Raw genomic sequence first — 57,671 nt, forward strand, 5'->3', positions numbered from 1 at the left:
TCCGTTGTCTCGCCTACACCACGCTCAAACAGCCCGGTGTGCTCGAACAGCGGTGTGCGGATCTCCCGGTAGTTGAAGCGGCGGCAGAGATCTCTTGCTTTGCCCTCAACGTACTGCCATTTCTCTACTGCACCCGGAAGCACATCCTGCGTACCGGTTGGTTTCTCGAATCTTTCTTTAGCCACAGCCTATCCCTCCTGAAAATAACCCCTCTTGTTCCTCATGGAACCCATTGTCTCTGCTTCTAAAAACAACAAAAAATCCCCCGCCCTGTTTAATTACAAACAGGGACGAGGGATTATCATAACCAATAATTCACCCGTGGTACCACCCACATTCCGGACTTAAGCAGCTATGCTGCTCCAAATCCGCTCTAAGCGGTTAACGCCCGCCTACGCGCAATCGGCTACTGACTCTAGGCAACCTGCTGCTGCCTGCTTTCGCCGTGCGTTCTCGGGGAGGTCATTCATCCGTTCATCAACAGAATCCTTACAGCCGTGCGGATCAGGTGTTGCCGTCCATCACTTGGACAGCCGCCGGATCAGCGGGATTCCTCTCTGGGGTTGTGGGTTACGGATTACTTGGTCCCGTCATCAAAACAATATAACATACCGTATATTGTTAGATTCTACTGAACCACTGCGCTAAAGTCAAGGAATGAATTGAGTTCAGTTTGTATCCCGGCTCGCAGCCAGGGTGAGTCAGCTGGAGCAGCGCAAGCGCACATGGCCTGCGCAAGTACTGGGCGCAGCTCCTCAGGTTACTGCCCGACAGGAGGAATGAGATTCCGCTATTTGAACAAATCCGGCGAATTCGCGGGGCAAGCGGACTCAGATTCCGTTATGCGTCCAGAGATGCCTCATTTCGAGCTATTTATAGCGCGAAGCATGTAAATTCTTAGATTTCAAAAAAAATGACCTGCAGCCGATTGCTGCAGGTCCATCATCATATATTATAAAAAAGGGGGTCATGCTTCTATTATAAACACGCTATATTAAGGAATCATGAATGTAATATTACAGTTGCATTACAGAAAAGAAAGCGTTTTATTGAGTCGTACATGCCTGTGCCTGAACTCTACAAATTAGGTTACACTACAACCCTATTCCCTGTCTAGAGAATTCATGCCCTTCCCGCTTCCCTGCGGGCAAATAAATAGCTCCAGCCCCTCCTTAAGGGAGGACTGGAGCTGAATTGGTTACCCGGATTAAGCAGAGCCTTCTGCTTAATCAAAAATCTCCACATAGGCCTGCTTGCCGCGCAGAACCTCCACAACCTCATTGTAATGATTCTCAGCCACTTTGAGATCCATGACGTAATGCAGGTTCTCCAGATCACTGTTTGTCAAATCAGAGTCCCTGTGAACCTCACCCGCCGTTCGTTCATCATCTGTCCGGCCCAGATCATCATCAACAGTAACTCCAGGCACAATGGCTGCTCCTGTAAGCGGCCCTGTCGCGCCCCCTGCTGCGTAGACCCCTCCGGCAGCTGTAGCCGAAGTATTATAGGGAGCCAGCGGCATCAGAATATTGCGGCGGTTGTTTCCGCCGGTATCCAGAGGATCCGTCAGTGCCGACACTTCAATTCCTTCCACACCGTATGGAATCAGTGCGGTCTTGGCACCTTCCGCTGCATCTTCCGTGCTGAAATAGGCTTGGATTCTTTTAGTCATTGTAAATCCCTCCCAGTGGTTTGTTTAAATGTATTACAACACCTTAAGCAGCTCACGCACAAATGCGGGCTCATCCTTGGGTGTGCGTGAAGTAATATAATTGCCGTCCACGACGACCTCTTCATCCTTGAATTCCGCACCAGCATTGATGAGATCATCCTTCAGCGGAGGGTAGGAGGTAAGCGTACGGCCTTGTACCAGACCGGCACTGATCAGAATCTGCGGCCCGTGACAGATAGCAGCTATAGGCTTGCCGGCATTGTCCGCATCTTTTACAAATTGCAGGATATCCTGGTCAAGACGAAGGTTCTCCGGCGAAGATCCGCCCGGGATGACTACAGCATCATAATCTCCGGCTTTCACCTCGCTGACCGCTTTATCGGCGGCATAAGACACGCTGCCTTTTTTACCGAGCAGAGTCTCATTTTTCTTCAGACCAATAATCTCTGCCTGATGTCCTGCCTGCAGCACTTCTTCATAAGGCACCTTCATTTCGGAATCTTCAAAACCATTAGCGAGCAGAAATGCTACTTTACTCATTGAGATTAATTTCTCCTCTCTACGCTATTCTGTTCTCGTCATTCTATTACCCGCATTCCCCGGCTTTCTAACGAGCCCTCACAGGTTTCGCAAATTCCCGCCGGCTAAACACCATTTGTACGCTCCAAAAAACAGATAAATAAGCCGCCTTCCCTGCACTCATTACGTTCGCGGCAGAAGATTGCGGCTTGTTCCCTTAAGCACCGGCAGATCCCTCTGATCCCCGGCTCCTCTTGCCGTTACAGAAGCTTCCGTCATCGACCCCGCCGTATGACCCTGTATACTGTTCCATATCCATGCTTTCTGTGATTGTCTCATGCTACTGACTCCCCGCAACTTGTGAATATTATTGGTTCATCACTAGTTTATCCAGCAGGGGAGACCGTTATCCTATATCAAAAAAGACCCCACAACGTGGAGTCCTCACATCTAGCTGTAAAATTAGACCGGCATATCATGTCCGTTCTGCTGCCGCCTCTTTCAATGCCTAGCCCCGGCTGTCCAGCAGCAGGGTAACCGGTCCCCAGTTCGTCAGGGAGACGTCCATCATCGCTCCAAAAATACCGGTCTCCACCTGAAGCCCGCCTCTGCGCAGCTCCTGGTTGAAGTAGTCATAGAGCCGCTCTGCCTCCGCCGGAGCCGCCGCAGCCATGAAGTTGGGCCGCCGGCCTTTGCGGCAGTCCCCGTACAGGGTGAACTGGGACACGGACAGGACACTGCCTCCGGCATCCGTTACGCTGAAGTTCATTTTACCGGCGTCATCCTCAAAAATCCGCAGTCCGGCTACCTTGTCAGCCAAATACTTGGCATCCTTCTCCGTATCTCCATGGGTTACGCCGACCAGCAGCATCAGGCCCTCTCCAATCGCTCCGGTCACTGTTCCGTCTACCGTCACACTGGAATTCTTGCAGCGCTGCACAACCACTCTCATAACATCCTTCAGCTCCTTGCCTGGTTACCTTCATGCCTTAGCCTTATTGCATAATGCGGTTAACCGTATATACATCCTTCACGCGCTTGACCTTATCCACCACAGACTGCAGATGATCGGTGTTGCGGATCAGAATCGTCATATGAATCATTGCCATCTTGTTCTTGTCGGAGCGTCCGGTAACCGCCGAGATATTGGTCTTGCTCTCCGATACGGCCTGCAGCACTTCATTCAGCAGTCCGTTGCGGTCATGACCCGTAATCTCAATATCGACGCTATAGTTAGCCTCCATGCTGCCTTCCCACTCCACTTCGATGACGCGGGCTGATTCCTCGCCGTCCCCTTCACCCGGAATGTTCGGACAATCCTCACGGTGTACGGATACACCGCGTCCGCGGGTTACATAACCGATAATATCGTCGCCCGGCACGGGATTACAACATCGCGCGAAGCGTACAAGCAGATTATCTATCCCCTTAACGCGCACGCCGTTGGTCGGCTGATTGCGCTTCTCTCCGCTGGATTTGATCTCCTTCATCTCAGAAGTAAGCTCCAGATGACCGGCAGCTTCTTCCTGGTCCTTACGCAGCTTCTCGGTCAGCTTGGAGGCAATCTGCGCGGCTGTAATCCCGCCAAAACCTACTGCGGACAGCATATCCTCTACATCATTAAAGGCAAATTTCTTCGCCGCTTCTGACAATTTATCTTCCGTCAGCCAGTCAGAGATCTCCACGTTGAGGCGCTTCAGCTCGCGTTCGATCGCTTCGCGGCCTTTTTCAACGTTCTCTTCCCGCTTCTCCTTCTTGAACCATTGCTTGATCTTGCTGCGTGCATGTGAAGACTGGGCAATCTTCAGCCAGTCCCGGCTCGGCCCGTACGAGTTCTTCGAGGTCAGAATCTCCACGATATCCCCGGTCTTCAGCTTATGGTCAAGCGGTACGATGCGCCCGTTGACCTTGGAGCCGATCGTCCGGTTGCCGACCTCTGTATGGATACGGAACGCGAAATCAAGCGGCACAGAGCCTGCAGGCAGCTCTACAACCTCACCCTTAGGCGTGAACACGAAGACGAGGTCGGAGAAAAAGTCCATTTTGAGCGATTCCACGAATTCTTCGGCATCCTTGGCTTCATGCTGCAGCTCCAGAATCTCGCGGAAGAATGGCATCCGGTTCTCCGGATTCACATTGTTGCTGCTGCCTTCCTTATACGCCCAATGCGCGGCAATCCCGAATTCAGCAGTACGGTGCATCTCCCAGGTGCGGATCTGCACTTCTGTAGGCTCCCCGCCCGGACCCACTACCGTTGTATGCAAAGACTGATACATATTCGCCTTGGGCATGGCAATATAATCCTTGAACCGGCCAGGCATCGGCTTCCAAAGAGTATGGATAATTCCTAACGTAGCATAACAATCCTTAATATTGTCGACGATAATGCGGATGGCCAGCAGATCATAGATTTCGTTGAACTGCTTGTTCTTGGTGCTCATCTTGTTATAGACACTGTAAATATGCTTCGGGCGTCCCGAAAGATCGCCTTCGATGCCCATTTCATCCAGCTTGGCGCGGATTCGCCCGATAACGCTGTCGATAAACTGCTCACGTTCTGCCCGTTTCTTGTGTACAAGATTGGCAATCCGGTAGTACTGCTGCGGATTCAGATAACGGAGGGCAATATCCTCCATCTCCCATTTAATCGCAGAGATCCCCAAGCGGTCTGCAATGGGACAAAAAATCTCCAGAGTCTCATAGGAAATACGGCGCTGGCTCTCTTCCGACTGGTACTTGAGCGTGCGCATATTATGCAGACGGTCCGCCAGCTTGATCACAATGACCCGGATATCCTGAGCCATAGCGATGAACATTTTGCGGTAATTCTCGTTCTGCTGCTCTTCCTTGGAGCGGAACCGGATGCGTTCCAGCTTGGTCAGACCATCCACCAGCATTGCGCAGGTATCGCCAAATTTCGCGCGGATCTGGTCCAGTGACACCGTCGTATCTTCTACAACATCATGTAACAGCGCTGCAATAATAGATATAACATCCATTTGCATATTGACGACAATATCTGCGACCGCCAGCGGATGCAGAATGTATGGCTCCCCCGATTTCCGAACCTGCCCGTGATGAGCCTGATCGGCAAACTCATAAGCTTCCCGGATGCGGAGAAGATCTTTTTCTTTTATATAGGCGCCGGCCTTTTCGGTTAATTGCTCTATGCCCATTCTCGTCGTATCCGTTTCCCTTCTATAATAAAATGAACCCGCAAGCCGTGCAGAATTTGCAGGTTCCATATGTTCCAAACTGCACTACGCACAGATTAAAGTTGTCTATAATTATGACGCTTACGGAGGATTACGTCAACACTTGCCATAGCGTGGTATTCCTGTAAGGGAAAGGGACAAGAAAAGACAATTTTGTGGCGCGCGCAAAAATGTTGTTGTAAAAAGGCGCCGATCTATTTAATCTAGTAAAGGCGGTTTTTTAGCGCCAGGCTTACATCAAATTAGATCAGAAAGAGAAGTGAACTCCATTGCAACGCGAAATTCAAGTTAACGAAAGACTCCCTTGGGGCCCGGGTTTCCTCCTGAGTCTTCAGCATTTGTTCGCCATGTTCGGCAGCACAGTGCTTGTTCCCAACCTGTTCGGGGTAGATCCCGGCATGATCCTGCTGATGAATGGTATCGGCACATTGCTTTACATTTGGATCTGCCGCGGCAAAATCCCCGCATATCTTGGCTCAAGCTTTGCTTTTATTTCGCCGGTACTTATGGTCCTGGCTAAACACACAGACGATCATGAGCATGGATATTCGCTTGCACTTGGCGCATTTATTGTTACCGGTGTTATTTTTATTCTAGTCGCTTTGATCGTGCGTTATGCGGGCACCGGCTGGATTAATGTCGTATTTCCTCCGGCAGTTATGGGCGCTATCGTAGCCACCATCGGACTGGAGCTCGTTCCTGTTGCAGCACGCATGGCCGGACTGATTGCTCCTGAAGGTGTGGCCGTCACAGACTGGATTCCGGATGGCAAAGCTATTACCTTGTCCATGGTCACGCTTGGCGTTACCGTACTCGGCTCCGTGTTATTCCGCGGCTTCCCCAAAATCATTCACATCCTCATCGGTATCGTTACCGGTTATGTACTCGCTTATATCCTGGGTCAGGTAAATACTGGTGCTATCTCTGAAGCCCATTTCCTGTCCCACCCAACGATTATCACCCCATCCTTCGACTGGCAGGTTATCTTGACGATCATCCCTGTATCGCTTGTTGTTATCGTTGAGCATATCGGCCACCTGCTGGTTACCAGCAACATTGTCGGTAAAGACCTGACCAAAGATCCCGGACTGGACCGCTCACTGATGGGTAACGGGATTTCCACGGTACTCTCCGGATTCCTGGGGTCCACCCCGAATACCACTTATGGTGAAAATATCGGCGTTATGGCGCTGACCAAGGTGTACTCGGTATATGTAATCGGCGGCGCTGCAGTGATTGCCATCCTGCTCTCGTTCTCCGGTACGTTCTCGTCCGTCATTGCCAATATCCCGCAGCCGGTCATGGGCGGTGTATCCCTACTGCTGTTCGGTGTAATTGCCGCATCGGGTCTGCGTATTTTCGTAGAGCAGAAGGTCGATTTCTCCAAAGCCACCAACATGATTCTGGCTACTCTGGTACTGGTGGTGGGTATCAGCGGCATCACATTAACGGTTGGCGGTGTACAGCTGAAAGGTATGGCATTGGCAACTATCGTCGGTATGCTCCTCTCCCTGCTCTTCAAGCTGTTTGAAGTTCTCGGCTTGTCCAATGAACAGGAAGCAGATAAATCCGCTCATTAAGCCCTGAATACTTATATATAGAAGAAACTTGATTATACAGTACTTTTGCAGCTCTGCAAATGCAATATAAATGGCTTCTCATATTTAATCTAAAAAGCGGACTGCTGTCCTTAAATCGACAGCAGTCCGCTTTTTATTTCCCGGGAAAAGTTATCCGGGTGAATTAATCCTCGTAAGTCAACAGGGTAACCACTTCAATATCCGACAGCTTATTGCGTCCGGCCAGAGCGGTTAGTTCAATCAGGAAGGCAGCGCCGACAACTTGTCCGCCAAGCTGTTCCACGAGGCTTACTGAAGTAGCGATAGTACCGCCGGTAGCGAGCAGATCATCGGCAATCAGAACCTTCTGCCCCGGCTGGATAGCATCCGTGTGTACAGCAAGGGTATCTTTGCCGTATTCCAAATCGTATCCCACTTCAATCGTCTCGTAAGGAAGCTTGCCGCTTTTGCGGATAGGCACGAAGCCAACACCCAGTGCATACGCCAGCGGTGCGCCTACTACAAAGCCGCGCGCTTCCGGTCCTGCAATGACATCAATCTCCAGATGGGCAACGAGAGCCTTAAGCTCATCAATAGCCGCACGGTACTTGGCGCCGTCTTTAAGCAGGGTAGTAATATCCTTAAAGCTGATTCCCGGCTGCGGGAAATCCGGAATCACACGAATACTGTCTTTGAAATCCAAAAGTATCATCTCCTAAAAGTTATGAGGATAGGATATCCTCACCTGAATTCTCTGTAAAAGCTCTTACTCCGAAAGCACGCTACACCCTTTACGAGGCGCCTAGCCGGCGTGACAGCATGAATTCCTGAAGTTCGCCGCGGCTGCCTTCCATGAAATACTGCTCCATTTCAGCAGTCTTGCCCAGCCTGACGAAGTGCTCTGACGCCGTCAGGCTCTTGGCGGCAGGCTTCTTGACAAAGGTAATGCTTCCTCCGCTGCGTTCAATGAAATCAAGCTCAGCGAACACATCAAGCATCCTGCCCAGCATACGCACACCCAGTGCAGACTGGCGGCTGAGCCGCAGCAGCACTTCATGCTCGGGGGTTGCGGTTATTGCGATCGAGGCGATCAATTTATATAACGACTTGAAATGATCCCGCGTAGGAACCTGCAGCCGGTCACGGCCGTCGCGGATCGAATGCAGCAGGGCAATATTCTCTGTGCGGGGAAACGCAGTGAACAGTGCTTCCAGCTGCTCCGGCGTTTCCGGCATATCCAGCAGACAGAGCAGTGTTATCTCTGCTTCGTCATTCCCCGGCTCACCCTGATGCACCTGTGAAATTCCGGCATCCTCATCGTAGACCCACAGCGACATGCCCTTCAGCTCGCGCAGTGGAGACCTGCGGCTGTTCTGAAAGACCGCTGCTGTCTTAACCGGGCTGCTGCCGCTGTACGAACGGAGCAGCTCCTGAATATGCGCCGCCTGCTTAACCGCGTCAGCAGCACCGCGCAGGTCGAACAGCTGCGCGGCAGGCACTGCAAGATCCTGCAGCATCAGCTGAGGCTTGCGTGAGCCGTTCCATTCATTGACCGACAGCTCAGCCAGTACATCAATGACTGTACCATCAGGCAGCAGATCAGCCAGGGAACCCTTACCGAAGGCCACCGCTTCGATCGTCACCTTATCCTGCTGCAGGACAAGCTTCAGATGCTTGCCGTCCTGGCCCATCTTGCGGGTCTCCTTCACTGCAGCTCCGCGCAGAATGAATCTCGGCAGCGGGTTAGCCATCCCGAAGGGGGCAAGCCGCTCCAGTTCAAGCGCAGCCTGCAGTGACAAATCAGCAATCGAGACCTCACCGTCTGCAGCCGTCACGGCTACAAAGTCCTCTGGTGTCAGGATAGATGCAGCATATGCATTAAGCGCTGCATCAAAATCTTCCAGCTTGTCCTGCGGCAGGCTCATTCCGGCCGCAGCCGGATGCCCGCCGAAATGGTCCATTAATCCGGCGCATGAGGATAACGCCGCATAGATATCCAGTCCGGGGATCGAGCGGGCAGAGCCTTTGCACATCCCTGTATCCGGGTAAATGTCCAGAATAATAACCGGACGATAATATTTTTCCAGCAGCTTAGAAGCCACAATCCCAACAACGCCGACATTCCAGCCCTGCTCAGCCAGCACAATAATATCTGGAAGCCCGGTTTGACTGATTCTCTGCTCCAGCTTCTCCGTAGCTTCCCCTACAATTCTCTCGACGACCAGTTGACGTTCCTTATTCAGGAGGTCAAGCTCTCCGGCAAATTGTTCTGCCTCTTCAGCATCTGCGGTAGTGAGCAGTGTAACCGCCCGCCCGGCATGGTCCAGCCTTCCGCTGGCATTAATGCGCGGAGCCATGCCGAAGGCAATATTAACAGCACTCACCGTACTCATCGTAATTCCGCAGACGGAGAGCAGCGCCCGAATTCCCGGAAACGGCGAATTCCGCATGCTGGTTAGCCCCCGGCGTACTAGACTCCGGTTCTCCCCAAGCAGCGGCATCAGATCCGCAACGGTACCGATAGCGGCAATCTCACACCATTCTTCAGGAACTCCGCTGCCCAGAAGGGCCTCCGCCAGCTTGTAAGCTACACCCACTCCGGCCAGCCCCTTGAAAGGATACGGGCAGTCCGGCAGTTTCGGATTAATGAGTGCATAAGCCTCAGGCAACAGCTCCGGCGGCTCATGATGATCCGTGACTATGACATCAATGCCCAGCTCTGAAGCGTAAGCAATCTGATGGTAGGCACTAATACCAGTATCCACAGTAATAACGAGAGATACTCCCTGCTGCAGCGCCCAATCGAGCGCATGATTATGCAGACCGTAGCCTTCATTGGAACGATGCGGGATATAAATGTCAAAAGAAGCACCCAGATGACGCAGAAGAAAGATCATCAGCGCAGTACTGGACACCCCGTCTGCATCATAATCGCCATACACCAGAATATGTTCTTCATCTTGCAATGCCTTTCGAATCCGCGGCACAGCCTCGGCCATTCCTTTGAGCAGGAATGGATCATGACTATCCTCCACTCCGCCATCCATGAATACCAGCGCCTTATCGGCAGTATCCATGCCTCTTTGCACGAGCAGTGAGGACAGAAGCGGAGAAATAGAAAGGCTCCGGGCCAGTTCCCGGTTTTTCTCGGGATCGGCTGCCGGAGATTGCCATCTTGTTTTTGAATGAAGCAATACAGCTCACCTTTCTCTCACCTTGCAGACTACTGAAGCAGCGTGGGAATATCATTATCCACGAGCTCATGGTTGCTTTTATAGGGATAACCCGGGTCATACGGCACAACATCCATTTGAACCTCGCCAACATGAACGAACCGGTGCTGCAGCAGCTTCCGGGCGCATTCCGAGATATCCTGAGCTTCCAGCACGCTAATCCGCGGATTTACGCTGATCGTGACATGAAGATTCACATAACTGCCTTCCTCCATTGCCTTAAGCTGCTCCACCCGGATGACTCCATGCACACGCTGGACGGTCTCAATGAAGCTGGCGGCTTCCTCGGAAGGAAGCTCCTGAATCTTTTTGCTGTAGACAGAGGAAGTAATTAGAGAATAGCCTTTGCGGATAACCAGACATCCGGTCAGCAGTGCGGCAATCGGGTCCATATAAAGCATTGGATGCCAATTGAAATACCCGCCCGTCATGGCCAGAGCAATACCAATAAATACGGTTATGGAAGTATATAGACTGAAACGGTGGGTATCCGCATACGCGGCATGACTGCCATCGTTCTTTTTTTTATAATAACGGTATTGATATTGAAAGATAGCCTCTTTGAACACAATGCAAATCAAGACGGTTACAAGTGCCGACTGCCCAGGTGCCGATAAATGTCCTCGGGTTAAATCACGAATGGCCGAGAAAGCAATCTGCAGCCCGCCCATAAGAATAAGCACAGAAAAAAGAATGGCCGCCATCGGCTCTTTATTTCGTTGACCGGCCCGGCTGCCCGATGATCCTGCATACTTGTGACTCTGCTTCGAATTCCACGGAATAACCCCTGCCAGTTTGGCGGCGGCATCTGCTCCGGAATAGATGGCATCCCCCATCAATGCTTTGCTGCCTGAAAGATAACCGAAGGCGCCTTTGGCCAGAGCCAGCCCAACATCACTGAGGATTCCGGTCCAGACAACGGTGTCTTTTGCAGCTAATTGTTTGTCATTCATAACGAGGCCCTCCTTACCACTAGCAAGTAATCTCATGATGATGAAACCAGCTAAGATGCTGATCCAAAGATTCCGAAAAGCCGCGTCGCTTGTGACACGGCTTTCCGGGAAACTTAAGTTTTAGGCTTTGGCCGGGTTGCTCTTTACCGGTGTCTTCTGGCGTTTCTTGAGCAGCAGCCAGAGCGGGCTTGCAATAAAGATCGAAGAATAGGCTCCGAAGAGCAAACCGATTACCATGGCAAGTGAGAACATTTTGATCGACTCTCCGCCCATAATCAGCAGGAAGAATGCGGCAATAAATACCGTAAAGGCTGTATACAGTGAGCGCATGAGGGTCTGGGACACACTCTTATTGACCAGGGACTTAAGATCCTCATACGACTTCTGTTTACCGAACCGCAGGTTCTCGCGGATCCGGTCGAAGATAACGATCGTATCATTAATGGAATAACCGATAATGGTCAGCACCGCAACAATGAAGGTCAGGTCTACCTCCAGACGGAAGATGGAGAAGATCGCTACAACCATAAAGGCATCATGGAGCAGCGCCACGATGGAAGCCAGCGCAAACCGCCATTCAAAGCGGATACTGACATAAATAATAATCCCGATACTGGACAGAAGCACAGAATAGATCGCATTGCGGGCCAATTCCTTAGCCATCTCTGTATCTACTGTGTTGACTTCGAAAGATGCCTGATCGTCAATCTTGTTGATTGCCGTTTTCAGGGTTTCACTCTGAGTATCATCCAGTTCTTCATCGTAGCGGATATTAACCCGTTTATCCCCGACGGTAATTGTAGGATCATGACCAATTCCAGCTTCATCCAACGCCGGCTGCAGCTGAGCCAGCGTCATGCTCTTGGAGAGAGCCACGTCCACGTTGGACCCGGCCTTGAAATCAACGCTGTAATTCAGGCCGAAGGTTGCCAGAAAGACCAGACCCGCCACAGTAAGGGCGATGGAGAAAATATAGAAAAATTTACTTAAATGTACGAAATCAAGCTCTTTCTTAAAGCGCACTGATGTCACTCTCCTTTACCCCAAATTGCTTCGGCTTTTTGAGTGCGCCGGCTTTAACCAGCACTGTCAGCAGCCAGTGGGCAAAATAAAGGTTTGTTACAATACTAAGTACAATTTCCACGATCAGAATCAGCGCGAAGCCTTTAACCGCACCTGTACCGAAGGCGAACATGACAGCCGCTACAATGATCGTAGTGACATTCGCGTCCATAACGGTACGGAATGAAGTTTTGTTACCTGCTTTGACGGAAGACAAAATACTCTTACCGCTGCGCATTTCTTCCCTAATCCGTTCATTGGTAATGATATTGGCATCGACCGCCATCCCTATACCGAGAATGAACGCGGCAATACCGGGAAGGGTCAAGGTGAAATCAGCTATAACGAACACCAGAATCAACAGCCAGGTATGAAGAATCAGCGCGAAGCTGGCCAGTACACCCGGAAGACGATACATAAACATCATGAAGACCAGAATGATCAGGGAACCCACAATACCTGCTTTAACCGTTTGGTCAAGAGACTGTTTACCAAGTGTTGCCCCTACGCTCTGGGAATATTTCTCCGTAAGCTTCAGCGGCAATGCACCGAGATTGATCGTATCTGCAATCTCACGGGCCTCATCCAGTGTATATCCCCCTGATATGGAAGCTTTACCATCGGTCAGGACTGCCCTAACATAAGGAGGCTCGGACAATAATGTCTCATCCAGATAAATGGCGAGTTGCTTACCCAGGAGACGTTCAGTAATTTCCGCAAATTTATCTTTGTCCTTAATAGAGATGCTGATCTCCGGACGGTTGAGGTTATCGCGTTGCACGTCTGCCGCGCCTTCAACAAAATCACTGCCTACCAGTTCAATCTTGCTGAAGACTCCGGGTGCATCACCATCAGCGGCACTGCGGAAGGTTAGAACTGCAGGTTCTTTCATTTTTTTGCGGACCTCGGCTTCGTCAGTAACGCCCGCAATCTTCAGACGGATGCGGTCCGTACCTTCGGTTGTAACCTCAGGCTCGCTTGTTCCGAGTGCATTCGCCCGTTTCTCCAGGCTCTCCGCTGTTTTTTGCAGCGAAGCACGGGTCAGGGTTCCTCCCGTATCCATGGGCTCGGCGTGGTACAGAATCTCAAATCCGCCCTTCAGGTCAAGACCTAGACGGACCTTGTCCAGCAGCCCGGGAGTTGTAAATCCCATGACGCCGGTTAGAACGACCACGGTGATGATAAAGCTCAACATTCTCTTCATGCTCTAGCTAGTTCCCCTTTCATTACTCAATATTCCTATTATAGCTACGTGCGAAATCACCGTCAATTCAAGAGGAATGACGGTGCCGGATCCACACAAAGAAACGGCCGGTTCTGCTTCTGGGCGCAAACCATCCGTTTGAATAGGAACTGTTGAATTACTCTTCTCTTACTTTACTGCTTCCTGTAGCCGTTTGCAAAAGAAAATCGTTCCTTTTGGGCAAATTAGGCCGTCAGTTCAACCCCCGGTAGGCTGCAATGGTCAGATAATTCATGTAACTGCCCGATTTCAGCGAATAAATATCATTGACCAGTTTATGCAGAGGAGGTCTTCCTTCCTTAACATAATTACGGCTGACGCAATCCCAAATATCCTTACCGGTTACATATTCATAGCCGAGGAGCCGGAATTCCTCCGCTTTGCTGATGCACATGGCTTCGATTTCTTCACTAAGCTCGTCATATCTCCATTGTTCCGATTCCACGTGTTGACACCTCCAAAGATTCCCCGTTACGTATGCTCAGAGATTAATATTCGCCCCCTCTGCCACTCTTTCCTTCTTTCGGCCAAAAACTTGTCATATGGAAAGCTTGTCATGGAGTTGACCTGTAGCAGCATATCCTTATACAAGCCTGCTTGGGAGAGGAACAAATTCACCGGAAGTTTTCATCTAATTTGGGAAGAAGGAGTGCCCTTTGAGGAAACAGACCTTTATACAAGGAACATTAATCCTGTTATTTGCAGGCATCATTAACCGGATGCTTGGTTTTATTCCCCGGATTGCTTTGCCGCGAATCATCGGCGCCGAAGGAGTAGGACTATATCAGCTTGGATATCCGTTCTTTATCGTATTGGTAACCGTCATTACCGGCGGGCTGCCGCTGGCAATTGCCAAAATGGTTGCTGAAGCAGAAGGAGAGAACCGGCCGGAGCAGTCCCGCAAAATCCTGCATACGGGCCTGGCAATCAGTCTGACACTAGGAATTTTTTTCACCATTGTAGCTCTGCTCAGCGCCTCTTGGGTATCAAGCGTTATTCTGACCGACCAGCGGGTATATTACACCTTTGTCAGCATGACTCCAATGATTGCAATCGTGGCCGTTTCGTCCATCTACCGCGGATATTTCCAGGGCAGGCAGAATATGCTTCCCTCGGCGTTCTCCTCTGTGCTGGAATCAGTCATCCGGATCTTCTTCATGCTTTGGTTTTCCTGGTTGCTGCTCCCAAAAGGAATTGCTTTTGCGGCGGCAGGTGCGATGCTGGGCGTTACTGTAGGTGAAATAGGCGGAATGCTGGCCCTGCTGCTGCAATATTATTATATCGTCAAAAAGGACAAGAATGAGGCTCCGCCTCCTGCCGGCACGGCTGTTCCGGGTAGTTCTGCAGAGTCCGGAGATGAACCGCAGAGACCACCCGGGGGTGTGTTTAAGCGGCTGGTCGCCATCTCTGTACCTGTAACCGCCGGACGCCTGATCGGCTCCTTCTCGTATCTGCTGGAATCCATTATTACCGTGCGCAGCCTGGCGCTTGCCGGAATAGCCGCCGCAGCCGCAACTGCACAATACGGTTCTCTGCAGGGAATGGTTATCCCGCTGCTGCTGCTGCCGGGTGTGCTCAGCTCCTCGCTGGCCGTTTCCCTCGTCCCTTCCTTATCCGAGGCAGCTGCCCGAAATGACCTGCCCACGATTCATAAAAGAATGCATCAGGCTCTGCGGCTGGCTATGGTAACAGGCGCTCCGTTTGCTGCTGTTATGTACGTTCTTGCCGTACCTTTATGTACACTGATGTACGGCAATGCAGCGGATACGGCACCTATGCTGAGGATGATGGCACCGTTCGCATTATTCCTCTATGTCCAGGCCCCGCTGCAGGCTGCACTTCAGGCAATGGACCGCCCCGGCAAGGCACTGATTAATACACTGATTGGTGCGGTCGTCAAAATTTTGCTGATTCTGCTGCTCGCCTCCAGGCCGGAATACGGGATTCAAGGAGCCATCATCGCCATTATTGTCAATAGCCTCCTCGTGACTATACTGCATGGATACAGTGTTATCCGGCTGACAGCCATGTCCTTAAGATGGTCGGATCCGGTCAAAATTATAGCGGCTACGATCATCATGGCTGCCGGAATGTCTTACGTCTATACCTCAGTTCAAATCTCCTACTCACAGTGGATACAGTTTCTGGCTGCCGCTGCCTGCGGGATGGGCGTATACTTTAGCATTTGCCTGTTATCGGGCCTGATTTCCAGGCGTGATCTGGAGCGTGTGCCCTTCTTCAGACGCTGGCGGAACTAGACCTCACTTCCTTATCGGGGGCTGATCGGGTCAATATAAATCTGCCCTTTATGATCAATCGAGCATAGAAAGACATCACGGAAATCGGAGACACCCTTCTGGCGGATCTGGGTTCTAAGCCAGAAGCGGTTCTTGCCGATCATCTCCAAATTGTCGTCCTGCACCTTTCCGTCCATAATCAGCGGAATCGGGAGACCTTCGTAGCGGATTTTATGCTTAGGAAGCTTAACCGTACTGGAGCTGTCAGATTTATCTGAACTGCGGGAGCTTTGCGGGTCTCCGCTGTTCTGTTCTTTCTGCTCAGCGCTTGAGCTGCTGTTGCCTGTTTGGTTGGACGAGGATACTCCTTTGTTCTTCTCAATTACAGTAAGCTGCCCGCTGGTTTCAAGAATGGCGAACTCCACATCTGCCGGACTGTCGATGTTCTGCCCCCGGAGCTGCAGCAGAAGATCATCTATATTATATCTCTGTTTACGCATCTCGCCCCGGTGCAGCTTACCATCCGAGATTAGAATACTCGGCTTGCCGTCCACCAGCAGGCGGAGCTTCCGGCTCTTCAGACTGAGCTGTGCAACCAATACCTGAATCAATACCAGGGTCGCCATGGGCACGAACCCGTCATAGATGGGACGCTCGATATCTTCAATCACAAAAACAGCAATCTCGGCAATCATAATGGAAATCGTGAGATCAAAAACCGACAGCTTACCGATTTCCCGTTTGCCCATGATCCGCATACTTAGGAAAATGAAGATATACATCAGCACGGTCAGAAAGATGTGGGTAGTAATATGCTGGAACATATTCTCTTCGCTCCCCTTCCGCTTCTCACCCGGCAGCTGAGAGCCGTAACGGGTGGATTAATGTACCCCTATTCTGACCTGCCTGCCAAGGGAACATTCGGAGGCCTGCTGATTAATTACTGGTAAAAGTCCAGTCTGCCATTCTTGTACTATTGGGGCAAGCCTTCCCATACAATGATTAGTACCAGCTCAGGCAGGACACTTTTTCAAAGCCCAGCCCGAAAGTATCGCAAACAAACTTAGCGTATGCTTTCCAAGCCCGTTTGTAAGGAGTCCGTCCAGGAAGTAACGCAAACAAACTTTTAGGAGGTTTTACCATGTCGTTAATTAGGCGTCTATTCTCATGGAAAATATCTAGTCCTGTATTGTCGGGTTTATGCCGGTCGTTCCTGTGGATGCTGCTGGGCGCATTCGTTCTCTCCCTGCTGCTCTGGGGCAGCGGACTGCAGGAACAGGATCTTACCATGTATACCTATATTGTACACGGCATAGCTGCCGCTTTCGGAGGCTTGACCGCAGGCGGCAGAGCTACAAGCAAAGGCTGGTATCAAGGAGCACTGACCGGCGCATTCTATGGATTGATTGTTCTGCTGATCGGATTCCTGGCTCTGGACAGCGCACCGGCAGGGATTGATTTCCTTTGGGTACTGGCTGCAGCAGGCATTGGTGCACTCGGGGGAATATTTGGGGTTAATTTACAAAAATCCTAATTAATATAATTTCGAAATTTGAAACCTATCCTTGAAAATATGTTACACTAAATGCATCTGACTTCATATGAGGGATTTATCAAGGAGGCTTTGAATGCTTTGCTTTACCAGTCCATGAATCTTGTAGTTGTATACACCGTTGCCATTGTAGTGGTTTTGATTTGGATCGGCGCCCGGCGCAATCCGCTAATGGCCCTAGTTGAAATCGGTAGAGAGCTCCTGCGGTCCTATAAATTCACTCTGATTATTATAGGAATGTTCAGCGTGCTTGCTGTGAATAAATATGAGCTGCAGATCGAGCAGAAGATGCACCTGACTTCGGATTACACTGCCTTTGTCTTTGGTCTTGAAGGCCACTTTGTCAGACATGTGCAAGAGCTGTTCTATACGCCTTGGCTGACCCCAATTATCGTCTTCTTCTATATCTTCATGCTGCAAGCAGTGCTTGCCGCCTCGCTCGGTATCTATCTGCTGGCTAAGAACCGCGTGATGCTCTATGCGACCTGCTACACGATCATGATAACCTATGCCGTTGCTATTCCATTCTATCTGTATTTCCCGGTAAATGAAGTGTGGTCCTATCTGCCCGCAGGGGTGCGATTTACCATGCTGGATGTTTTTCCGAAGTTTGAAGAGGAGTACCGGCCGCTATCGGGCCTTAACAACTGCTTCCCTAGCCTGCATACTGCCATTTCCGTATCCATGGCGCTGCTGGCCTACCGTTCCGGCAACCGCCGCTGGATGGTGATTAGTACAATCTCGGCCGTTGCTATCGTCTTCGGAATATTCTATCTCGGTATCCACTGGCTGACCGATATGCTCGGCGGCACTTTGCTAGCCGTTCTGTCCACAACTGTCGCAGTGCAGCTTGCCAAATTTACCCTTCGTAGCGGGGAAGAACGGCTGAGAGTACGAAGCCGGGCAACGGATGTGCGATAATATCAACCTTTGAACTGTATAATGTAAAAAAACCGGCGTTTCTCTCACGAGAGACGCCGGTTTTTATGTAATTTAATGCAGACAAATCAATCTTTGTCTTCTACTTCCACGACAGAGTGACTGATCGAACCCCGGTCAAAGGTCAATCGGGTCACGTCATTAACCCGCAATACAACGATGTCATCAGAAATCTCCATAATTGTTCCGTGAAGACCGCCGATAGTAACTACCTTATCGCCTTTTTTCAAAGACTTGAGCATTCCGTTACGTGCTTTGGTTTTCTTCTGCTGCGGACGAATCAGCAGGAAGTAGAAGACAACAAACATAAGTACAAATGGACCTACCAGGCCAAGAATATTGCCTCCGCCGCCTGAAGCTGCTGCCAGTTGAAAATGTGACATATCATTCCCCCCTTTCCAAAAAATTTAACATATCACTCAGTACTTTTAGAAGCCTTTTAGATTATCATATAATCCGTATTGTGCAAAAAACTCATCGCGAAAATCAAGCAGCCGATCTTCCATGATGGCTTCACGCACTTTACGCATCAATTCCAGCAGGAAGTGTAAATTATGGTATGTCGTTAACCGCAAGCCGAAGGTTTCGTCGGCTTTGATCAGATGGCGCAAATAAGCGCGGGAATAATTCCGGCAGGTGTAGCAATCACACTCCGGATCAAGCGGCCCGAAATCACGGGCATACTGCGCGTTGCGTACAACGAGTCTTCCCTGACTGGTCATCGTCGTTCCATTGCGGGCAATACGGGTAGGCAGAACACAATCGAACATGTCTATTCCGCGGATTGACCCTTCCAGCAGCGCATCCGGTGAACCTACGCCCATTAAATAGCGCGGTTTCCCTTGCGGCAGCAGTGGAACTGTATAATCCAGCACTTCATACATTAGCTGCTTGGACTCTCCGACGCTGAGCCCTCCAATAGCATACCCCGGGAAATCCATGGAAGTCAAATCTGCCGCGCTCTGACGGCGCAGATCCTCATGCATGCCCCCCTGTACGATTGCGAACAGCCCCTGATCATTAGGACGTGCATGGCTCTTGAGGCATCTTTCTGCCCAGCGGGTGGTGCGTTCAAGTGACTTTTTGACGTATTCATATTCTGCCGGATAAGGCGGGCATTCATCGAAGGCCATCATAATATCGGAACCGAGTGCATTCTGAACTTCCATCGCTACTTCCGGCGAGAGAAACTTCTTGTCCCCGTTTAAATGGGAGCGGAAATGAACGCCTTCTTCGGTAATCTTACGCATGTCGCTCAGAGAGAATACCTGGAAGCCGCCGCTGTCAGTCAGGATGGGCCGGTCCCAGTTCATGAATTTGTGCAGACCGCCGGCTTCGCCGATGATCTCATGGCCCGGGCGAAGGAACAAATGGTAGGTATTACTCAGAATAATCTGCGCATTCATTTGCTTAAGCTCTTCGGGGCTCATTGTTTTGACGGTGGCTTGTGTGCCTACCGGCATGAAGGTCGGTGTTTCAATAATTCCGTGTGGAGTATGCACTCTTCCAAGCCGTGCTCCGGACTGCTTGCAGGTCTTAATGTGTTCATAAGTGATTGCTGCCATAGGTTTAACCCTTCCTCTTGCTTAATAAATGAACATTGCATCGCCAAAGCTGAAGAACCGGTACTGCTGCTTAATCGCTTCTTCGTAGGCGGCGAGAATATGCTCCCGACCGGCCAAAGCGCTCACCAGCATGACCAAAGTTGACTTTGGCAGATGGAAATTGGTAATCAATGCATTGACGACAGTGAATTCGTAGCCGGGATAGATGAAAATATCCGTCCAGCCGCTTGATGCCTTCAGCGGTCCGCCCGCCGCTTGTCTCCCGGCCGTCTCAAGGGTCCGGCAGGAGGTTGTGCCGACAGCTATAATTCTTCCGCCTCTGGCTCTCGCGGAGTTCAGCATCTCTGCCGTCTCTTGGGATAATTCGTAATATTCGGCATGCATCACATGTTCTTCCACGGTTTCTACCGACATCGGACGGAATGTGCCAAGACCTACATGCAGGGTAATATAAGCGATATTCACGCCGGCCGCTGCAATCTGCTCCAGCAGCTCTTGGGTGAAGTGCAGCCCCGCCGTCGGCGCAGCCGCCGACCCTTCGTGCCGCGCGTAGACGGTCTGATAACGTTCGCGGTCATCCAGAGTTTCCTTAATGTACGGAGGAAGCGGCATCGATCCGAGCCTGTCCAGTATTTCCTGGAAGATTCCCTGATAGATAAAGCGCAGCGTCCGGCCGCCCATATCCGCTTGGTCCTCTATTACGGCGCTAAGCTCTTCGCTGAAGATAATCACCGCTCCGGTCTTCAGCTTTTTGCCGGGCTTAACCAGCGCTTCCCAGCGGTCTTCACCGAGATTCTTCAGCAGCAGAACCTCTGCCTTCGCCCCGGTATCTTCCTTGACACCGAACAGTCTGGCCGGAATAACTCTCGTATCATTCAACACCAATGTATCTCCCGGACGGAATTGCTGCAGTATATCTGTGAAATGCCCGTGTTCCAGTTGACCATTCTCCTTGTTTACGAGCAGCAGTCTGGAAGAGCTGCGGTCAGCAAGCGGAGTCTGGGCAATCAGTTCCTCCGGCAAATTAAAATCATAATTATCTACATTCATGATGGGATCTTCATTCCTTAACTATAGTAACGTTATTAAAATAGTGTTGCAATATTTGACGATAATCATACCCGCTATCCGCCATGCCTTTTACGCCCCATTGGGACATGCCCAGGCCGTGCCCGTTGCCCCAGCCGATGAAATAGAATCCTGGACTGCTGGTGACCACTCTGGAAGATTGATCAGCACCCATGACTACGGTTCCGCTGCCATTTGCAGTTACTTTGCCGGTTGCAGAGAGCACTCCGGCGCTTGCCACACTGCCTATAGTGGCTGTAGTGCCGTCAGCGCCTAGTACAGTATAACTGCCTGCCGGGACAATATCAAACAAAGTACTGGGCAATCCGCCAAAGGAAGAACGGAACAGATCCGGGTATTTCACCTGCAGAATTTGGCCGTTAGCCTTGACTTCCACCGCTCTCCCCGAAGGGCCGCGCTTAGTCACCTGGAGACTGGTTATGGAAGACGGAAGAGCGTTGCTTGTTTTGCCGGACAGGCTTTTGAGCAGCTCTGCCGAGGTATACGGCCCTTTGATCCAGCTGTAGCTGCCGGATTCGTAGACCTGGCCCAGCACTACTGCGGTATCGCCGGGATTCAGCTTGCCTGCCGGATTGGCACTGTTATCAATAATAGGCAAAGGCCGGATATTCACATCCTTGGTGGTTGCCGTAGCCAGCGGAAGTCCGGCTGCCGTTGTGTTCCCGGTTAATTTGATATTGTCTTCACGGGCATATCCGGAAATACCGCTGTTCAGCAGCACATAATACCACTTTTTAGATGAAGCAACTGCCGCAGCATCCTCGCTGCTGACTACACTGACGAAGGTATCGCCGCCGTTGTTCCACACCTCAGACGGGTCTGCGGTAACGCCGCCGCCGTTGGAGGAGAACACGGCTTCTACTATTTTGCCGCCGCTCATCAGCACTTCGCCTGCGGTAGCATCCACTGCCTTGGTAATGACTGGAGCCTCAGCGCCTATGCCGTTATACACCTGGCTCAGCGTGGTATCGACAACATTGGCTACATCGAAGCGGTTGCCCTGGGCCAGCGCATAGCTGCGCGCCGCAACGGCCTGGGCTTTGAGCGCCTCTTGCGGCCAGCCGGATGAAACTTCTCCGCCGACAACCGCATACAGATATTGCTCCAGCGGCACTACGTTGATTACAGACAATGAACCGTTCAGATTGCCCAGCTCCAGATTGCCGCGGTAAGTACGCTTGGATCTCTCCGTAAGCAGAATCCCCTTCTCATTGCCGGCGGCTGTGAACTTCGCGTCGCTTCCGGATAACAGATAATGAAAGGCCTGCACTTCACTGCTGAAATCAAGTCCTGCGTCCATCCGGATAATTAGTCCCGCTGTACCTGCCGCCACCGGCGACAGAACAAGCTGCGGGAGCAATCCAGCTGCCGCAGCAGAGACTGTTGCAAGATCGCTGTCGTTCGCCGCTTCGCCTACCCAAACTTCAGTCCGTGCACTGCCGCCTTCTCCGGACACGAATACCGGCCAGGCATCGAACCCGGCAGCAGTAAGGCTGCCGACAACCGCCTGCGCTTCCTCCAGCGTCGCGTAGGAACCTGCGGACAGATGTTTGGTCCCGGCAACCGCCGGTGTCTGTCCTTCCGGAAGGCTTACTCCGGCTTTCATCACGGAGGTCAGCCCCGATTGGGCGGCAGCTACACTGGCATAGCTTCCAGTGTAGAGCTGATACACCTTGGCTCCGCCCCGTGATGCCATAAACAGCTGGGGTTTATCGGAGGTAGCCTGCAGCTTCTTGGCTGCATCCGCTGCCACCTGCCAGGTTGGCGTTTCCAGCACCTTCACCCGGTAGCCGTCCAGACTGACACGTACTTTGTTCTGGGGAGGAACCGACAGCAGAGGTGTTCCGGCCTGCGAGAGCAGGCTGAAGCCCAAATCGGACTGCAGTGTGACCAGCGGTACGGTAGATTTATATTTGCTGCCAATATCGGCATACAGTGCAACCCGGATCGCCCCGCCGGTATCGGCGTGAGTGGTACCCGCAAAGGTCAGAAGGCTGCCTGCTACCAGTGATGCGGCCAATACTCCGCGGCCCAGCAGCCCTAACCCTGTTTCTTTCCACCTGGCAAGATTCATTGTAGGCCTCCTAAAAATTTTGAGAGTATCTGCTGCCTGACTAGGCTTCGTTCCAAACCCGCTTGGGAAGCATACTCTTAATTGTGTTATATAAAACGAACTTTAGAATGCACTTATGTGACGAGTGGTTTATTCAACTTCTCGCATCTAATCCATTGCAAAGAGCATTCAAATTCTTAAGTTTCTCACCTGTATAGGCTTAATTGTTGTACGTATTGCAACTTGATCCCCTAGATATCTGGCGGTTGGGACAGATTGTTGTATGAAATACAAGATTTGTCCCGCCAAACCGCTTGGAGGAGAAGGAATGCTGCCTTTTATACAACAATTCGGGAATATAGCCGGGAACATACGAAAAATGTTGTATTATGGGCAGCATCAGTTCTGCTGCGGAGGGAGCGGGAGTCCCAGATGATGATAGGCGGCCGGGGTCACTATGCGCCCGCGCGGCGTGCGCTGCAGGAAACCGATCTGCAGCAGATAGGGTTCGTATACGTCCTCAATAGTCTGGCTCTCTTCTCCTATCGTAGCAGCGATGGTATCGAGCCCGACCGGTCCGCCGCGGAAGGAGCTGATCATCGACTGCAGCATCTTGTGGTCGATGCTGTCCAGTCCGCGCGGATCTACCTGAAGCATCTTCAGCGATTCAGCGGCAATCTCCGGCGTAATAATACCGTCGCCGCGGACCTGCGCATAATCGCGCACCCGCTTCAGGAGACGGTTGGCAATCCGCGGAGTCCCACGGGCCCGCAGGGCAATCTCTTCCGCAGCATCGCCCAGAATCTCGATGCTGAGCAGCTCGGCGTTACGGGCTACTATGAAGCTCAGCTCATCGATCGTGTAGTACTCCAGCCGGCTGACTACGCCGAAGCGGTCGCGCAGCGGAGCGGATAGCAGCCCCGCGCGTGTCGTCGCTCCAATGAGCGTGAAGGGCGGCAGGTCCAGCCGCACTGAACGGGCACTCGGGCCTTTGCCGATCATAATATCCAGCGCGAAATCCTCCATCGCCGGATACATGACCTCTTCCACCGTGCGGTGCAGACGGTGGATCTCATCAATAAACAGCACATCGCCTTCCTGGAGGTTGGTCAGCAGCGCGGCCAGATCGCCCGGCCGCTCAATTGCCGGGCCGGAAGTGGTCCGCAGATTCACACCCAGCTCATTGGCAATAATATTCGCCAACGTTGTTTTGCCGAGACCCGGAGGCCCGTACAGCAAGACATGATCCAGCGCTTCGCTGCGCATCTTGGCTGCTTCAATATATATTTTCAGGTTTTCTTTCACCTGGTTCTGGCCGATATATTCACCCAGATAACGGGGCCGCAGACTTAATTCAACCGCCTGCTCGTCCATCATCAGATTTGCTGATATAATCCGGTCATCCATTATTCCTCACTCCGTTCTTCAGGGACCTATTTGGCAATATACAACAGCCCCAACGCCTTCTTCATCAGCACGTCAACCGGTCCGGTATCCGTACCTTCCTGCTTCATCTTCAGCCACACGCGGTCCAGCTCTGCATCGGTATAACCCAGTGCCTTCAGGCCGTCACGAGCCTCTTCCCATGGAAGGGCCTCCACCTTAGCCTGGGCCTCAGCCGCCACTGCGAACAGCCCGGTCTGCAGGGCAGCTCCGCCGAAGCCGTCCAGCTTGTCCTTCAGATCCAGAATCATCCGCTGCGCCGTCTTCTTGCCGATGCCCGGCAGCTTCGTCAGGAAGGTGATGTTCTCCTGATAGATCGCCGAGATCAGCTGATCCGGCGTTCCGCCGGTCAGAATGCCCAGCGCCACACGCGGGCCGATGCCTGACACCTCGATCAGCTTGCGGAACAGCTTCTGCTCCTCACGGGTCGGGAATCCGAACAGCAGCGTCGCATCCTCACGGGTCTGATAATGAATGAAGATGGTCACCGGACCCTCCACCTTGGCAAAAGCATACGGATTCGGGCAGAAGACCCGGTATCCTACGCCTTGAACATCCAGTACTACATATTCTGACTCCAAATGTACAACCGGTCCTCTTAGGAAATCTATCATTTTCGCAATACCTCATTTAATTTGGAATTAAGACTCACGGAATGGGCGTGGCATACCGCCACCGCCAGTGCATCCGCCACATCATCGGGCTTCGGTACAGCCGACAGCTTAAGAAGCAGCTTGACCATCTCCTGAACCTGTTTCTTCTCCGCCTTGCCGTACCCTACTACTGCCTGCTTCACCATCATAGGGGTGTACTCCGCCACCGGCAGCCCGCGCTGCACGGCCGCCAGAATCAGCACTCCGCGCGCCTGCGCCACCGGCAGGGCCGTTGTCACATTGCGGCTGAAGAATAGCTTCTCTACCGCAACCGCATCCGGTTTATATTTGTCAATCAGCTGCACCATGCCTTCATAGACATGCAGCAGACGTTCTTCTTCCGGAGTATGTGCCTCAGTCTGGATGCAGCCGTACTGGACCGGAGTCAATTTGTTTCCAACCTTATCTACAAAACCAAAGCCGACAATCGCCAGACCCGGATCAATCCCTAAGATGCGCAAGATCCTTCTCTCTCCTCTATGCCAGGGTAGAATACCCCCTGCTGGTTCATCCATGAATCCGCCCTAAAGCGAACATATGTATTCCTTCTACCCATTATAGCAAAAAAAAATCCCCGGGGAGACAAAATCTTTGTCCAGGGGAAATTAAAATCAAGCGGCTATTTCAAACAAAAAAACCCGTGAGCCTCCTGCCCACGAGTCTTCAAACAGTTATGTCCTTCACTTCATTCCGCATGCATCACCTGTTCCGCCGAGTCCCGCGCATAGTCGCTGAAGGTAGACAGTACACTGTTGTACTCCTCCATGTCTTGTACCCGGATGCCCTGATGAAGCTGCTCCCAGATCCCCTCCGGTAAAGAGGATTTCATTGAGCCCATATCCAGCTGAAAGAAGGTCTTCATCACCTTTTCCGACGTCGGCGGTCCTTTGAACAGCGTCAGATTCCCCTGCTCATCCACTCCGAAGTAGGCCTCTTTTTTGGTGAGCGGCGACAGATCATTGACTCTCTGCTCCAGCCACAAGTCGCCTTCCCTGCTGAGCCAGCCGTTCCAATCGGAATGCTGTCCGATCATCATCTTCAGCTGGGCCGGTGTCTGCTTGCCGGGCAATGTCTGAACCTCTTCACCGGCTACATAAATTATCTTCAGGTGCACCGTTCTGCTGACCGCATCCCGGCTGACTGCTTCAAGCAGCTCTTTGCTGTCCATCACAGCAGCTTCATCTTCTGCTTCAATCCCTGTATGGTTATAAACGGCTGCCACAGCCGGAATACTGCTGCCGGGTTCCCGGTTCTGCTCCTCTGTTCCGCTTAATGTTCCAGGCAATGTCCAGGCCGTATGCTCCAACAGCAGACTGATCTCTTCCGGAACCTTCATGCCACGCCAGGCCAACAGCGTAAGCGCAATGCATGCAGCCCCCACCCAGGGAGCCTTTTTCCAACGTCTCCACCGCCGCCACAGTTGTTTTTTCAAGCGAAAAGCATTCACGTTAATCCCTTCATTCTGGTTTTTCCCTATTGTGACCTGTGAAGGGAGCATTTATGCGTATTTGCTTGAAATTCATTCCAAGCGGAATTAATCTGTGTCCAGCGGATTCTCAATGGCTCCGAGGAACAGGACCACCTGAGTCTGCACCTCCTTGATCATGAACAAAAACGCCCGGTTGACCGTCATTTGAAAAGGCGTATCAGCAGGAGCCCCAATTGGGAAAAGTTGCAAATTACCAGCTGATTAAGTCCCCTCTAATAGAAATTAGGAATCACCGGCAGCTTAATATGGCTCGGATACTCCTGGTTATGGTAGATCGTCTGCCGCACAATGACCGCTTCCGTATCTTCATACGGATTGTTTCCGGTGTTTGTGTTAGGAAAGGCCACGAATTTGCTGGAAGAAGTGACTGTGAAGCGGACCCGGTGTCCTGCGGCAAACGAGTGGGCAATGTTCTGCAGGAAAATATCATACCGCTCCACCTGGCCTGGCACCAGCAGCTGAGGCTGCTCCAGCCCATGCCGGTATTTCGCCCGCACGATGTAATTGGACAGGCGGATGGAATCGCCTTGTTCATTCACATCACTCAGCGTCACGACCCAGTCCGTATCCAGCCCCGAGCTTGCCGCATAGATGACCGCAGACAGCTCTCCGGCAATGGTCAGCCGCTCTGCCAGCGGCTCACTGGTATAGACGACAATGTCGCTGCGCAGCTCATGCTTCCGCATGTTCTCCGGCTCCCGCTCTCCGCTGTCGGCAACCGGGTCAGCCGGATTATAGATGTAAGTGTCTGCTGCTGAATGTTCCTCCGGCTCCATAACCAGCCGTCCATCGCCCAGGGATGAATTCGCCCGGCCGTCTCCACCCAGATAGAACGGAGTTACCTTTGCTTCTGCCGGTGTCCAGTCCTCCGAGGTTCTCCAGCGGTTCTCGCCCACCACATAATAGGAAGCCCGCGGCTCCTGGTCGATGCCGTTCGGAATATCCTTCAGGAACCGGTCGAACCAGCGCAGCACAGATATATCATAATCGTACACCACTGCATCATTGCCGAAGGATACGCCAAGCAGATCCCGCGCCCGGTTCGGTCCGTGCTCCCAGGCGCCGAGACGGATTTTGCGGCTCTTTACATCATGCTCCGTCAGCATCCGCCAGGTCTCCGATACCCCTGGACTGTCACCGTCATACCAGCCGGAGATCACATACATTGGAACCTTGACCTGATCCCCGCGCTCAGTGAAGGTGCAGTTTCTCCAGAAATCATCATACTCAGGATGCTGGCTCCACAGCTCCCACGGCCCGGAAGTGCAGCCGATCATCTGCTGCGGAATATCCCTGATCGGTCTGGCATCGACCGCCGCTTCAGGGTCCACTGTAATGCCGCCAAAAATATCAAAGTCCGTCCGCGTCCCCACCGACTGCGCAAGCGTCCAGGACAGCAGCGGCCAGGAGCAGAGCGTCCCGCCTTTGCGCGCGGTGTCCACGAACGGCGATCCTACATTAACCTCATCCACAACCGCCAGCAGGTTCGGGTGGCCGCTGGTAGCTGCTGCTACAACGACATAGCCGAGATAGGAGGCGCCCCACATCCCAACTTTGCCGTCAGACCATTCCTGGGCGATAATCCAGTCAATGGTATCGTAGCCGTCATCGCGTTCATTATAGAAGGGAATCAGCTCCCCTTCCGAGTCCGCACGGCCGCGTACATCCTGGGAGACCACGGCGTAGCCTTTGTTCGCCCAGCGCATGAAGATTTCTTTTTTACCATTCCGGTCGTAACAGGTTCGTACCAGAATAGTCGGCACCTTCGTTCCCGGCTCAAGCCCTTCAGGAAGAAACACATCCGTAGCCAGCTTCACGCCCTCCCGCATCGGCACTAGGTACGTACCCAGATCATTCACCCCGTATTCCGGCTGCGACAGCAGCGGTTCAGCATAGAGGGCGAGCGGGGTCAGCTCCTCATATCCTGCCTTAACGATCAGCTCAATGCCATAGCGGTTAGGGGTCAGAAAAGCGACTACCTCCCCGTCCAGCGTTACAATATCCAGCGCCGTGCCCCCGCGGTAAGCCCATACCTGTGAGGTCCGCATGATACCGGCAATCTCCGCCTGATAGGTAATATGCTTCTGATATTTGTCCCCGTTCCTCAGGATAACCTCGTCCCCGGCCCATTCCGCATCGGTGTACACATGAAGCTGCCCCGCGATCCGCGCCAGAGGAAGAACATATTTCGCGCCAGCATCCAGCACATTCTCCTGCATCTGTGTGCGTCTGCGGGTGTCAACCTTGGCATGCATAACCTCCTTGTCCGTGAAACGGATTGTTCCGCTATATATTCCCGAGCAATAGAAGTTGAAGCTTGTCTGCTGTAAGTACGTATTCATCAATATGAGTCCCCTATCCGCAAATTTGTTCGAACACACGCAGCCAGTTGCCGCCCATAATCTTAGCGATCTCTTCATCGCTGTACCCGCGCGCCACCAGTCCCCGCGTGAAATTGCTGAAATAACTGTATTTCTCAAGCCCTGCTACGGTTTCCGTGGAGGGACCATCCCCTTTGGCGAACCCCAGCTTAGGTGCAATCTGCTCCTTAAAAAAGACCAGTGACCACTCCAGGTCACTCATAGGCCAGTCCGTTCCGATGCCCACATGCTCTACGCCTACCAGCCTGATCACATATTCAATATGATCCAATACATGCTCAATCGTGGTATGGTCCGGATCTTCATGCACAAACCACGGCATCGCAAAAATACCAATCACCCCGCCGGTGGCAGCAATTGCACGGATCTCCTCGTCACTTTTGCAGCGCATATGCGGGTAGAGGGCTTCCACACCGGTATGCGAGGCGATAACCGGTGCTTTCGAGGCTGCACAGGCATCCAGGGTGGTCTGTCTGCCGCAATGTCCGGTATCGACGATAATTCCCAGCGCATTCAACCGCTCCACAAACCGCAGACCGTATTTGGACAGCCCGCCATTGCCCGGCTCCGCACAGCCGGAACCTATCAGATTCTGGTTGTTGTACGTTAACTGCAGAATCCTTAGACCAAAGCCATGCAGCGCGTCAAGCAGCTCCAGATTCTTCCCAAGCGCATCCGTTTCCTGTGCCGTTACAATACCGGCCTTCCTGCCCTCACGCTTAGCCCTGCGGATATCCTCTGCCGTCAGTGCCTTCACCAGCCAGTCCGCGGAATCGAACTGCAGCTGAACCTCGCCCATGCTGGTAATCATACTCTCTATATCATTCAGGTGCAGTTCGCGGTTGCCCGCCGTAATGCCTGACTTGTACCATTCCTCTTTGTACTCCGCAATCTCACCGCCGGCCGACAGCCGGGTAATGATCTGCGCCGGCAAGGCGCTGTAGACCATCGGTTCATCCTTGTACGGCTCGCACAACTCCTTCACCTTAAGCGAGACGCTCTCCGGGATAGCGCTTGGGGACAGCGGCCCCTGGAACAGCAGATCAATATTGATATTCTCCTCATGCAGGCGTTTCGCCCGCTCCTCCTGTTCAGCACTCAGTCCGAACTCATACCAGCCTTCCCGTTCCTGTAAGCTCACTTGATCCAGCCCCTCCTCTATTAACAATAGATATCAACTTGATATCTGTCCGTTATCGTTTTTGCAATGTTCATATATTCCATAGTTAATATATTGTCAGATTTAAACTAGATAGATTGAACTTGTATTTTTTCTATTCTGGGATTGCCGTAACTCCAAAGAATGTTTGGCCCTCCGGCCGCTGTTGTCTACAGATTTCTTGATTTGTACCGTTATTCGCGGTGGAAATCCGCAGACAAAGTCGGACGCTGTCGCTTGCTGAAAGTTCGCAGTGACCCGATTACTGTAAGCTTAACTGCACTTTGTACAACTAAACCGTCTGATTTTCAACCGATTATTTGTTTAGTTGTATTCCGTGCAATTAAATTGACTTATTGTAGAAGGTTCCTCACCCATTCGGGCAGATTTAGTTGTACAGACTACAGTTATAAGCGGCAAGCAGCCCTTTTCGCTGTTTTTAATTGTACATTCTACAACTATCACTGAAGTTTCACTTGGAGCTGAATACATCCATTGCCACTTGCTGCATTATTGAATCAACTCACTTCTTTATTTCTGATGCTGGACTAGTTACTCTTAACGTTACTCCTAATATGACTTGTACACGCCGTGCTCTGCGGAGCCGGTCAGCGTCAGGTTCGGTCTGGTTACAATACAACTTCCACACCCTTATGCAGAGCAACCGCCTGTTTATAAATATAGAAGGCTGCGGCAAGATCCTGAACGGCAAGCCCTAGTCCCTTAAAAAGCGTAATTTCACTGCTGCTTCCCCTGCCCGGAACATGCCCCTTCAGCAGACCGCCAATTTCGCCAATGATATGGTCCGCAGTGATCGCCCCTTCGCTGAGCGGGATCAGATAATCCCCCGCTTCATGGACCGCCGACTCCAGCCGGTCCACATAGAGCCTCGCCCCGGCTACAAGCGCCGTGTCCAGCTCCCGTTCATGCGCCCTGCATGCGCCGATCGCATTGATATGCGCGCCTGGCTTCACCCAGGCGCCGTGCAGCACCGGCTCCCCCGCCGCCGTCGCCGTGCAGATAATGTCCGCGTCCGTCACCGCGTCCTGCACAGACAGCGCTGCCGTGATCTCTGCGTTCCACCGGCTGCTCATGGCATCGGCGAACGCCCGGGCCTTGCCCGGCGTTCTGCTCCAGACTTTGGTGCGCTTGATGCCGCGCACCTGCAGCATAGCTTCCAGATGGCTCCGGGCCTGCTCCCCGGTGCCGAGAACCGCCAGGGACTCCGCCTCTTCCCTGGCGAGCAGCTTCGTCGCCGCCGCACTGACCGCCGCCGTGCGGATGGCTGTAATCGACTGGCCGTCCACTATGGCCAGCGGCACGCCGGTGGCGGCGTCGAACAACGACACCATCCCCTGATGCGACGGCAGGCCGCTCCCGTGATTGCCAGGGAATACGCTGATGATCTTAGCACCAGCGACCCCTTCACGCCGCAGATACCCCGGCATCAATCCCAGCACATTCCGCTCCGCCAGCGGAAGAACCTGGCGGAGACTCTGCACAGCCTCCCCCTCCGACAGGTCAGCGAGGACGGTTTCCATCACAGTGATGCAGGACTCCATCGTTAGAATCTCTGCAACTTCCTTCCCGTTTATCATCAGCACATTTAGACCCTCCCGGATTCTTGATAACGCATATCCATTCTTATCTTTTCAAAAAAAGATTCAAGCTTATCTTTCTATGCCATCATTTGCTATACTCTATATTAGCGAAAAAAGTTAAAAACTAAAACAAAGGGGATATCCTTGATGATTATTCAGCCAAAAACACGCGGCTTTATCTGCACGACTGCTCACCCGGAGGGATGTGCCGGACAAATACAGGAACAGATTGACTATGTACGGGCACAAAAGAAACTTACCGGTCCGGCCAACGTGCTGGTCATCGGCGCTTCTACCGGCTACGGACTGGCTTCCCGGATTGCGGCTGCATTTGGCGCAGGTGCCAATACAATAGGTGTATTCTTCGACAAAGCTGCTGAAGGTGCCCGCACAGCATCCGCAGGCTGGTACAATTCCGCTGCTTTTGAGCAGGAAGCGGCCAAGCAGGGGCTGAAATCGTTCAGCATCGTTGGCGATGCCTTCTCGGATGCCATTAAGACTAAGACCATCGACTTGATCAAGGCTGAACTCGGCACCGTTGACCTGGTTGTGTACAGCGTAGCTTCCCCGCGCCGCACCCATCCCGTTACAGGAGAAGTCTTCTCCTCGGTTATTAAGCCAGTGGGGGATGCTTATACGAACAAGACGATGAACTTCCACACCGGGGAAGTATCCACGGTTACTATTGAGCCGGCAACGGATGACGAAGTCCGCCAGACAATCGCTGTTATGGGTGGAGAAGATTGGGGCATGTGGATCAATCAGCTGCTGGAAGCAGGCGTGCTTGCAGTTGGTGCAACAACCGTGGCCTATTCCTATATCGGACCTAAGATCACCCACCCCATCTACCGGGACGGAACCATCGGCCAGGCGAAGAACCATCTGGAACAGACGGCGATCGCGCTGAACGAGCAGCTCTCTGCTACAGGCGGACGGGCCTACGTATCCGTGAACAAGGCTCTGGTTACCCAGTCCAGCTCCGCCATCCCTGTGGTGCCGCTGTATATTTCCGCACTCTATAGAGTAATGAAGGAAAAAGAACTGCACGAGAACTGCATTCAGCAGATGTACCGCCTGTTCGCAGACCACCTGTATAACGGCGGCGAAGCGGCAGCAGATGGCAGCCACCTGATCCGGATTGATGATTGGGAGATGCGCGAGGATGTGCAGATCGAGGTCATGAGACGCTGGAACGAGCTTGAAACGGATAATGTTCCTGAACTTGCAGACCTTAAGGGCTACCAGGATGACTTCTTCCATCTGTTCGGCTTCCGTACCGAAGGCGTGGATTACGAAGCAGAGACTGATCCTGCTGTCGCTATTCCCAATATGGTATAAGCGTTCCGTCTAATACATGAAGCCGTTCCCTCACCGGGAGCGGCTTTTTGGCGTGCAGATTCCAGGTTATCGCTCCAATTCGGGCATAAGCGCATAAGCTCCCCCAACAGTTCATTTCATTAAATAAGCTTTGACTTTATGTGATCCTTGCAGTATTTTATATCTAAAAGATATATCTTACAGATTGGATGCGTGCATATGGCTGCTAACAGGAGCAAGACAGGATATGTGTTACTGGGACTATTAAACGAAGAGAACTTAACGGGGTATGAGATCAAAAAGATTGTAGATACCCGGCTTTCCTTTTTTTGGAGTGAGAGCTTTGGCCAGATCTATCCGGAACTGAAGCGGCTGGCTGTGGGGGGCTTGATCGCTGTGTGTGAAGAACCTGTTTCTGCAGAGGGCAAGAACAGCAAACCAAGCATCAAGTATCAGATAACCGCATCCGGTAGGTACGAATTACAGGAATGGCTCAAGACACCGGTGGAAAAAGAAACCGTACGCTACGAGCTGCTGCTCAAGCTGTACTTCTCCAATTCCTCCTCTTCCGCCACCATGCTGGAGCATGTCCGGGAGTTTGAAATCAACCACCGGCGGCAGCAGCAGCTGTTCGACAAATTCGAGGCGCAGCTGAAGCAGAATCTGGATGTCCATAGTAATCACAGCCGCATTCTGATGGTCCTGTCCTTTGGCCAGAAGCTGTGGGAGTCTTATGCAGACTGGTGCGGGCAGACCATAGCTTTGCTGGAACAGGAAGTTTCAGAACAGGGGACTCCGCAGAATGAATAAGACCGTGGATTTGTATTACTTTTCAGGCACGGGCAATACGAAAGCGATTGTAGACTTTGTGGTTAGAACCCTTAAGACCCATAACATCCGCACATCCCTGAATCTGATCGGCAGCGGATCTATGCCAAGCAGTCCGGTTAATGACCTGTGGTTGGCCTTCCCGGTCAATTCGCAGTCCGTGTCCCCGTTCATCTGGAGATTCCTCCGGCGGCTCCCGAAGAGCCAAGGCACCAACGTATATGTAATCGCTACGCTCAATAACTCAGCCCATATTCTGGAGCCGCTCTATACCCTGCTGAAGAATAAGGGCTACATCCCTGTCTCCGCCTGCGAGATCAGTATGCCTAACAATATGCTGGATGCCGTAGCCCATCCGGAGGATGATCAGGCCCGGCTGAGCGCAGCCTATCAGAAAGCTGAGACTTTTGTCCATCAGGCACTTGCCGGTGAATCCGCCTGGAAGTCAGAGTATCCCGGGTCGAAGGCCGTCTCCGTTCTCTCCAGAAGAACCGTGCTGCCCTGGATGTCGATGCGGCTGATGCTCAGATTGCGGACGGTCCCCTCCAAGTGCATCAGTTGTGAACTATGCGTTCTGCAATGTCCCACTGGTAATATAGTAGTGGTCGATGATCTGCCATACCATAGGTACAAATGTGATTTCTGTATGAAGTGTGCGGCGAACTGTCCGCGGAATGCAATCATAGTATCAGGCAAAGACAAGCTTCACTTCCGCAATGCCAGGATGCATAAATCTACTTTGGAACTATAGGATGGAGAGTTCACATGGGTCTGCACATTAAAGGATTGATCATACCCTTATTAGTATTGCTGCCGAATCTGATCTTCATTTTCTTCCCGCCCCGGAATACTCCTGATTCTTTGGCCTCTACACCGCTGATCTTCACCCTGTTAGAGCGGGCAGGCCAGATCACATGCTTCATGATGCCTATTCTACTGGGCCGTAAGCTTGCAGAGCAACCCATTGGCCCGTCTGCTGTGCTGATGGCTGTCTGCCTGCTGATTTATTATGTATGCTGGGGCCGCTTTTTCTGGAATGAGAGAGAATTTGCCGTGTTATTCACGCCTTGGCTTGGAATTCCCGTTCCTATGGCCGTCTTTCCGGCAATCTATTTCATGATGCTTGGATTCTGGCTTGAGTCCTGGCTGCTCCTGATCCCTGCTTTTCTGTTTGCCGTGGGTCATTTGGTGAACAGCTGGAATGTTTATACTCAGATCCGCTAGAAGCCCGCTGTTACCCGCCTCACAACATATCAATCCTGTCTTTCATAAAAAAACCGCCATTCCCATCAGGCTGAAGTTTTTGCAAACTTGCCTGGAAGATGGCGGTTTCTTGCAGATCTATTATGCCTCTGATACGGAAGCCGCAAGCCAGTCCGTTAACCGTGTAGGGGCAATTCGCGGATGGTCTCCGGCCGGAACAAGCGAGTGATCCTGCAAGGCTGTTCCGAAATAATGTGCCTCCGTATAGCCGACCACCTGACGCGCATCCCCCTTAGCCTTCAGCGCTTGCCGGACGAATTCATCCAGAGACAGCTTATCCGGTCCGGCCAGCTCGGCAATCCCGTTCACTGGGGCTTCAAGGGTATAATCAACCAGCGCAGCTGCTACATCCTCAGAGGCTATGGGCTGTACCCAGGCTGAAGGCAGGCGGACGACATCCCCTTCTGTAGCGGTATAGGCAATACCCTCGGCGAAGTCGAAGAACTGAGTCGCACGCACGATGGTGTAAGGAATGGGGGAAGCCTGGATCAGCTCCTCCTGAGCCATTTTTCCGCGGAAATAACCGCTCTGCAGCAAGCCGTCAGTACCCACTACAGATAATGCCACATGATGCTTCACTCCTGCCTCAATTTCAGCTGCTAACAGATTGCGGGTCGTTGTCGCGAAGAATTCCAGCACAGCATCGTCTGCGAACGAAGGTGAATTTGCTACATCAACAACGGCATCAGCGCCTTTAAGCGCTTCTGCCAGACCCTCACCAGTCCTAGCATTGATGCCCAGAGAAGGGGATGCAGCCACAGTCTCATGACCCAGCCCCTGCAGCCGGCTCACCAATTGCTTTCCAATAAGTCCGCTCCCGCCAACCACTACAATTTTCATGTCTATTTCCTCCTGGTTTATAGCCTATATCCATAGGCCGGTATTTGGTAAACGCTTTGCAACAGACACAAACCGCCCTGCCACGGGCGCTCTGCCTCCGTCCTATTTTCTTTGCTGTACATCCTGTAGACAAACTGGGACGAAGTTCTGTGACAAACTCCACTCTCCCCGCGTAACAGGCTCCGGACCCCATTCTTTCTAAACCGCAATTCACCTATGAATTTGCGCAACAAACCAACATATCAGTAGGATTATAATGAACATAAGAACAATATAGCGATATTATGGAGGTTATTATGAACTGGAAAAATGCGATTGAGCACACGCTCTCAACCACCCGCCTTAACATCAAGCGCTTTGGTGACAGTTCTCCAATTGTCAGCCTGGGCGACGGCAAATATCATCTGACGGACCATACCAGCTGGACGGAAGGCTTCTGGTCCGGTATCCTGTGGCTGAGCTATGAATACAGCCAAGATCCTGAGATTCACGCCGCAGCCATCCGGACGGTTGAGTCCTTCAACAATCGCATGATTGCCGGGAAAGAGCTCGATCATCATGATATCGGCTTCCTATATTCACTGTCTGCCAAGGCACGCTGGATCACCGATAAGGATGAGGCTTCGCGTCTGCTGGCCTTGCAGGCAGCCGATGTACTGATGAAGCGCTGGCGCTCTGCCCCCCAGCTCTTTCAGGCCTGGGGACCGGAAGGTGATGCAGACAACGGGGGCCGGATTATTATCGACTGCCTGATGAATCTTCCGCTGCTCTGCTGGGCCACCGAACAGACCGGAGATCCCAGCTACGCCGAGCATGCCCGGATTCACGCCGAGAAAAGCCGCCGCTTCCTGGTGAGGGGAGATGACTCCTCCTACCATACTTTTTATTTTGACCAGCAGACGGGAAATGCCCTGCGCGGAGGAACCGCACAAGGTTATCAGGACGGCTCCACCTGGACGCGGGGACAGGCTTGGGGGGTCTACGGTTTTGCCTTAGCATACCGCTATTTTAAAGAGCCTCATTATCTGGAAGTCTCCCGAAGAATGGCCCGCTATTTCCTGGAGCATCTTCCCGCCGACCATGTCGCGTATTGGGATTTCGATGCCCCGCAGGAGGAGTCCACTCCACGCGACAGTTCAGCTTCCGCCATCGTTGTATGCGGTCTTCTTGAGCTGCTGGAGCACCTGCCCGAGGAAGATCCGGACCGGGCATGGTTTGAAGAATCCATCAACAAGTCGATGGATTCCCTGCTGAACCGCTACTTTACCGCCGGCAGCCCGTCGGAAGAAGGCTTTCTGCGCCATGGCTCCTATTCAGTCAGAGGGAATTCATCTCCGGATGATTTCATGATCTGGGGGGATTACTTCTTCCTGGAGGCGCTGCTGCGTCTGCAGCAGGGTGTTCCGGGGTATTGGTACGAACGAGGATAGCAGGTACTGCATCTTCATTGACTAGATTCTGATCTACTGGTGCACAGCATCAACTGTGGCACCCGGTTGATACCCTTTATACCGGCAGGCTCTATTACAGAGTCCTGCCGGTTTTTGCTGCACGAAATACAACATTTTCCTCATCAAATCGTCCCATCATACAACAATTCTCCCGAACACCCAGGTATCTGGGAACCAAAGCTGTATTACTTACAACATTTTGGAATAGAGGATGGGATTTTCACAATTGCCCTGGTGTCAGAGCCATTGATAGGATCAGCTGGATGTTTGCTTTGTTGGTTCGTTCGTTGTTTAGTTAGTTGCATACTTGCTTGGTTCGTTAGTTGTTGGTTTGTTGCTTGGTTGGTTCGTTGGTATTCGTTCGTTGCTTGGTTGGCGATTGTAGTCTTATAAGTGTGGCCGAAGTCGCAGTTTTATTTTTAGCAGCCTTCTATTTATACTGAAGTTAGAAGTAATGGAATTAATAGCAGTGAACTATGGTTGATAAGGGAGCGTCGCATGAGCATGGACAGAAATAGGAACAATCATCCGACCCAGCGAATGGAACCCGGATTGTTTATGTACAAATATAAATATATTGACGGCGAATCCCTCTATTTTCATGCGCATAGGGGAATTGAAATCCTGTACATTTACAGCGGCTGTGGTGAGATCATGGTGGAGAATCAGACCTACCCTATTGAGGATCATACACTGGTCTTGTTTCAGCCTTATCAGCTGCACCGTGTAATGGTTCCTCCGGCAGAAGGCCGTTCCTATATCCGGACCAATCTGACCTTTGATCCTGGTTTCATGGACCATTATCTTTCCGCGTTTCCTATCCTGGGGCAATTCTTCCGGAACCTGTGGAGGGGCAGTCTGCGGCAGCCGGTATTCTATGGCATGAATGACACCCGGATTCCCGAGGTGCTGAAAGAGCTGCATCAGTGTACCGAGCACGCTGCTGCCGGACAGGAAGAGAACACAGGACTGCTCATCCTCCAGCTTATCCGGCTGTTTCATACCCGGCTGCCTGATGTCCTGTCCGAAGACAATCTCCTTCATTCACGCGGCAGCTCACATGTCCAGCGGATTACCGAATGGCTGGATGAACATTACAAGGAGCCCTTCAGCCTTGAGGCGCTGGCTGCCAGCCTGCATCTGTCTCCCTACCATATTTCGCATGTATTCAAACAATATGCCGGCATCACGCTGTCCGAATATCTGATGCAGCGGCGTGTCAGAGAAGCCTGTATCCTGCTCGCCAACACCAGCCAATCCATCGGAGAAATTGCGGTAGAAGTAGGCAATCTGTCCCCGTCTTATTTCAGCCAGATGTTCAAGAAGAATAAAGGAATCTCCCCGGAGAAATACAGGAACAGCATCCATTGAATCTATAACGCGGTGAACCGCTTTAAGGGGTTTTAAGCTAACAGGCAGGTTAATGAAACCTCACCGTTCTTCGAATCGTATAACCATTATTCAAATTTTCCCAATACGGCTCATACGGAGGTGAACTTGACTGGAGCATTTTTATGACTTGGTTCAATTGGCTTTCTCAATTGCTCTCATCTCTTCCTTAGTGTTAATTCCATTCGCCCATTTTTCTTTACAAGAGGTACACTGGGGTCATGAAACACTTGCTGCAGCCGGTTCAACCTGGTATGTGGCTGTCAGACTGTCTCAACCGAACAGCATTCAGAAGTGGATAGTTCGTACCGTCAGACGAAGAGAAGCACCTGATGATGAAGACCATAGTCCTTCCCCACATTGAATTCCATACTTTCAATTAGGGAGGACAACGATGAAAAAGATTATGTTGCTACAAAAATGGGCCAAGCCCATTCTCGTCATCTTGATTGGAGTTATTCCGGTCATTATGCTCAGCGGGTGTTCGGCAGCATCCCAATCCAACCCGATTAATGCCGGTTCACCAGGGATATTTAACCATTTTTTTATTTATCCATTTTCGCTCTTAATCAAATTCTTTGCGGATACCTTTCATGGAGACTACGGGTTAGCGATCGTGCTCATGACCTTCATCATCAGACTTGCGATCCTGCCGCTCATGATGAATCAAACCAAGAAACAAATAGTTATGAAAGAAAAGATGGCCGTCCTCCAGCCGGAATTAACTGCGCTTAAGGAGAAGTATAAGAACGACGTCGGTGCGGATGCCAAAAAACAAGAGCAAACCGAGATGATGCAGCTCTACCAGAAGCATCAATTCAATCCCTTAAACATGGGTTGTTTACCGATGCTTCTCCAATGGCCGATCACCCTCGCATTTTACTATGCCATTCGCCGTACCCCGGAGATTGCCGCTCATGATTTTCTGTGGTTTAACTTGGGGACAACAGATCTGATTTTGCCGCTGATTGCCGCTGCGGTGTATTACGTTCAGTTCCGCGTATCTCAATCCGTTTCAGCGCAGGTTCAGAACAATCAAAATAACCAAATGGCTTTTATCGGGTTGTTATCACCGGTCATGATGGGTGTATTTTCATTTCAGATGCCCGCCGCATTGCCGTTATATTGGGTGGTGGGCGGTATATTCATTATCGTGCAAACGATCATACTCAATAAAATGTACACAAAGCCAAATGTAGCGGGTAAAAACATACCCTCCGGTGTAGAAGACCAGTCATAGAACAATACTAAATACAAGGCATCTGAGGCGCAGCCTCAGATGCTCTTTTTTACCTTGGTGGCTCGTTAACATAAACGCTCCTCTTAGATTCCCAGCCTGCTCAACTGTAAAAGCGCCCTTCCCGCAGGAAGAGCGCCTTTTACCATTTACGGCAATACCGAGAAGATAATATCGTCGAACAGCATATAAGCGAAGCCGCTGGTATAGAAGCCGACCTTGCCGGACGGGCGGTGACCCGGATCACTGCCGGAGAGCCTTGGCGAGCCGTCAACAGATACGGCAATATCTCCGTCCCGGGCCGTCACCTTCACGTCATACTCCGTATCCGGCAGCAGGTCATGTCCAGGCAGGACCGTCTCGGTCAGCTTCTGCCAGGCTGTGTCGTACAGTATCCAGCCGGAAGATCCGTCTGCCCGGGTACGGTAGCCGATCCGGGTGGAGCCAGTGCTGTCCTGGCGGTCGAAGATGTACAGGATGCCGTTATCGGGCATCACGGATGGCGTCTTCAGCTTGAACTCCAGCTGATAAGAAGTGAAGCTGCGGTCGAGCAGGCCGGTAGCACCGTTCAGCAGCTTATAGCGGCGGTTGCCGTCCGGATCAGCGGCGATGCTGCGGTTAGGGTCCACCGGCCAGCCGTTGCCCCCGTTCTCGAAGTCCGTCTCATGCATGATACTTGAGACGATTACTGTAATGTCCGCCTTAATGAGCGGATTTACCGTAGACACGGCAGAGATGAGGGTCTCGCCTTCGTATACGGCGTGGACCACTCCCGCGCTATCCACCGTAGCCACCGCCGGGTTGGCCGACTGCCAGGATACGCCTGTATCCGGCGTATCCGCAGGGTCGAAGGCCACCTGCAATTGCCGCTGTTCCCCGGCGGCTAGACGCACCTTGCTCTCCGCCGGAATGATTCCGGCCAGTGTAGTCGTAAGTGCCTTGAACTGAATGTCATCGAAATGCATCTGGCTGACATTGCTGACATAGAAGCCGACCTTGCCCTCTGTGTTATGCCCCGGATCATTGCCCTTCAGGCGGAAGGCTCCATCCAGGTAGACGCTGATGTCGCCGCCTTTAACAAGCATTTTGACTGCATACTCCGTATTCGGCTGCAGGTCATGTCCCGGCAGCTTCACCTCCTTCAGCACCGTCCAGGCTGAATTGTACAGCAGCCAGGCGGAGCTTCCATCCGCCCGGGTTTTGTAGCCAATCCGGCTGGAGCCGCTGCCGGCCTGGCGGTCGAAGATATACAGGGTCGCATTATCCCCTATAACCTCCGGTGTCTTCAGCTTGAAGCTCAGCTCGTAATCGGAGAAGGTCTTGGGACTGAGCGCTGAGGCTCCGTTCAGAATCTTGTACCAGCGGTTTGGCCCAATCTTCTCAATGCTGCGGTTCGCATCCTGCAGCCAGCCGTTCGCTCCGGATTCGAAATCCGTGAAGTCCATCACGCCGTCCCCTGCCTCCACGTTCACCGTAACCGTGGCAGTCAGCAGCGGATTCTCCGCCGAAGCCACCGTAATGACTGTGCTGCCGACCGCCTGACCGGTAACTACGCCAGCAACATCCACAGACGCGATGCCGGGATCGGCTGAAGTGAAGGTCAGGACGGGATGATCCGCATTCCACGGAAGCACCGCCGTGCGCAGCTTCAGCGTTTTCCAGCGGTCCACGGTAACTTCGCTGTCATAGACGGCTACCCCCTGCACAGGATAGCTGTCTGTTCCTGCCGTTGTACCGGCTTTCCCTGCTATACCGATCTCTGCAAACGGGATGTCAGGAAACCCGGGAATGATATCGAAGACATCCGCATCCGGCCGCAGCGACAGATCGCCTCCCGCTAGGTCGGTGAAGCCGGGATCTGCTGCGCTCACCCAGTTATTGGCGTACTGCACAAGCCCAAATTTGTCGTATGCCCCGTACACATTGGTCGTTACGCTGCGCGGAACCGACGGATTGTAGACCACATTCCCCTGGAACGTATTCGTGTCGGGATAATACCGGTTCTCCGTGAAGAAATCCGCCAGCTCGGGGTACTTCGTCAGATAAGGGGTTCCGGTGAAATTATTGTTCGCCGTGAACAGCGCCTGCCACTTCGTCATGTAGTTCAGCGGTACCTGATCATCCGGCTCATCGCCCAGGAACATATCCGCATAATCATAAGGAATTTTGCTGTCGATAAAAATATTGTTGCGGGTCAGGATATGTGCACCGCCATTGTTTTTAATGGCCGAATTGCCCATCTTGTAAAAAATATTCTCGTCGATAGTCAATCCCATCGTAAAATTGTCGGGATATACACCCTCCACTCCGGCTTTGCTCTCGCCGATGTTATGAAAGTAATTGCGCCTGATCACCGTGCCGCGCTCATGGGGCTGCTCGCCGGCATTCATGTAGATCGCGCCGAGATCCGAGAAGGTGGTGCATACATCATAGATCTCGTTATACTCCACGGTATGATCATTGCCGAAGATCAGCACGCCCGGATGGGGCGCATCATGCAGCTTATTGTGCGACATGCGGTTGCCGACGCCGGACAGCAGCACCCCGGGATTGTAGGCTTTGTGATAGTAGGCAAAATCGTGAATATGCGAATTCTCCACCACATTGTTCCCTGGCGCAAGCGTCGTTTTGTTGCCGCCTGTCAACGTGACGGCAGTGCCGCCGATATGGTGAATATGGGTGCTGATGATGGCGTGGTCCGTTCCCGGTGCCCCTTCAAAGTTGTTGTAATAGAACCGGCTCTGTGTGTTAACCAGCACCCCGCTGTTGGTGAAATTGCGGATCTCGCTGTTCAGAATACGCATATGGCTGCCGCCCATGAACACTGCAGCAGAATCGCGGCCATTCTCAAGCACAAGCTCGGAGAAGTCAATGTACGAAGCATTGAGCGCGTTAATCATCGGACTCTTCAGCATCGTCACTTCAATATCCGGGTTATCCGCTGCAAACTCAGCGTTCGGCAGGAAATACAGCTTGCCCGCCTGGCGGTCGATGTAATATTCGCCCGGCATATCGATTTCCTCCAGCAGATTTTGCGCAAAATGGAAATCAGGGTACCAGTTTTTGAAGATGCCGCTCATTTCCCCGTAACGGAGGGTGATGCTTCGGGCAGCCGTGTCAATGGAAGCAATCTTGTTATACGACCATTCCCAGCTGTAGCCGAAGATCCCGTCCAGCCAGATATCGTCTGCCTGCGTCCAGTACTGGGGCCGGTCATACGTATAGGTGAAGGTGCCGCCGCGCGTATGCACCTCCCCGTTCGGGTCCTTCCTTGTCGGACCGGGATCAAGGATTTCATCCATCTGAACGGTGCTCTCATTGGGCCAGCGGGCCAGCGTCATGCCCTGTCCGGCCACATACAGCTCCATTGGCGGCACCTCGCTCAGATCATTGGCCAGATAATAGCCATGACGGCTGAGCTGACCGTAATCGGTGATCCCGAGCGCTGCCAGATCCGCCTCCAGCACTTTCGTTCTAGCCTCTGTACTTATAATACGGCTGAGCACCGACGTGTCCGTGACCGGAACGAACGCTGACTTGGCCAGCTGCTCCGAACCTGACAAAGTCACGGACTCACCCGGATAAGCCGTGTAAGTGACCGGCTTGCCGGCTTCGCCTGAATCCTGCTGCCGCAGTTCGAAGCTGGACGTCCGTTCATACCTTCCTTCGCGCAAATACACAGTGACACCGCCCTCCGGCAAGCCATCCTCCGCTTTCAGCGTCCGGATGGTATCACGGGCTTTTTCCAAAGTCAGAAACGGGGCATTCTGCGTCCCATTATTGGAATCGCTTCCATTAGTGGCGACATAAATAACCGCCCCCGGAGACCCTCCCTCCGCCGATACAGTACCCGCAATCGGCGGGGCAGGATTGATCGTGAACAACATACTGGCGGCAAGGGCGGCAAGCAAACGTTTTTTCACCAAGGCTCCTCTTCCTTTCCGGTTGGAATGATAACGGCTCCGCCGGTATTATATCTTGGCGAAGCCGTCCATGAGCAGCAGGTTCCTGTGATCTCCTCCAAAGGTGCAGGTATATTCTCTATGAGGCTTATTTCTTCAGGCCTTTATCCTTAAGGAATTGCTCGAATTGTTTGGTTACCTCTGTTACATATTTCTCTTCGCCCGCTTCCTTCAGCTTACCGTATAATGCAGGCCAGGTTTCTTCGAAGTCGAGTGTTCCCGTAACCAGTCCCCGTTTATATTCACCCCAGACCGCATTCAGGTTGGCGATCTCCGTATTCACCGGCTCGGAATTGAACTTGAAGGCACCTACAGGATTGACCTCTGAATTGGAATTGATCTTTTTGGTCTCTTCCCAGACATTCTCCGGTTGCCCTTCTTTCAGATAGGAGTTGAATACGCTGCCAAAAACCCAGTCCATATTCGGCAGATAACGGGAATCCGCCTTTGCCTTGATGTAATCCCCATCGGCCTTATCATAGTGTTCACCGGCAACACCATTGCAGAGCAGATTGTACAGCTCCTTGTCGGTATTCACCAGATTAAGGAACATCATCGCACGTTCCGGATTAGGGGCCGTACGGCTGATCGACTGGTTGGTCGTAGCCGAATAGCCGTTGGAGAACCAGTCGCTAAGCGGTACAGTAATAACTTCGTTGCCGCCGTTTTTGGCCTTCACCTCAGCCTCCACACCCGGCTTGAGAGTAACATTGAAATCGACTGCAATTTGGCCTTTGGCCAGGTAATCATTCGCTTTTTCGGTAGCGGCATCCTTGTAAATATAGCCTTCCTTATACCATTTGCTGGCCAGCCGGAAATTGTCCAGCTCTTCTTCCGGATAACGCTGCAGCGTATACGTAGGATCATCCGTTTTGATATAGAAATGGTCATCCAGCCCCGGAACTACCCAATATTTGTCGTCATGGGACTGCGGATTGATGAAGGAAGTGCCGAATACGCCAAACGGAATGATGTCCGGTTCATTTTGCTTGATTTGGGCCAGGAACGGTTCGATATCCGCTATCTTCTTGATGGAAGCGGTGTCAAGTTTGTACTTGTCGGCGAAGCGCTTCTGGATGATGAAGCCATAACGGGAGCCGTTGATCTGCTGGTTCGGGATACCGTAAATTTCCCCGTCGACCGACAGACCGTCCCACATTACCTGCGGCACATCTGCCTTAAGCTCCGGCGCATATTCATCCAGCAGGGCATCCATCGGCTGGATGGCACCTTTGCGCACCAGCTCTTCGGGCTTCAGCATGTAGCCGGTCCAGAGAATGTCGAACTTCTCGCCCGCTGCAAGCACCGTGTTCATCTTCTGCACATAGTCCCCGATCGCAACAGGCATCAGCTTCACTGTGGCATTAATCTTCGCCTTCACAATCTTGTTGACTTCCTCCTGCACCTTCTCCTGATCGGCCTGCAGCTGCGACAGCGGATAATACCAGGTCAGTTCGACCGGCTTCAGCTCGCCTGCGTTTCCTGATTCCGGAGCTGCACTTTGCGTGCTTTCCGCTCCGCTTCCTTCCGCGCCCTTCCCGGCATTGCTATTGCCGCCGTTATTGTTGCCTCCGCAGCCGGATAGCACCGATCCAACAAGCAATACAGATGCCAGAACTCCAAACAGCTTCTTTTTCATGTAAGTGACCTCCTGTACTTTGTACATGTAATTGTATGTTAACCCTTTAGGGAGCCAACCGTAAGCCCTTTGACGAAAAACCGCTGAAAAAACGGGAAGATCACCAGCATCGGTCCGCCGGCCAGTACGGCAATCGCCATCCGCGCCGAGCTGTTGGGGAAACTCGATAGATCGATGCCCAGCTGTCCGGTAAATTCAGAGTTCGTCGTGAGAAATTCAATGCTGTTGAGCGTCCGCACCAGCAGCAGCTGCAGCGGCACTTTGTTCGGATCGTCGATGTAGAGCATCGCGTTGAACCATTCGTTCCAATACGTGAAGGATATCAGAAGACCCAGAGTAGCCAGCGCAGGCGTCGACAGCGGCAGGATAATCTTGAAGAAAATGCGGAATTCCCGCGCCCCGTCAATTTTCGCCGATTCAATGATCTCCAGCGGAATTTTGGACATGAAGCCTTTCATGACCATGATGTTGAACGGCGACAGCAGAATGGGCAGAATCAGCGCCAACAGGCTGTCTTTCAGATGCAGATATTGCGTAATGAGAATGTAGGAAGGAACGAGTCCCCCGCTGAACAGCATGGTGAAAAATACATAGAACGTCGTCGCCCGGTTATACCGGTAATCCTGCCGAGAGATCACGTATGCAGTCATCGCGGTCAGCAGCAAGCCGGCCAGCGCACCAATAATGGTCACCGTGAAGGTCACTCCATAGGCGCGGAGCAGAATGTCAGGAGCATCCAGCAGATAGCGGTAGGCATCCAGACTGAAATTTTTGGGGATAAACTGATACCCGTTTTCGGTCAGCGACTTCTCATCTGTCAGCGACACGGCGATGACCAGCAGAAACGGCAGGACGACCACAATCGACAGCACCGTAAACAGCAGATTAATGAACAGCTTGGAAAATTCGAATTTCTTGCCCACTGTCAGGGCACCTCCTTACCACAGGGAATTATCAGAATCAATTTTGCGCACGATTCCGTTTGCCGTCAGCACCAGCACCAGACCCACAACCGACTGGTAAAAGCCTGTAGCCGCAGACATGCTTACATTACCGACTTCACGCAGCGCACGGTACACATAGGTATCGATGATATCCGTAGAGCCGTAGAGAAAACCTGAGTTGTTCGGGATAAAATAATGCAGGCCGAAGTCGCCGCGGAACATGTTGCCGATAGACAGGATCAGCATAATGATGATGATCGGGGCCATCAGGGGGATTGTGATTTTGAACGCCATCTGCCGTTTGGTCGCCCCGTCGATCCGCGCTGCCTCGTAATAGTCGCTGTTAATGCCAATAATGCCGGCAAAATAAATCAGCGTGTTGAACCCCACCACCTTCCATAATTGAACCAGAATAAGAATCACCGGCCATGGCCCCGCATTCTGGTACCAGCTCACCGGATTCAGCCCGAAGGATTCCAGGGTGCGGTTGATAAAACCATCCGAATGGTTCAAGAAGGCATAGGCCACATAACCTACAAGTACCCAGGAAAGGAAGTGTGGCAGAAACAAGGCTGTCTGGTAGAACTTGCTCCACTTGGCCTTGATTTCGTTCATCAGAATCGCCAGCAGCAGTGCTGCCGAGGTACCTACCACAATGTAGGCGGTATTATATAGAACCGTATTACGGGTTATCCGCCACGCCGTATCCGTAGTGAATAAATAACGGAAATTATCCAGTCCCACCCACTTGCTGCCGAAGATGCCGAGATCATACCGGTAATTTTTGAAGGCGATAATCAGGCCGATCATTGGAATATACGCAAAAATCAATTTGTACAGGAGTCCCGGCAGTGAGAGCAGAAACAGCTCCCGGTTGTTCCGGAAATGGTGAAGCTCTCTTCCAATCCACGTTCTTCTGCGCGTTCCCGGCGGCGCACCTGAACTTGCTCTTTGTTCCGCTAGTGGAACCTTATTCAACATAACCAAAGCCCCTTCCTTTCCTTCCTTAGCTGCAGCTGTTTGCCTGTGTACCAGGCTTTGCATGACTAACAATAGCGTGAATCAGGCTTCGGTGTTACTGTACAATTGCAAGATTGCTGTAAAGAGGGGCTGTATTGTTGCCAGTTTCCTGTTCCGGCCGGGCGAAGCCATACGTGGCGCAGCAAAAAGCCCGCTAAATGAACATCGCTCATTTAGCGGGCCTGGCTTAAGGCTGCAGAGGCTTGTTTACTTGCTGCGGTCAATGGCGGACTTCAGGCGGTATTCCTTCGGCGTCGTTCCGTAGCGGCGTTTGAACAGACGGTAGAAATAGCTTTCGTTGCCGAACCCGACCTTTTCCATAATCTCTGTAACGGTCAGGTCCTTCTGCTCCAGGTACTCTTTGGCATAGGCCAGGCGGGCTGCATTGATCTGATCCACGACTGTCGTGCCTTCCTGCGCTTTGAATACCTGTCCCAGATAGACCGGGTTCATCTTGAGCATATCAGCAATCCGCTGTACATTCAGATCCGGATCGGCGTAATGCTTATCAATAATTTCCTTCACTGTTTCGGCCAGCAGCCGGTTCTTATCCTCCCGCCCGCTGCGCCGCTGCTCTGCCACCTCGCGTACAACCTCCAGAAGTACGGCCTCAATCTCATCCAGTGTCTCTTTTTCCAGAATACGCCGGTTAACGGCCTGCAGGTTGACCGATACCGGGTTGACGTTGCGGTTGTTCATCTCGCCAAGCGTATTGCTTAAGGTAACCGCAAGATGAAGAACCGCCGAGAACATATTCTCGTAGTTGAAGCTGCCGAGCAATTCTCTCCATTTGCGGATCGTCTGCTCCGTTTCTGCCAGATCCCCGCCCTTCAGTCCTTCTGTCAGTTGCCGTTCCAGCTCCTGCGGGATACGCAGCGATTCATTCCGCTCATTCTCCCGCAGCATTTCAGGCTCAATCACTGCTCCCTTGCCGAAGACCATCCGGTAGTTCGAGTGACGCATGGCCAGATTGTAATGCCGGGAGATACAGCGGTAATCCGTGAACACTTCGCTCAGTGTAACCGTAAAGGTAATATGGTAGTAGTCAAAAATCGTCTGCTGAAGCTCCCGGAAGCGCTCTTCCAGCTTCGCAAGTGTCCCGGCTCCGCTGCCGGTGATGAAGACCAGATGGCCGCTTTTCATATCGGCCGCTTCACAAGTGCCTTCCAGCCGCAGCTGCTCCTGGCCGATATTGGCAATGGCAAAGTACAGCAGTGATTCCATCGGCAGCCCCGGATCTGCCGCAAGCCCCTGCAGATTGTCGATCTGCACCAGCGCCAGCCGCAGCGGCGACGGATAAGCGATGTCTATTCCGTGCTGCTCCCTGATCTGCAGGAATGCCTGTTCATCGAGGCTCTGGCTTGACCCGATCAGGCTGCGCAGCTGGTAGAGCTTCGCAATATTGGACTGCGAGGCCCGTTCCAGCTCCAGCCCCTTCAGCTTGCTGATCATCTCGGTTACATTCGCCGCAATCAGCGACAGCTCATCCTTCGCCTGCGGAGCACCGCGTACATCCTGCGGCACCAGCGTCAGCAGCTGGCCCACCGGCTTATACAGCCGCAAGGCAAAGAACACGGACAGCAGAATAGCGAGCAAAGCAACAGACAGCGTGACCGCTATCTCCGTCCATTTCATCTGCCGGACGCTGCCCAGCACAACATCGTAATCCTGCATGCTGACAATCTGCCAGTTATTCAGCGCTTTGCTCAGATAAGTGACCTTATACTTCCTGTCTCCAAATGTATAGTTAAAAGAATTAAGCGGCGCAGACGAAGAAGCAATCCGCGGCAGCAGGTCCGCCTTGATATTAAGACCGGCCGGAAGAATCCCGTCGGTTGAAATAAGCACCTCACCATCACTGTCCGTAATGAAGAGTACGTCTTCTTCCCGTTCCGCCACATGATTAAGCGCTTTCATGTTATCCAGCATCCATCCCGGCTTCACTGTCAGAATCAGCACATTGTCATTAATAGAACCGAGGGTGTCCCCGTCATATATAAAGATCGCAAATACGTCTATCCCCTCATCCTTACCGTCAAGGTCCAGCGGAATCAGCTGCAGCTTCGGCAGATCCGCCCGCGAGGCCATATAGTCCTTAAGGGAACCGTAAAGAAGACTATTGTTAATATCATGGTTGAGCGACGAGAAGAACCGGTGCTGGGCCCCGTTGTAAAAAACGGCAGCATGCAGATACGGGGAAGCTGCCACCGTATGGTTGAGGCGCTCAATCTTGAGAATGCTCTGCCTGTAATCCGCGCCGGACTTCAGCGCGAGCAGCTCTTCGTCATTGTACAGGGAAACGGCCAAATCCTTCACGATACCATTCATGTTCTCTATATTGTAATTAATTTGGGTCAGCAGCTTGCGGTCGGCTTCATTCTGCAGGCTGAGCACCTTGCCGCGGGCATTCGAATTCACAAATAGGGAAGCCACAGCCAGCGTGGCGACAACAAGCATAAAGCTGAGTATAATCCGCTGTAAATACTTCCGCGAGCGGATCGTCTGCAATACATTCATAGGTGATCTCTCCCGGCTCATAGGGTGACCTTAATATAATCCCGCGCCATTTTGCTTGTCAATCCGCTTTTCTGCGGGCCGCCTCCCCGAATTCCTCCGCACCCGGCAGCGTATCCTGCTCTGCATCGAACACATTCCGCAGAAGTGTCCGTGCGATTACCCCGTGTCCTGCTGCGTCCGGATGGATTCCGTCGCCATATCTATACGAGGCATTCAGTGACCGCTCCTGCCGGATATGCTCCAGCAGCGGTGTGCGCAAATCGATTATGCCGTCCGCAGGACATTCACCGGACAGAAGCCAGCCCGCATAACGCTCCAGCACCTCATCGTAATTCTGGTAAGGAGCCAGATAGCTGAAATCAGCCGCATCCGCCGGCTGCAGCTGGCCGTTCATTGACGGGGCATCGAATGGCGGCGGTGTCATCAGCACAACTGCAGCGCCGGCTTCACGGATTTGTGTGCTCAGCTGCTGCATCCCCGCCTGATAGGCTGCGAAACGCTCTCCCGACAAGGGATGATAAATCCCGTCATTCATCCCGTAGCAGGCTACGACCACACCCGGAGACGCTGCCGCAAGCTCTCTTGCCAGCCGTTCATGAATGCAGGGACGCGGAAACGGATGCGCCGCTTCGCTAAGGCCCGAGACCGTCTCGCTGGGGACACCGCCCGGGATTAACTCCACCGCCAGATCCGGACGGTGCTGCTTCAGCCATTCCCGGATTAAGCGGATATACAGTCCATCCGCCGTAATGCTGTCCCCGAGGAACAGAATCTTGAGATTCGCGGATTTTTTTATCGCGCTATCGATAATCGTATTAATATTTAAAGGCAGCATATCTTCCCTCCTGATCATTGCGCTATTTCCCGGCTTGGCCTATGCCAAGCGGTTCTCCTGCAATCTAATGGTAGCGCCCCCTGCCCTTTTCCGCCTTAACGATCCCGACTTTCTTTAGCATGATATCGACATGACCGTGTTAATAATAACGCAGCGCATTCGACTTGAGCCTATTTGCTCCAATCTAGTACTGCTATCAAATGCAGCGCTCTTGGCAGCACCCGAAGCGGCCCTTAGATTTCCTCCGTTTCGGTAGAGACAGCCGTATCTTGCCTCTGACGCAGCCGCCGGCGGTACGCTCCGGGAGTCAGTCCAAACCTCGAACTGAACAGGCGTGTCAGATAGTTCGGATCTTGAATGCCTACCCGTTCGGCAATTTCCGAAATACCCAGCACCGTACCGCCCAGCAGCTTTTTGGCTTCTTCCAGGCGCAGATGGAGTACATACTGCAGCGGCGTGGTGCCGATATGCTGTTTCATGCACCTCGTAATATAATCCGCCTGGAAATGCAGCTCCTCTTCAAGTCCTGCAAGATTGAACGGCTGTCTCCAGTGGACATCCAGGTAGCCTGCCGCCGCCCGGGCCAGCCGGACCGCCGGCTCCGGCTGTGCAGTCCGTATGCATTCTGCCTGAAGTGCCTCCAGCAGCCCGGCCAGCAGCAGGTGGAGACGCAGCGCATTTTCTGCACTCAGCCGGTTGTGTATCTCGTTCATCTCATGTAGAATCGGCTCCAGCGCCCCTACATCGACAGTGGCGTATTTCGGCATGTACAGGCGCTGCTGTGCAGAGGGCTCCTCATCCTCCACCGTTCCCTTGGCCAGCAGGGATGACCAGGGAATATCCTCCCGCCGGATATACGCCGGCTTAGATTCATGGATGAAGTGCACCCAGTATATTTCTGTATCCTCCTCACACGCCCGGTAACCTTCATGTGACAGTCCCGCCTCCAGCACCAGTAGCTTACCCGGACCCACCGCATACTCCTTGTCCTCTTCTCTCATATAGAGCGTTCCGCGCTTCACCAGCAGCAGATCATACACACCGAAGGTGCGGGCGAAATGCCGGTCCCCCGGAGGCCAGACGGCATGTCCCACCGTTACAAATTGCGGCAGCGGCGGAATCGCTAATTCCAGACACAGCACTGGCTATCTCTCCTGTCCAAGTCGATTTTGTGCTATTCAAAGTCTATAATATCACTGGCTGCCCCGGCATAAAAGAGGTACATTGACTGGGAATCCGCTTTTCATCCAAATCGTATAAGGGGTTGTGTATCCATGCGTTTTCGTCAGGTTCACCTGGACTTCCATACTTCTGAATTAATTCCCGGCATCGGCAAAGATTTCTCCAAATCCCAATTTCAGTCCATGCTGCGCGCCGGTCATGTTGACTCTGTTACGGTATTCTCCAAATGCCATCACGGCTGGGCCTATCATCCCAGTGAAGCCAATGAAATCCATCCGCAGCTCTCCTTCGACCTTTTGGGGGACATGATCAGTGCAGCTCACGAAATCGGAGTCAAGACGCCGGTATATCTGTCCGCTGGCCTTGATGAGAAGCTGGCCCGCCGCCATCCCGAGTGGCTGATCCGTGATGCAGAGGACCGCACACGCTGGGTGAAGGACTTCATGACGCCGGGTTATCATGAGTTTTGCATGAATACACCTTATCTGGACGTTTTGCTGGCGCAAATCCATGAAGTAGTCTCCCGTTATGATGCTGACGGTATCTTCCTCGATATCGTCGGCGGCCGTAAATGCCGTTGCCAGTACTGCGTCTCGGCAATGCAGGCAGCCGGCCAGGATCCCCGCGATGAAGCAGCCGTCACGGCCCTCGGTGAACAGACTTATCTGAATTATGCACGCCGTGTCCGGGAGACGATTGACGCGGTAAAGCCAGGCCTTCCGGTCTATCATAACAATGGTCATCAGCAGCGGGGCCGCCGTGATCTTGTCCAGGTTAACAGCCACCTCGAGCTGGAGTCACTTCCGACCGGAGGCTGGGGCTATGATCACTTCCCGCTGTCAGCACGGTACGCCCAGACCCTGGGCATGGAATTTCTCGGCATGACCGGCAAATTCCATACCTCCTGGGGCGAATTCGGCGGCTACAAGCACCCGAACGCGCTGCGGTATGAGGCCGCGCTCAGCCTTGCCCACGGTGCAAAATGCTCCATCGGTGATCAGCTTCACCCTTCGGGCTTCATGGATGAAGCGACCTATGCCCTAATCGGCGCTGCCTATGCCGAGGTAGAGGCGAAGGAGCAGTGGTGCAGCGGAGTGAAGTTCGTTGCGGACATCGCTGTCCTGTCCCTGGAGGCGGCACGTGAAGCCTGCCCAGACGGACAGGCGCTGAAGGGACAGCGGAATCTGGCTGATGCAGGAGCAGTGCGTATACTGAGTGAAGGACATTACCTGTATGATATCGTGGATACATTCAGTGATTTTGCCGCTTACAAAGTGCTGATCCTGCCGGATGAAGTGCCGGTATGGCCGGAACTGGCTTCCGCTATCGAAGCCTTTACCGCTGAAGGCGGCAAAGTGTTGGCCACTGGCCATTCAGGACTCAATACGGCAGGTGATGCTTTTGCGCTGAATCTGGGAATAAGCTGGCTGGGAGCCAATGCCTACCGGCCTTCTTACTTTAAGCCGTATTTCACTCCCGGCGCCCTCCTGCCTGCTTCCTATGTAATGTATGGTGAAGGTCAGCTGGTAGAATTGCGGGAAGGACAATCGCTGGGTCACCTGGAGAACCCGTATTTCAACCGCGATGTCTTTACTTTCTGTTCGCATCAGCATACACCTGGTACCAGAGAAGATAAGGGACCGGCCATGGTTGAGAGCAGCAGCGGAATCTACATCGCCTGGGATGTGTTCAGTGACTATGCGGAAGGCGGCCACCTTATCCTCAAAGAGATGGTGCTCCATGCACTGTCCCGGCTGCTGCCGCGTCCCACCCTGCGCACCGGTCTGCCAGCCCGGGGAATAACAACCCTGCAGTACCAGCCGGCAGAGAAGCGCTATGTGCACCATCTGCTCTATGCCGCCCCTGCACTGAAGGGCCGTATCGAAGTCATCGAGGACATCGTGCCGCTGCGGGACATTTCTGTCAGCCTGCAAATTCCGTCTCCTGCCCAAGTCCAGCGGGTCTATCTGGCTCCTTCGATGACTGAGCTGCCGTTTACAGTAAGTCCGGAGGGTGAAATCTCGTACACGATTCCTTACATGGAGAATCACCAGATGGCAGTGATCGAGCTGGCCCGTTAAAAAACAAAATTCACCTACAGGTGAATCCAGATCATACTTATTGATTGCGTTTCACCTCAGTTGAAGTTTACCGGGCGGGATCTATATGAACTATCCGCTCAGCAGGCGGACTGAGATTCCGTTATTTGAGCAGATCTGGCGAAATCGTGGAGTATCCGGACCGAGTGCAGTTAGAATAAAAGGTGGACGCCCGTTAACAGACTGGCCGATAATGAGACTAACGGAGGTGTGTTCAATGGGAGAACATCGGCAACGCTATAACGAAGAGTTCAAAAAGCAGACCGTGCAGTTCATTCAAGAGCAAACGAAAACGGTGGCGGATTTGGCGGAAGAACTGAATATCCCCAAAAGCACGCTGCATCAGTGGATGAGCCAATACCGGGAACTGAAGCATGAACCGGCAGCCAGCATGGATCGGGTCCGGGAACTTGAAGCCCAGTTGAAAGAAGTGAACCGGCTACTGCAAGAGAAAGAGAGCAAGCTGTCCGATGTAGAGGAAGAACTCGCAATCGTAAAAAAAGCAGTGCACATCTTCAGCAAACCAAGGAACTGAAATTCCAGTTCATGGAGAACCATCGCTCCGAGTTCCGCTTGGAGAAGATGTGCAAAATCCTACAGGTGTCCAGGAGCGGATACTATAAGTGGCGGACAGGATCCCCTTCAACAGCGTATAAGCTTCGAAAAGCGGCGATCCTGAAGCGAATAAACTATCACTTCAAGGATCAGAAGGGGCGATATGGGAGTCCCAAGATCACCCGGCTGCTGCACCAAGAGGGCTTTACCATTACGGAACGTACCGTAAGTGTGTATATGCGGCAAATGAAGCTCCGCTCCATTGTATCCAAGACGTATCGTGTCCAGACTACCAGCTCCAACCCTAACCATCCGATTGCCCCGAATACCTTGAACCAGCAGTTTAAAGTCCTTACACCCAATACAGTATGGGTGACAGACATTACGTATATTCCATGCCGTGGGGGCCGGCTGTACCTGGCGAGCGTCATGGATCTGTGTACGCGTGAAATTGTAGGATGGCGTTTATACGACCATATGGAAACCCGTCTGGTCCTGGATGCCTTACAGGATGCCTACACTGCTAAACGGCCGGGAAAAGGACTCTTGCACCACTCGGACCGGGGTTCCCAGTACACCTCTCACGAGTACCGTGACCAATTGAAGGCTTACCACATGGAAGCAAGCATGAGCCGCAAAGGGAACTGCTACGATAACGCCTGTATGGAGTCCTGGCATAGCCTTTTAAAGAAAGAACTCATCTACTGCAATCCGCGTTTCAAAAACAAGGAGCAGGCGTACACGGCTCTTTTTCAATATATTGAGTTTTACTACAACCGCAAGCGAATCCACAGTGCACTAGGGTATCTTTCGCCTGCCCGTTTTGCCGAGCAATTTAACAGAAAATCGGTCGCGTGAACGTCCACTTTGTTGACAGAGGTCCATTCCTAAGTTCGTGCTTATTTAACCCAAAGAATGAAGAATCTTTAATGAGAACCCTACTAAATATAAAACCGGAAAGCTGATTTTCTTTAGTTTTTCTAATGAACTCTTCCGCCAATTGAGCTGAAACCCTTCGAACCATCCCTTCATTAGGATCATTAAGACTTTCAATCTTTGAGTACCAAAATTCATTATCTGAAAATATTTTCTCCGTGTATTCATTAATTGCTCGGTATTTATATAGTACTTTCTGCATAAATTACTCCCAAATAAAATATTTTAGATTTGCACTCTCATGTACTTTATCAAAAATCAAGTTTGAAATTTCAGAAACCGTCTTTTTGTACTGCCTATATATGTGGTCTAAATGTTAAATAATATTAATCAAAAAACTCTATATTAATATCGATTATCTCTTATTAACTCAGGCGTATATATCCTTCCACAATGCCACCATGGTCTGTCATATACCCAACGGGATCCGGCTCTTTTTATGCTACACTGACACCTCTAATTGATCAAAAGCAGCGTTGAAAAAGTTATCGTCTGTGTGGAGGACTTGTTATGGATTCTACTTCATTTGACCTCTCCATAATCTGATAAAGGATATCATCAAGCGTATCAATTAATGCCTCTCTTTTGGGACCGTCTTTATTTCTCACAAATTCCAATACTTCCATAACCGCATCCTTTACCCTATTCCACCTTGCAATAGTAGCCACTATCATTATTGAAAATATGAATATTACTATAAATAACGAGATATTAAGGTTAATAGAGTGATTTTCTGTTTTCTTTATAAAATTTGGTATATTCTTTTCCACATTATAATAGGCATAAATTCGAGTTACTAGTTGTGTAATATTAGGTAGTGTAATTGCTAATAATAATCCCGGAGCTATTAACGGTGGTAGCTTTTTCTTTTTTTCATCCTCGCGATAGCTATCTATTAATTTTTCTATCTTCCACTTTGAATACATTCCATTTTCAATTAGGTATTCGGTTATTAAATGGATTTGTATTTCTGAAACAGTTGTTTGCCATTGTTTTGGTTTTATATTTATGGAATATTTCTGTTTTATGACTTTCATTGCTTTGTGTGCCAAAATCCGATTCATTCCGAATAAGGTGGCTATGAGAAGGACAGTAGCAGGCAATGAAATTAATAACCACTTAGGAATTGATGTAAGAAATAAAACTGAGGCCCCCGTCGATAACGCCCCTACCATCGATAGGCACACCACAAAGAAATATAACTTATGAAAAGTCGGCATATATTTGTAAATCAAGGCTTTACTAGAAGCAGAAGACTTAAAGTACTTAAAAAGTTTATTTTTCAATTTTCACCTCAAAAAAAGAACAATTTTGTCTAGTAATAGTATATTTAATGTAGAACCATATGTATGTGAATTCTTTATTATTTATAAGGATTTAAGTGGGAAGAATGCCAGTAGCTGTTCTAACTGAAAGAGGCTCTGGTCTGATAAAGAGCCTCCTATCAAATTGAACGGTCGGTGATGACTTTTTAAGATGGAGCCTGCTGCATCTACCCTTAAACAATTATACCTTCGAAATTTTTTTATCTACTCTTTTAAATTTCATACTCCCGGTTGTGCTTCTCCCGGTAAAGTAGTGCCCTTCCAAAAAAGGTTCTCCTTCTGAATTTAATTTAATTCTCAGTTTAGCTGTACCATCATGATTAGGATTGGTATCTCTATTTTCATCAGCATCGTTATAATATGTGTAACAGAGATACTTTCGGCCAGCCTCATCTATCCAAATATCACTTGTGTAGCTGCTACTATAACTCTTCTGAGTTTCGAGCGTCACTTTTATCTTATCAAATTCATGCTTGATTTCCATAGTGGTTGGTATAGGTGCTCCTTTTTTTTGAGTGGCTTTATCAATATAATCTGAAAAAATCATCCCCTCCCATTTCCCTCCTATATAAGGTACTGTGCATAACCAAGGGTGGAACAAATGAGGGAATTTTTTCCATATAAATTGCTTAAATAATAATGTTTCTAATAGTAGGGATATACCTGCAGCACTAGCTGCGGATGCAATTATAAAAAAGTTATATGGAGGTCCCTT

49 protein-coding genes (2 of these 49 running past the window's edge) are annotated in these 57,671 nt (G+C 51.7%); 14 read left to right on the forward strand and 35 right to left on the reverse strand.

The window, feature by feature from the left end; translation table 11 throughout:
- The 6 genes from hisS to R50912_RS25360 form a co-directional block, all read right to left on the reverse strand.
- Positions 1 to 185 carry the start of a histidine--tRNA ligase gene (gene hisS / locus R50912_RS25340; protein WP_042238702.1) on the reverse strand. It extends 1,069 nt beyond the left edge of the window, so the window shows 185 of its 1,254 coding nt (coding positions 1-185); its start codon is at positions 183 to 185; its stop codon lies beyond the left edge, outside the window.
- 1,040 nt (positions 186 to 1,225) lie between these two features.
- Complete coding sequence (locus R50912_RS25345) at positions 1,226 to 1,672, reverse strand: hypothetical protein (protein WP_042238703.1); 447 nt, start codon at positions 1,670 to 1,672, stop codon at positions 1,226 to 1,228.
- A 33-nt stretch (positions 1,673 to 1,705) separates the two neighbouring features.
- Positions 1,706 to 2,212 carry a type 1 glutamine amidotransferase domain-containing protein gene (locus R50912_RS25350; protein ID WP_042238705.1) on the reverse strand — a complete coding sequence of 169 codons (507 nt, stop codon included), beginning with the start codon at positions 2,210 to 2,212 and terminating at the stop codon, positions 1,706 to 1,708.
- 162 nt (positions 2,213 to 2,374) lie between these two features.
- Positions 2,375 to 2,530 (reverse strand): hypothetical protein, encoded by a 156-nt coding sequence (locus R50912_RS35295; protein ID WP_156123324.1) that lies wholly within the window; start codon positions 2,528 to 2,530, stop codon positions 2,375 to 2,377.
- 169 nt (positions 2,531 to 2,699) lie between these two features.
- Positions 2,700 to 3,143 carry a D-aminoacyl-tRNA deacylase gene (dtd, locus tag R50912_RS25355; RefSeq protein WP_042238708.1) on the reverse strand — a complete coding sequence of 148 codons (444 nt, stop codon included), beginning with the start codon at positions 3,141 to 3,143 and terminating at the stop codon, positions 2,700 to 2,702.
- Between the two features lie 43 nt (positions 3,144 to 3,186).
- Entirely contained in the window at positions 3,187 to 5,367 is a 2,181-nt protein-coding gene (locus R50912_RS25360; protein ID WP_039294505.1) for a RelA/SpoT family protein, read from the reverse strand.
- A 308-nt stretch (positions 5,368 to 5,675) separates the two neighbouring features.
- Here R50912_RS25360 and uraA point away from each other — a divergent pair, with 308 nt between their 5' ends.
- Positions 5,676 to 6,986 carry a uracil permease gene (gene uraA, locus R50912_RS25365; RefSeq protein WP_042238712.1) on the forward strand — a complete coding sequence of 437 codons (1,311 nt, stop codon included), beginning with the start codon at positions 5,676 to 5,678 and terminating at the stop codon, positions 6,984 to 6,986.
- Between the two features lie 163 nt (positions 6,987 to 7,149).
- Here uraA and R50912_RS25370 read toward each other — a convergent pair whose 3' ends face one another.
- The 6 genes from R50912_RS25370 to R50912_RS25395 form a co-directional block, all read right to left on the reverse strand.
- Positions 7,150 to 7,668, reverse strand: coding sequence for an adenine phosphoribosyltransferase (locus R50912_RS25370; protein ID WP_039294499.1), 519 nt, complete (start codon positions 7,666 to 7,668; stop codon positions 7,150 to 7,152).
- Between the two features lie 88 nt (positions 7,669 to 7,756).
- A complete protein-coding gene (gene recJ / locus R50912_RS25375; protein ID WP_042238714.1) occupies positions 7,757 to 10,159 on the reverse strand; it encodes a single-stranded-DNA-specific exonuclease RecJ in 2,403 nt (800 codons plus the stop codon).
- A 29-nt stretch (positions 10,160 to 10,188) separates the two neighbouring features.
- Positions 10,189 to 11,151, reverse strand: coding sequence for a cation diffusion facilitator family transporter (locus R50912_RS25380; protein ID WP_042238716.1), 963 nt, complete (start codon positions 11,149 to 11,151; stop codon positions 10,189 to 10,191).
- 120 nt (positions 11,152 to 11,271) lie between these two features.
- The gene (secF, locus tag R50912_RS25385; RefSeq protein WP_042238718.1) at positions 11,272 to 12,174 is read right to left on the reverse strand and encodes a protein translocase subunit SecF; all 903 of its coding nucleotides are present in this window, start codon (positions 12,172 to 12,174) and stop codon (positions 11,272 to 11,274) included.
- Positions 12,164 to 13,417 (reverse strand): protein translocase subunit SecD, encoded by a 1,254-nt coding sequence (gene secD, locus R50912_RS25390; protein WP_039294486.1) that lies wholly within the window; start codon positions 13,415 to 13,417, stop codon positions 12,164 to 12,166. The genes secF and secD overlap by 11 nt, the downstream gene beginning before the upstream one ends.
- A 232-nt stretch (positions 13,418 to 13,649) precedes the next feature.
- Positions 13,650 to 13,901: a post-transcriptional regulator gene (locus R50912_RS25395; protein WP_042238721.1), complete on the reverse strand. Its 252-nt coding sequence runs from the start codon at positions 13,899 to 13,901 to the stop codon at positions 13,650 to 13,652.
- 211 nt (positions 13,902 to 14,112) lie between these two features.
- Here R50912_RS25395 and spoVB point away from each other — a divergent pair, with 211 nt between their 5' ends.
- Entirely contained in the window at positions 14,113 to 15,714 is a 1,602-nt protein-coding gene (gene spoVB, locus R50912_RS25400) for a stage V sporulation protein B (protein ID WP_042238723.1), read from the forward strand.
- 11 nt (positions 15,715 to 15,725) lie between these two features.
- Here the strand turns inward: spoVB and R50912_RS25405 are convergent, their stop codons facing one another.
- A complete protein-coding gene (locus R50912_RS25405) occupies positions 15,726 to 16,517 on the reverse strand; it encodes a YetF domain-containing protein (protein ID WP_042238725.1) in 792 nt (263 codons plus the stop codon).
- 317 nt (positions 16,518 to 16,834) lie between these two features.
- Here R50912_RS25405 and R50912_RS25410 point away from each other — a divergent pair, with 317 nt between their 5' ends.
- Positions 16,835 to 17,227: a TIGR04086 family membrane protein gene (locus R50912_RS25410; RefSeq protein ID WP_042238727.1), complete on the forward strand. Its 393-nt coding sequence runs from the start codon at positions 16,835 to 16,837 to the stop codon at positions 17,225 to 17,227.
- Between the two features lie 90 nt (positions 17,228 to 17,317).
- The gene (locus tag R50912_RS25415; RefSeq protein WP_231637711.1) at positions 17,318 to 18,166 is read left to right on the forward strand and encodes a phosphatase PAP2 family protein; all 849 of its coding nucleotides are present in this window, start codon (positions 17,318 to 17,320) and stop codon (positions 18,164 to 18,166) included.
- A gap of 86 nt (positions 18,167 to 18,252) precedes the next feature.
- Here the strand turns inward: R50912_RS25415 and yajC are convergent, their stop codons facing one another.
- From yajC to R50912_RS25470, 12 genes are all read right to left on the reverse strand, one after another.
- Positions 18,253 to 18,567, reverse strand: a complete 315-nt coding sequence (gene yajC / locus R50912_RS25420) for a preprotein translocase subunit YajC (protein ID WP_042238731.1) — start codon at positions 18,565 to 18,567, stop codon at positions 18,253 to 18,255.
- A gap of 45 nt (positions 18,568 to 18,612) precedes the next feature.
- Positions 18,613 to 19,749 carry a tRNA guanosine(34) transglycosylase Tgt gene (gene tgt / locus R50912_RS25425; RefSeq protein WP_042139546.1) on the reverse strand — a complete coding sequence of 379 codons (1,137 nt, stop codon included), beginning with the start codon at positions 19,747 to 19,749 and terminating at the stop codon, positions 18,613 to 18,615.
- Between the two features lie 21 nt (positions 19,750 to 19,770).
- Positions 19,771 to 20,799 carry a tRNA preQ1(34) S-adenosylmethionine ribosyltransferase-isomerase QueA gene (gene queA / locus R50912_RS25430; protein WP_042238733.1) on the reverse strand — a complete coding sequence of 343 codons (1,029 nt, stop codon included), beginning with the start codon at positions 20,797 to 20,799 and terminating at the stop codon, positions 19,771 to 19,773.
- 10 nt (positions 20,800 to 20,809) lie between these two features.
- The gene (locus R50912_RS25435) at positions 20,810 to 22,912 is read right to left on the reverse strand and encodes a SpoIID/LytB domain-containing protein (protein WP_042238735.1); all 2,103 of its coding nucleotides are present in this window, start codon (positions 22,910 to 22,912) and stop codon (positions 20,810 to 20,812) included.
- Positions 22,913 to 23,290: 378 nt separating this feature from the next.
- The gene (ruvB, locus tag R50912_RS25440; RefSeq protein WP_039294462.1) at positions 23,291 to 24,298 is read right to left on the reverse strand and encodes a Holliday junction branch migration DNA helicase RuvB; all 1,008 of its coding nucleotides are present in this window, start codon (positions 24,296 to 24,298) and stop codon (positions 23,291 to 23,293) included.
- A 26-nt stretch (positions 24,299 to 24,324) separates the two neighbouring features.
- On the reverse strand, positions 24,325 to 24,948 hold the full coding sequence (gene ruvA / locus R50912_RS25445) for a Holliday junction branch migration protein RuvA (protein WP_042238736.1): 624 nt from the start codon (positions 24,946 to 24,948) through the stop codon (positions 24,325 to 24,327).
- Positions 24,945 to 25,448, reverse strand: a complete 504-nt coding sequence (gene ruvC, locus R50912_RS25450; protein WP_039294456.1) for a crossover junction endodeoxyribonuclease RuvC — start codon at positions 25,446 to 25,448, stop codon at positions 24,945 to 24,947. Before ruvC ends, ruvA begins: the two co-directional genes overlap by 4 nt.
- Before the next feature lie 224 nt (positions 25,449 to 25,672).
- Positions 25,673 to 26,419: a BofC C-terminal domain-containing protein gene (locus R50912_RS25455; RefSeq protein WP_197072978.1), complete on the reverse strand. Its 747-nt coding sequence runs from the start codon at positions 26,417 to 26,419 to the stop codon at positions 25,673 to 25,675.
- Positions 26,420 to 26,521: 102 nt separating this feature from the next.
- Complete coding sequence (locus R50912_RS36515; protein ID WP_340783289.1) at positions 26,522 to 26,665, reverse strand: serpin family protein; 144 nt, start codon at positions 26,663 to 26,665, stop codon at positions 26,522 to 26,524.
- A 23-nt stretch (positions 26,666 to 26,688) separates the two neighbouring features.
- Positions 26,689 to 28,818 (reverse strand): CocE/NonD family hydrolase, encoded by a 2,130-nt coding sequence (locus tag R50912_RS25460; RefSeq protein WP_042238741.1) that lies wholly within the window; start codon positions 28,816 to 28,818, stop codon positions 26,689 to 26,691.
- A gap of 13 nt (positions 28,819 to 28,831) precedes the next feature.
- Positions 28,832 to 29,998 carry a dipeptidase gene (locus tag R50912_RS25465; protein ID WP_052416683.1) on the reverse strand — a complete coding sequence of 389 codons (1,167 nt, stop codon included), beginning with the start codon at positions 29,996 to 29,998 and terminating at the stop codon, positions 28,832 to 28,834.
- 647 nt (positions 29,999 to 30,645) lie between these two features.
- Positions 30,646 to 31,614, reverse strand: a complete 969-nt coding sequence (locus R50912_RS25470; RefSeq protein WP_231637921.1) for an ornithine cyclodeaminase family protein — start codon at positions 31,612 to 31,614, stop codon at positions 30,646 to 30,648.
- A gap of 150 nt (positions 31,615 to 31,764) precedes the next feature.
- Between R50912_RS25470 and fabV the strand changes: the two genes are divergently transcribed.
- From fabV to R50912_RS25490, 4 genes are all read left to right on the forward strand, one after another.
- On the forward strand, positions 31,765 to 32,955 hold the full coding sequence (gene fabV, locus R50912_RS25475) for an enoyl-ACP reductase FabV (RefSeq protein ID WP_042238745.1): 1,191 nt from the start codon (positions 31,765 to 31,767) through the stop codon (positions 32,953 to 32,955).
- A 198-nt stretch (positions 32,956 to 33,153) separates the two neighbouring features.
- On the forward strand, positions 33,154 to 33,744 hold the full coding sequence (locus tag R50912_RS25480; protein WP_042238746.1) for a PadR family transcriptional regulator: 591 nt from the start codon (positions 33,154 to 33,156) through the stop codon (positions 33,742 to 33,744).
- A complete protein-coding gene (locus tag R50912_RS25485) occupies positions 33,737 to 34,513 on the forward strand; it encodes an EFR1 family ferrodoxin (protein WP_042238748.1) in 777 nt (258 codons plus the stop codon). Before R50912_RS25480 ends, R50912_RS25485 begins: the two co-directional genes overlap by 8 nt.
- A 14-nt stretch (positions 34,514 to 34,527) precedes the next feature.
- Complete coding sequence (locus R50912_RS25490) at positions 34,528 to 34,986, forward strand: hypothetical protein (protein WP_052416684.1); 459 nt, start codon at positions 34,528 to 34,530, stop codon at positions 34,984 to 34,986.
- A gap of 120 nt (positions 34,987 to 35,106) precedes the next feature.
- Here R50912_RS25490 and R50912_RS25495 read toward each other — a convergent pair whose 3' ends face one another.
- Positions 35,107 to 35,865, reverse strand: coding sequence for an SDR family oxidoreductase (locus tag R50912_RS25495; RefSeq protein ID WP_042238750.1), 759 nt, complete (start codon positions 35,863 to 35,865; stop codon positions 35,107 to 35,109).
- Between the two features lie 296 nt (positions 35,866 to 36,161).
- Here R50912_RS25495 and R50912_RS25500 point away from each other — a divergent pair, with 296 nt between their 5' ends.
- From R50912_RS25500 to yidC, 3 genes are all read left to right on the forward strand, one after another.
- Positions 36,162 to 37,295, forward strand: coding sequence for a glycoside hydrolase family 88 protein (locus R50912_RS25500; RefSeq protein ID WP_042238752.1), 1,134 nt, complete (start codon positions 36,162 to 36,164; stop codon positions 37,293 to 37,295).
- A 525-nt stretch (positions 37,296 to 37,820) separates the two neighbouring features.
- On the forward strand, positions 37,821 to 38,687 hold the full coding sequence (locus R50912_RS33545; RefSeq protein WP_197072980.1) for an AraC family transcriptional regulator: 867 nt from the start codon (positions 37,821 to 37,823) through the stop codon (positions 38,685 to 38,687).
- A 412-nt stretch (positions 38,688 to 39,099) separates the two neighbouring features.
- Entirely contained in the window at positions 39,100 to 39,945 is an 846-nt protein-coding gene (yidC, locus tag R50912_RS25510) for a membrane protein insertase YidC (protein WP_042238754.1), read from the forward strand.
- Positions 39,946 to 40,091: 146 nt separating this feature from the next.
- Here yidC and R50912_RS25515 read toward each other — a convergent pair whose 3' ends face one another.
- The 7 genes from R50912_RS25515 to R50912_RS25545 all read right to left on the reverse strand — a co-directional run bounded on the left by R50912_RS25515 (position 40,092) and on the right by R50912_RS25545 (position 52,001).
- Positions 40,092 to 43,865 (reverse strand): Ig-like domain-containing protein, encoded by a 3,774-nt coding sequence (locus R50912_RS25515; RefSeq protein ID WP_042238756.1) that lies wholly within the window; start codon positions 43,863 to 43,865, stop codon positions 40,092 to 40,094.
- Between the two features lie 127 nt (positions 43,866 to 43,992).
- Complete coding sequence (locus tag R50912_RS25520) at positions 43,993 to 45,543, reverse strand: ABC transporter substrate-binding protein (protein WP_042238758.1); 1,551 nt, start codon at positions 45,541 to 45,543, stop codon at positions 43,993 to 43,995.
- A 38-nt stretch (positions 45,544 to 45,581) separates the two neighbouring features.
- On the reverse strand, positions 45,582 to 46,466 hold the full coding sequence (locus R50912_RS25525; protein ID WP_042238760.1) for a carbohydrate ABC transporter permease: 885 nt from the start codon (positions 46,464 to 46,466) through the stop codon (positions 45,582 to 45,584).
- 15 nt (positions 46,467 to 46,481) lie between these two features.
- Positions 46,482 to 47,468, reverse strand: a complete 987-nt coding sequence (locus R50912_RS25530) for an ABC transporter permease (protein ID WP_042238761.1) — start codon at positions 47,466 to 47,468, stop codon at positions 46,482 to 46,484.
- A 246-nt stretch (positions 47,469 to 47,714) separates the two neighbouring features.
- Positions 47,715 to 50,024, reverse strand: coding sequence for an AraC family transcriptional regulator (locus R50912_RS25535; RefSeq protein ID WP_042238763.1), 2,310 nt, complete (start codon positions 50,022 to 50,024; stop codon positions 47,715 to 47,717).
- Positions 50,025 to 50,082: 58 nt separating this feature from the next.
- Complete coding sequence (locus tag R50912_RS25540; RefSeq protein WP_052416686.1) at positions 50,083 to 50,859, reverse strand: SGNH/GDSL hydrolase family protein; 777 nt, start codon at positions 50,857 to 50,859, stop codon at positions 50,083 to 50,085.
- A gap of 233 nt (positions 50,860 to 51,092) precedes the next feature.
- On the reverse strand, positions 51,093 to 52,001 hold the full coding sequence (locus R50912_RS25545; RefSeq protein WP_042238765.1) for a helix-turn-helix domain-containing protein: 909 nt from the start codon (positions 51,999 to 52,001) through the stop codon (positions 51,093 to 51,095).
- A gap of 132 nt (positions 52,002 to 52,133) precedes the next feature.
- Here R50912_RS25545 and R50912_RS25550 point away from each other — a divergent pair, with 132 nt between their 5' ends.
- The 3 genes from R50912_RS25550 to R50912_RS25560 all read left to right on the forward strand — a co-directional run bounded on the left by R50912_RS25550 (position 52,134) and on the right by R50912_RS25560 (position 55,553).
- The gene (locus R50912_RS25550) at positions 52,134 to 54,122 is read left to right on the forward strand and encodes an alpha-amylase family protein (protein WP_042238767.1); all 1,989 of its coding nucleotides are present in this window, start codon (positions 52,134 to 52,136) and stop codon (positions 54,120 to 54,122) included.
- A 235-nt stretch (positions 54,123 to 54,357) separates the two neighbouring features.
- Positions 54,358 to 54,675: a transposase gene (locus R50912_RS25555; RefSeq protein WP_042238769.1), complete on the forward strand. Its 318-nt coding sequence runs from the start codon at positions 54,358 to 54,360 to the stop codon at positions 54,673 to 54,675.
- A gap of 11 nt (positions 54,676 to 54,686) precedes the next feature.
- On the forward strand, positions 54,687 to 55,553 hold the full coding sequence (locus R50912_RS25560; RefSeq protein ID WP_081956649.1) for an IS3 family transposase: 867 nt from the start codon (positions 54,687 to 54,689) through the stop codon (positions 55,551 to 55,553).
- 563 nt (positions 55,554 to 56,116) lie between these two features.
- Here the strand turns inward: R50912_RS25560 and R50912_RS25570 are convergent.
- Together R50912_RS25570 and R50912_RS25575 are read right to left on the reverse strand one after the other, a co-directional pair.
- A complete protein-coding gene (locus R50912_RS25570; RefSeq protein ID WP_197072981.1) occupies positions 56,117 to 56,806 on the reverse strand; it encodes a hypothetical protein in 690 nt (229 codons plus the stop codon).
- A gap of 331 nt (positions 56,807 to 57,137) precedes the next feature.
- On the reverse strand, positions 57,138 to 57,671 hold the 3' portion of the coding sequence (locus R50912_RS25575) for a Cap15 family cyclic dinucleotide receptor domain-containing protein (protein WP_042238774.1). 75 nt of this gene lie beyond the right edge of the window; only the last 534 of its 609 coding nucleotides appear in the window; its start codon lies beyond the right edge, outside the window — the gene reads right to left on this strand; its stop codon occupies positions 57,138 to 57,140.

Origin of the sequence: Paenibacillus sp. FSL R5-0912 (assembly GCF_000758605.1) — a bacterium.
In the GTDB taxonomy this organism is placed as follows: Bacteria; Bacillota; Bacilli; order Paenibacillales; family Paenibacillaceae; genus Paenibacillus_AQ.

Excerpts from the sequence above, each read along its gene's own strand:
- R50912_RS25530 (WP_042238761.1), bottom strand. The coding sequence starts at position 47,468 with ATGTTGAATAAGGTTCCACTAGCGGAACAAAGAGCAAGTTCAGGTGCG.
- R50912_RS25535 (WP_042238763.1), bottom strand. The coding sequence starts at position 50,024 with ATGAATGTATTGCAGACGATCCGCTCGCGGAAGTATTTACAGCGGATT.
- queA (WP_042238733.1), bottom strand. The coding sequence starts at position 20,799 with ATGAATGTAGATAATTATGATTTTAATTTGCCGGAGGAACTGATTGCC.
- R50912_RS25345 (WP_042238703.1), bottom strand. The coding sequence starts at position 1,672 with ATGACTAAAAGAATCCAAGCCTATTTCAGCACGGAAGATGCAGCGGAA.
- R50912_RS25570 (WP_197072981.1), bottom strand. The coding sequence starts at position 56,806 with ATGGTAGGGGCGTTATCGACGGGGGCCTCAGTTTTATTTCTTACATCA.
- ruvA (WP_042238736.1), bottom strand. The coding sequence starts at position 24,948 with ATGATAGATTTCCTAAGAGGACCGGTTGTACATTTGGAGTCAGAATAT.
- R50912_RS25555 (WP_042238769.1), top strand. The coding sequence starts at position 54,358 with ATGGGAGAACATCGGCAACGCTATAACGAAGAGTTCAAAAAGCAGACC.
- R50912_RS25540 (WP_052416686.1), bottom strand. The coding sequence starts at position 50,859 with ATGCTGCCTTTAAATATTAATACGATTATCGATAGCGCGATAAAAAAA.
- R50912_RS25435 (WP_042238735.1), bottom strand. The coding sequence starts at position 22,912 with ATGAATCTTGCCAGGTGGAAAGAAACAGGGTTAGGGCTGCTGGGCCGC.
- R50912_RS25405 (WP_042238725.1), bottom strand. The coding sequence starts at position 16,517 with ATGTTCCAGCATATTACTACCCACATCTTTCTGACCGTGCTGATGTAT.
- fabV (WP_042238745.1), top strand. The coding sequence starts at position 31,765 with ATGATTATTCAGCCAAAAACACGCGGCTTTATCTGCACGACTGCTCAC.
- R50912_RS25550 (WP_042238767.1), top strand. The coding sequence starts at position 52,134 with ATGCGTTTTCGTCAGGTTCACCTGGACTTCCATACTTCTGAATTAATT.
- yajC (WP_042238731.1), bottom strand. The coding sequence starts at position 18,567 with ATGTCACATTTTCAACTGGCAGCAGCTTCAGGCGGCGGAGGCAATATT.
- tgt (WP_042139546.1), bottom strand. The coding sequence starts at position 19,749 with ATGGCAGCAATCACTTATGAACACATTAAGACCTGCAAGCAGTCCGGA.
- R50912_RS25500 (WP_042238752.1), top strand. The coding sequence starts at position 36,162 with ATGAACTGGAAAAATGCGATTGAGCACACGCTCTCAACCACCCGCCTT.
- secD (WP_039294486.1), bottom strand. The coding sequence starts at position 13,417 with ATGAAGAGAATGTTGAGCTTTATCATCACCGTGGTCGTTCTAACCGGC.
- R50912_RS25560 (WP_081956649.1), top strand. The coding sequence starts at position 54,687 with ATGGAGAACCATCGCTCCGAGTTCCGCTTGGAGAAGATGTGCAAAATC.
- R50912_RS25490 (WP_052416684.1), top strand. The coding sequence starts at position 34,528 with ATGGGTCTGCACATTAAAGGATTGATCATACCCTTATTAGTATTGCTG.
- R50912_RS25480 (WP_042238746.1), top strand. The coding sequence starts at position 33,154 with ATGGCTGCTAACAGGAGCAAGACAGGATATGTGTTACTGGGACTATTA.
- R50912_RS25360 (WP_039294505.1), bottom strand. The coding sequence starts at position 5,367 with ATGGGCATAGAGCAATTAACCGAAAAGGCCGGCGCCTATATAAAAGAA.
- R50912_RS25410 (WP_042238727.1), top strand. The coding sequence starts at position 16,835 with ATGTCGTTAATTAGGCGTCTATTCTCATGGAAAATATCTAGTCCTGTA.
- R50912_RS33545 (WP_197072980.1), top strand. The coding sequence starts at position 37,821 with ATGGACAGAAATAGGAACAATCATCCGACCCAGCGAATGGAACCCGGA.
- R50912_RS25470 (WP_231637921.1), bottom strand. The coding sequence starts at position 31,614 with ATGATAAACGGGAAGGAAGTTGCAGAGATTCTAACGATGGAGTCCTGC.
- R50912_RS25485 (WP_042238748.1), top strand. The coding sequence starts at position 33,737 with ATGAATAAGACCGTGGATTTGTATTACTTTTCAGGCACGGGCAATACG.
- R50912_RS25495 (WP_042238750.1), bottom strand. The coding sequence starts at position 35,865 with ATGAAAATTGTAGTGGTTGGCGGGAGCGGACTTATTGGAAAGCAATTG.
- R50912_RS35295 (WP_156123324.1), bottom strand. The coding sequence starts at position 2,530 with ATGAGACAATCACAGAAAGCATGGATATGGAACAGTATACAGGGTCAT.
- R50912_RS25380 (WP_042238716.1), bottom strand. The coding sequence starts at position 11,151 with ATGAATGACAAACAATTAGCTGCAAAAGACACCGTTGTCTGGACCGGA.
- R50912_RS25520 (WP_042238758.1), bottom strand. The coding sequence starts at position 45,543 with ATGAAAAAGAAGCTGTTTGGAGTTCTGGCATCTGTATTGCTTGTTGGA.
- dtd (WP_042238708.1), bottom strand. The coding sequence starts at position 3,143 with ATGAGAGTGGTTGTGCAGCGCTGCAAGAATTCCAGTGTGACGGTAGAC.
- ruvB (WP_039294462.1), bottom strand. The coding sequence starts at position 24,298 with ATGGATGACCGGATTATATCAGCAAATCTGATGATGGACGAGCAGGCG.
- R50912_RS25350 (WP_042238705.1), bottom strand. The coding sequence starts at position 2,212 with ATGAGTAAAGTAGCATTTCTGCTCGCTAATGGTTTTGAAGATTCCGAA.
- R50912_RS25460 (WP_042238741.1), bottom strand. The coding sequence starts at position 28,818 with ATGAATACGTACTTACAGCAGACAAGCTTCAACTTCTATTGCTCGGGA.
- yidC (WP_042238754.1), top strand. The coding sequence starts at position 39,100 with ATGAAAAAGATTATGTTGCTACAAAAATGGGCCAAGCCCATTCTCGTC.